The 56,948-nt window shown below is 64.6% G+C and carries 49 protein-coding genes, 2 tRNA genes and 1 pseudogene (1 of these 52 running past the window's edge); 15 read left to right on the top strand and 37 right to left on the bottom strand.

The features are described 5' to 3' along the window. Positions 1-990 carry the 3' portion of an aldehyde dehydrogenase gene (locus H1B27_RS12415; RefSeq protein WP_197966248.1) on the top strand. Its footprint begins 462 nt before the window's first position, so 990 of the gene's 1,452 nt are visible here — the last part of the coding sequence; its start codon lies beyond the left edge, outside the window; its stop codon occupies positions 988-990. A gap of 8 nt (positions 991-998) precedes the next feature. Here the strand turns inward: H1B27_RS12415 and H1B27_RS12410 are convergent, their stop codons facing one another. Continuing rightward, positions 999-2,990: a primary-amine oxidase gene (locus H1B27_RS12410; RefSeq protein ID WP_197966247.1), complete on the bottom strand. Its 1,992-nt coding sequence runs from the start codon at positions 2,988-2,990 to the stop codon at positions 999-1,001. Between the two features lie 15 nt (positions 2,991-3,005). Then, entirely contained in the window at positions 3,006-4,202 is a 1,197-nt protein-coding gene (locus H1B27_RS12405) for a serine hydrolase domain-containing protein (RefSeq protein WP_197966246.1), read from the bottom strand. A 131-nt stretch (positions 4,203-4,333) separates the two neighbouring features. Here H1B27_RS12405 and H1B27_RS12400 point away from each other — a divergent pair, with 131 nt between their 5' ends. Then, the gene (locus H1B27_RS12400; RefSeq protein ID WP_376708982.1) at positions 4,334-5,047 is read left to right on the top strand and encodes a helix-turn-helix domain-containing protein; all 714 of its coding nucleotides are present in this window, start codon (positions 4,334-4,336) and stop codon (positions 5,045-5,047) included. A gap of 6 nt (positions 5,048-5,053) precedes the next feature. Here H1B27_RS12400 and H1B27_RS12395 read toward each other — a convergent pair whose 3' ends face one another. The 3 genes from H1B27_RS12395 to H1B27_RS12385 all read right to left on the bottom strand — a co-directional run bounded on the left by H1B27_RS12395 (position 5,054) and on the right by H1B27_RS12385 (position 7,900). Further along, a complete protein-coding gene (locus H1B27_RS12395) occupies positions 5,054-5,719 on the bottom strand; it encodes a methionine ABC transporter permease (RefSeq protein ID WP_061881587.1) in 666 nt (221 codons plus the stop codon). Then, positions 5,709-6,851, bottom strand: coding sequence for a methionine ABC transporter ATP-binding protein (locus H1B27_RS12390; protein WP_197966245.1), 1,143 nt, complete (start codon positions 6,849-6,851; stop codon positions 5,709-5,711). The genes H1B27_RS12395 and H1B27_RS12390 overlap by 11 nt, the downstream gene beginning before the upstream one ends. 242 nt (positions 6,852-7,093) lie before the next feature. Then, positions 7,094-7,900, bottom strand: a complete 807-nt coding sequence (locus tag H1B27_RS12385; protein ID WP_061881841.1) for an enoyl-CoA hydratase/isomerase family protein — start codon at positions 7,898-7,900, stop codon at positions 7,094-7,096. 119 nt (positions 7,901-8,019) lie between these two features. Here H1B27_RS12385 and nthA point away from each other — a divergent pair, with 119 nt between their 5' ends. Genes nthA through H1B27_RS12370 form a run of 3 tightly spaced genes read left to right on the top strand, consistent with a single transcriptional unit; the run spans position 8,020 to position 9,676 of the window. Continuing rightward, a complete protein-coding gene (nthA, locus tag H1B27_RS12380; RefSeq protein ID WP_197966244.1) occupies positions 8,020-8,643 on the top strand; it encodes a nitrile hydratase subunit alpha in 624 nt (207 codons plus the stop codon). Next, a complete protein-coding gene (gene nthB, locus H1B27_RS12375; protein WP_197966243.1) occupies positions 8,640-9,299 on the top strand; it encodes a nitrile hydratase subunit beta in 660 nt (219 codons plus the stop codon). The genes nthA and nthB overlap by 4 nt, the downstream gene beginning before the upstream one ends. Then, complete coding sequence (locus H1B27_RS12370; protein ID WP_061881585.1) at positions 9,299-9,676, top strand: nitrile hydratase accessory protein; 378 nt, start codon at positions 9,299-9,301, stop codon at positions 9,674-9,676. Before nthB ends, H1B27_RS12370 begins: the two co-directional genes overlap by 1 nt. 208 nt (positions 9,677-9,884) lie before the next feature. On the opposite strand, the gene queC is transcribed toward H1B27_RS12370, so the two are convergent. Further along, entirely contained in the window at positions 9,885-10,598 is a 714-nt protein-coding gene (gene queC / locus H1B27_RS12365) for a 7-cyano-7-deazaguanine synthase QueC (protein ID WP_061881584.1), read from the bottom strand. Positions 10,599-10,723: 125 nt separating this feature from the next. Here queC and mazG point away from each other — a divergent pair, with 125 nt between their 5' ends. Next, complete coding sequence (gene mazG, locus H1B27_RS12360; protein ID WP_197966242.1) at positions 10,724-11,575, top strand: nucleoside triphosphate pyrophosphohydrolase; 852 nt, start codon at positions 10,724-10,726, stop codon at positions 11,573-11,575. A 210-nt stretch (positions 11,576-11,785) separates the two neighbouring features. Here the strand turns inward: mazG and hflX are convergent, their stop codons facing one another. From hflX to H1B27_RS12340, 4 genes are all read right to left on the bottom strand, one after another. Further along, positions 11,786-13,165: a GTPase HflX gene (hflX, locus tag H1B27_RS12355; RefSeq protein WP_197966241.1), complete on the bottom strand. Its 1,380-nt coding sequence runs from the start codon at positions 13,163-13,165 to the stop codon at positions 11,786-11,788. Positions 13,166-13,176: 11 nt separating this feature from the next. Continuing rightward, a complete protein-coding gene (hfq, locus tag H1B27_RS12350; protein ID WP_028179548.1) occupies positions 13,177-13,425 on the bottom strand; it encodes an RNA chaperone Hfq in 249 nt (82 codons plus the stop codon). 310 nt (positions 13,426-13,735) lie between these two features. Then, positions 13,736-15,106: a nitrogen assimilation response regulator NtrX gene (gene ntrX / locus H1B27_RS12345; protein WP_131868639.1), complete on the bottom strand. Its 1,371-nt coding sequence runs from the start codon at positions 15,104-15,106 to the stop codon at positions 13,736-13,738. 17 nt (positions 15,107-15,123) lie between these two features. Next, positions 15,124-17,526, bottom strand: a complete 2,403-nt coding sequence (locus H1B27_RS12340) for a sensor histidine kinase NtrY-like (protein ID WP_197966240.1) — start codon at positions 17,524-17,526, stop codon at positions 15,124-15,126. Between the two features lie 176 nt (positions 17,527-17,702). Between H1B27_RS12340 and H1B27_RS12335 the strand changes: the two genes are divergently transcribed. Continuing rightward, positions 17,703-17,849: a hypothetical protein gene (locus tag H1B27_RS12335; RefSeq protein ID WP_197488759.1), complete on the top strand. Its 147-nt coding sequence runs from the start codon at positions 17,703-17,705 to the stop codon at positions 17,847-17,849. Positions 17,850-18,012: 163 nt separating this feature from the next. Here H1B27_RS12335 and ntrC read toward each other — a convergent pair whose 3' ends face one another. From ntrC to dusB, 3 genes are read right to left on the bottom strand one after another with little or no spacing between them, the layout of a single operon-like run. After that, positions 18,013-19,455, bottom strand: a complete 1,443-nt coding sequence (gene ntrC, locus H1B27_RS12330; RefSeq protein WP_025036261.1) for a nitrogen regulation protein NR(I) — start codon at positions 19,453-19,455, stop codon at positions 18,013-18,015. A gap of 9 nt (positions 19,456-19,464) precedes the next feature. Then, positions 19,465-20,640, bottom strand: a complete 1,176-nt coding sequence (locus H1B27_RS12325; protein WP_028179545.1) for a two-component system sensor histidine kinase NtrB — start codon at positions 20,638-20,640, stop codon at positions 19,465-19,467. After that, the gene (gene dusB / locus H1B27_RS12320) at positions 20,637-21,638 is read right to left on the bottom strand and encodes a tRNA dihydrouridine synthase DusB (protein WP_197966445.1); all 1,002 of its coding nucleotides are present in this window, start codon (positions 21,636-21,638) and stop codon (positions 20,637-20,639) included. Before dusB ends, H1B27_RS12325 begins: the two co-directional genes overlap by 4 nt. Positions 21,639-21,916: 278 nt before the next feature. Between dusB and H1B27_RS12315 the strand changes: the two genes are divergently transcribed. Together H1B27_RS12315 and H1B27_RS12310 are read left to right on the top strand one after the other, a co-directional pair. Beyond that, entirely contained in the window at positions 21,917-23,113 is a 1,197-nt protein-coding gene (locus H1B27_RS12315) for a bifunctional 2-C-methyl-D-erythritol 4-phosphate cytidylyltransferase/2-C-methyl-D-erythritol 2,4-cyclodiphosphate synthase (RefSeq protein ID WP_197966239.1), read from the top strand. 3 nt (positions 23,114-23,116) lie between these two features. Next, entirely contained in the window at positions 23,117-23,725 is a 609-nt protein-coding gene (locus H1B27_RS12310; protein ID WP_061881577.1) for a CinA family protein, read from the top strand. 22 nt (positions 23,726-23,747) lie between these two features. Here the strand turns inward: H1B27_RS12310 and H1B27_RS12305 are convergent, their stop codons facing one another. The 3 genes from H1B27_RS12305 to lipA form a co-directional block, all read right to left on the bottom strand. Beyond that, the gene (locus tag H1B27_RS12305; protein ID WP_061881576.1) at positions 23,748-24,524 is read right to left on the bottom strand and encodes a mechanosensitive ion channel family protein; all 777 of its coding nucleotides are present in this window, start codon (positions 24,522-24,524) and stop codon (positions 23,748-23,750) included. A 900-nt stretch (positions 24,525-25,424) separates the two neighbouring features. After that, on the bottom strand, positions 25,425-25,907 hold the full coding sequence (locus tag H1B27_RS12300) for a type II toxin-antitoxin system RatA family toxin (protein ID WP_197966238.1): 483 nt from the start codon (positions 25,905-25,907) through the stop codon (positions 25,425-25,427). 6 nt (positions 25,908-25,913) lie between these two features. Continuing rightward, positions 25,914-26,870 carry a lipoyl synthase gene (gene lipA / locus H1B27_RS12295; protein ID WP_197966237.1) on the bottom strand — a complete coding sequence of 319 codons (957 nt, stop codon included), beginning with the start codon at positions 26,868-26,870 and terminating at the stop codon, positions 25,914-25,916. Between the two features lie 130 nt (positions 26,871-27,000). Between lipA and H1B27_RS12290 the strand changes: the two genes are divergently transcribed. Continuing rightward, entirely contained in the window at positions 27,001-27,603 is a 603-nt protein-coding gene (locus H1B27_RS12290; protein WP_197966236.1) for a DNA-3-methyladenine glycosylase, read from the top strand. Between the two features lie 111 nt (positions 27,604-27,714). Here H1B27_RS12290 and H1B27_RS12285 read toward each other — a convergent pair whose 3' ends face one another. The 5 genes from H1B27_RS12285 to H1B27_RS12265 all read right to left on the bottom strand — a co-directional run bounded on the left by H1B27_RS12285 (position 27,715) and on the right by H1B27_RS12265 (position 34,456). After that, positions 27,715-30,591 (bottom strand): valine--tRNA ligase, encoded by a 2,877-nt coding sequence (locus H1B27_RS12285; RefSeq protein WP_061881572.1) that lies wholly within the window; start codon positions 30,589-30,591, stop codon positions 27,715-27,717. Between the two features lie 126 nt (positions 30,592-30,717). After that, positions 30,718-31,491 carry a PopZ family protein gene (locus H1B27_RS12280; protein ID WP_197966235.1) on the bottom strand — a complete coding sequence of 258 codons (774 nt, stop codon included), beginning with the start codon at positions 31,489-31,491 and terminating at the stop codon, positions 30,718-30,720. A 394-nt stretch (positions 31,492-31,885) separates the two neighbouring features. Beyond that, complete coding sequence (locus H1B27_RS12275; protein ID WP_197966234.1) at positions 31,886-33,271, bottom strand: TolC family outer membrane protein; 1,386 nt, start codon at positions 33,269-33,271, stop codon at positions 31,886-31,888. Between the two features lie 203 nt (positions 33,272-33,474). Continuing rightward, positions 33,475-34,137, bottom strand: coding sequence for a protein-L-isoaspartate O-methyltransferase family protein (locus tag H1B27_RS12270; protein WP_061881559.1), 663 nt, complete (start codon positions 34,135-34,137; stop codon positions 33,475-33,477). 139 nt (positions 34,138-34,276) lie between these two features. Continuing rightward, positions 34,277-34,456 (bottom strand): hypothetical protein, encoded by a 180-nt coding sequence (locus tag H1B27_RS12265; RefSeq protein WP_061881570.1) that lies wholly within the window; start codon positions 34,454-34,456, stop codon positions 34,277-34,279. A 386-nt stretch (positions 34,457-34,842) separates the two neighbouring features. Between H1B27_RS12265 and H1B27_RS41190 the strand changes: the two are divergent. After that, positions 34,843-35,379 (top strand): annotated as a pseudogene (locus H1B27_RS41190) (integrase arm-type DNA-binding domain-containing protein); the annotation flags it as partial. Positions 35,380-35,607: 228 nt separating this feature from the next. Here H1B27_RS41190 and H1B27_RS12255 read toward each other — a convergent pair. The 5 genes from H1B27_RS12255 to H1B27_RS12235 all read right to left on the bottom strand — a co-directional run bounded on the left by H1B27_RS12255 (position 35,608) and on the right by H1B27_RS12235 (position 38,523). Beyond that, the gene (locus H1B27_RS12255) at positions 35,608-37,254 is read right to left on the bottom strand and encodes a hypothetical protein (protein ID WP_197966456.1); all 1,647 of its coding nucleotides are present in this window, start codon (positions 37,252-37,254) and stop codon (positions 35,608-35,610) included. Then, on the bottom strand, positions 37,254-37,502 hold the full coding sequence (locus H1B27_RS40055; protein WP_246515378.1) for a gene transfer agent family protein: 249 nt from the start codon (positions 37,500-37,502) through the stop codon (positions 37,254-37,256). Before H1B27_RS40055 ends, H1B27_RS12255 begins: the two co-directional genes overlap by 1 nt. Before the next feature lie 15 nt (positions 37,503-37,517). After that, positions 37,518-37,736, bottom strand: coding sequence for a hypothetical protein (locus tag H1B27_RS12245; protein WP_197966233.1), 219 nt, complete (start codon positions 37,734-37,736; stop codon positions 37,518-37,520). Between the two features lie 2 nt (positions 37,737-37,738). Further along, positions 37,739-37,978 (bottom strand): helix-turn-helix transcriptional regulator, encoded by a 240-nt coding sequence (locus tag H1B27_RS12240; RefSeq protein WP_197966232.1) that lies wholly within the window; start codon positions 37,976-37,978, stop codon positions 37,739-37,741. A 221-nt stretch (positions 37,979-38,199) separates the two neighbouring features. Beyond that, the gene (locus H1B27_RS12235; RefSeq protein WP_197966231.1) at positions 38,200-38,523 is read right to left on the bottom strand and encodes a tyrosine-type recombinase/integrase; all 324 of its coding nucleotides are present in this window, start codon (positions 38,521-38,523) and stop codon (positions 38,200-38,202) included. Here H1B27_RS12235 and H1B27_RS12230 point away from each other — a divergent pair. From H1B27_RS12230 to H1B27_RS12220, 3 genes are all read left to right on the top strand, one after another. Further along, a complete protein-coding gene (locus H1B27_RS12230) occupies positions 38,500-39,144 on the top strand; it encodes a hypothetical protein (protein WP_197966230.1) in 645 nt (214 codons plus the stop codon). The two genes, H1B27_RS12235 and H1B27_RS12230, sit on opposite strands and share 24 nt — an antisense overlap. Positions 39,145-39,148: 4 nt before the next feature. Further along, positions 39,149-40,777 (top strand): terminase large subunit, encoded by a 1,629-nt coding sequence (locus tag H1B27_RS12225; protein WP_197966229.1) that lies wholly within the window; start codon positions 39,149-39,151, stop codon positions 40,775-40,777. 493 nt (positions 40,778-41,270) lie between these two features. After that, the gene (locus H1B27_RS12220; RefSeq protein WP_197966228.1) at positions 41,271-41,612 is read left to right on the top strand and encodes a hypothetical protein; all 342 of its coding nucleotides are present in this window, start codon (positions 41,271-41,273) and stop codon (positions 41,610-41,612) included. 144 nt (positions 41,613-41,756) lie between these two features. Here the strand turns inward: H1B27_RS12220 and H1B27_RS12215 are convergent. From H1B27_RS12215 to H1B27_RS12190, 6 genes are all read right to left on the bottom strand, one after another. Beyond that, positions 41,757-41,831: transfer RNA gene (locus tag H1B27_RS12215), tRNA-Asn, on the bottom strand. A 193-nt stretch (positions 41,832-42,024) separates the two neighbouring features. Further along, on the bottom strand, positions 42,025-42,408 hold the full coding sequence (locus H1B27_RS12210) for a RidA family protein (protein WP_061881558.1): 384 nt from the start codon (positions 42,406-42,408) through the stop codon (positions 42,025-42,027). Positions 42,409-42,421: 13 nt separating this feature from the next. Further along, on the bottom strand, positions 42,422-44,752 hold the full coding sequence (locus H1B27_RS12205) for an acetamidase/formamidase family protein (protein ID WP_197966444.1): 2,331 nt from the start codon (positions 44,750-44,752) through the stop codon (positions 42,422-42,424). A 274-nt stretch (positions 44,753-45,026) separates the two neighbouring features. Continuing rightward, positions 45,027-46,268 carry an acetamidase/formamidase family protein gene (locus tag H1B27_RS12200; RefSeq protein WP_061881556.1) on the bottom strand — a complete coding sequence of 414 codons (1,242 nt, stop codon included), beginning with the start codon at positions 46,266-46,268 and terminating at the stop codon, positions 45,027-45,029. A 43-nt stretch (positions 46,269-46,311) separates the two neighbouring features. Further along, positions 46,312-47,934 (bottom strand): amino acid ABC transporter permease/ATP-binding protein, encoded by a 1,623-nt coding sequence (locus tag H1B27_RS12195; RefSeq protein ID WP_197966227.1) that lies wholly within the window; start codon positions 47,932-47,934, stop codon positions 46,312-46,314. Next, entirely contained in the window at positions 47,934-48,854 is a 921-nt protein-coding gene (locus H1B27_RS12190) for an ABC transporter substrate-binding protein (protein ID WP_197966226.1), read from the bottom strand. Before H1B27_RS12190 ends, H1B27_RS12195 begins: the two co-directional genes overlap by 1 nt. A gap of 834 nt (positions 48,855-49,688) precedes the next feature. On the opposite strand from H1B27_RS12190, the gene H1B27_RS12185 reads away from it, so the two are divergent. Beyond that, on the top strand, positions 49,689-49,895 hold the full coding sequence (locus H1B27_RS12185; protein ID WP_028176405.1) for a hypothetical protein: 207 nt from the start codon (positions 49,689-49,691) through the stop codon (positions 49,893-49,895). Positions 49,896-49,975: 80 nt separating this feature from the next. Here the strand turns inward: H1B27_RS12185 and H1B27_RS12180 are convergent, their stop codons facing one another. The 5 genes from H1B27_RS12180 to H1B27_RS12160 all read right to left on the bottom strand — a co-directional run. Next, entirely contained in the window at positions 49,976-50,122 is a 147-nt protein-coding gene (locus tag H1B27_RS12180) for a hypothetical protein (protein WP_165935822.1), read from the bottom strand. A 176-nt stretch (positions 50,123-50,298) separates the two neighbouring features. Further along, positions 50,299-50,372: transfer RNA gene (locus H1B27_RS12175), tRNA-Cys, on the bottom strand. Positions 50,373-50,466: 94 nt separating this feature from the next. Beyond that, positions 50,467-51,201 (bottom strand): tRNA-uridine aminocarboxypropyltransferase, encoded by a 735-nt coding sequence (locus H1B27_RS12170; protein WP_197966225.1) that lies wholly within the window; start codon positions 51,199-51,201, stop codon positions 50,467-50,469. Between the two features lie 36 nt (positions 51,202-51,237). Beyond that, positions 51,238-54,342 (bottom strand): efflux RND transporter permease subunit, encoded by a 3,105-nt coding sequence (locus tag H1B27_RS12165; protein ID WP_197966224.1) that lies wholly within the window; start codon positions 54,340-54,342, stop codon positions 51,238-51,240. After that, on the bottom strand, positions 54,342-56,948 hold a 2,607-nt coding region (locus H1B27_RS12160; protein WP_197966223.1), incomplete at its 5' end, for an efflux RND transporter permease subunit. The genes H1B27_RS12165 and H1B27_RS12160, both read right to left, overlap by 1 nt.

Genomic DNA, 56,948 nt, shown 5'->3' with positions numbered 1-56,948 from the left:
CTCGGCGTACGCTCAGTCGCCATGCCGCTCGCCTGCGGGAACACCGTGGTGCTGAAGGCCTCCGAGATGAGCCCCGGCGTGCACCGCCTGATCGGAAGCTGCCTCTCCGAGGCTGGTCTCGGTGACGGCGTCGTCAATGTCGTGACCAACGCGCCCGAGGACGCGCAGGCCGTCGTCGAGGCACTGATCGCTCACCCTGCCATCCGCCGCGTCAACTTCACCGGCTCGACCCGGGTCGGCCGCCTCATTGCGCTGGCTTGCGCCAGACATCTGAAGCGCGCGCTGCTGGAGCTCGGCGGCAAGGCCCCGCTCGTCATCCTCGACGACGCCGATTTGGATGCAGCCGTGAACGCGGCTGCCTTCGGCGCCTTCATGAACCAGGGTCAGATCTGCATGTCCACGGAGCGGATCGTCGTCGACGACAAGGTCGCCGACGCCTTCATCGCCAAATTCGCCGCCAAGGCAAAGGGGCTTCCTTTCGGCGATCCAAGCAAGGCAAATGTCGTGCTCGGCTCGCTCGTCAGTGCTGCTGCTTGCGATCGCGTCAGGGGCCTGATCGACGATGCCGTCTCCAAGGGAGCGGTGCTCGCGGCGGGCGGACACGGGAGCGGCACCATCATGCCGGCCACCATCGTCGATCACGTCACGCCGGCGATGCGCATCTACGGCGAGGAGAGCTTTGGTCCGGTCGTGACCGTCGTCCGCGTCAGCGGGATCGACGAGGCCGTGCGGGTCGCCAACGACACGGAATATGGCCTCTCGTCCGCGGTGTTCGGTCGCGACATTGCGCGCGCCCTCGCTGTTGCCAAGCGGATCGAGGCCGGCATCTGCCACGTCAATGCTCCGACCGTGCACGACGAACCGCAGATGCCGTTCGGCGGCACCAAGGCATCGGGCTACGGGCGCTTTGGTGGCAAGGCGGCGATCGACGAATTCACCGAGCTGCGCTGGATCACCGTGCAGACCGGGCCACGGCATTATCCGTTCTGACCGGACGACTATTTCTCTTGGCAGCACGAGCTGCCGGCATCCTTCCCGGTGCCGGACAGTACGCTGCGGCTGTTGCGGTCGGGCGGAATGTCTCCGGCGGCATTGGCGGCGAAGAAGCCAACCGGCTTCAGCAGGAAGCCGGCATATTCGACCGGCATGATCGGAAAGTCCTCGGGTTTGCAGACATGGGTGTGGCCGAAGGAGTGCCAGACCACGATGTCGCTATTCTCGATGTTGCGGTTCTGCGCGATATAGCGCGGCAGGCCGTCGCCGCCGGCGTGGACATTGGGATAGTCGCCGCTGGCATATTTTTCGCTCGCGTCGAATGCCGTCACCCAGACATGCTTTGTCGCGAAGCCCCCGCGGCTGCGCACATAGCTGCCCTCTTGCGCCAGCATCAGCGGGCTCGGATTGACCACGAGCTTGTAGGCGGGAGCATTGCCGACCGAGTTGGTCTCGTTCGGATTGCTGATCTTCCAGAAGCGGCCGGTCTCGCCGTTGGCGATCGCCGCTGCGTCACGCTCACGCGACAGGACGCGCGTGGTGGTGTCGAACACGTTGCCGTGCGGATTGTCATGGCCCCAGGGCCGCGGCACGAAGTCGTGCTCTGTGACGGTATTGCCGCCGCCGTCGAGATCCATATGCAGGCGCACATTGAAGAAGTGCTGATGCGTCGGTCCACCCAGCTGGTCATCGACCATGCCGCCCCATTTGTAAGTCTCGCCAGGCGGCACCGCCGCGGTCTGGATGATGCCGGTGAGCTTGGTCTCCAACTGGATCGTGCCGTCCTGGTAGAGGTACCAGTAGAAGCCGTAGTCGTAGTTGCCGACGGTCGCGAAGAACGAGATCACGAGCCGCCGGGACCGGCGGACCTCGAACAGACCGTTGCGAAATTCGTAGTGTTTCCAGGCGATTCCATAATCTTCTTCATGCATGCAGATGGCGTTCTGCATGACGAAGGGCTCGCCCTTGTTGTCGGCCGCCGGCACGTCGAAATAGTGGATGTTGCCGAGGCAGTCGCAACCAAGTTCGAGTGCGTTCGCGAGCATGCCGAGGCCATATTCGCCGGCATCGAACGCCGACTTCCAGAAATGGTTCGCGGTCGGGTCGGCATAAGGCACTACCATCTCAGTGACGCTGGCGCGGTGGATCAGCGACCGTTTTCGCGCGCCGTCCTGGTAGGCGAGCTGATGCAGCACGAGGCCCTCGCGTGGCGTGAAGCCGACGCGAAAGCTCCATTTTTGCCAATCAACCTTCCAGCCGTCGACGCGAAAGCTCGGGCCCTGGGGCTGCTCGATGTGCAGGGGCTTGATGTCCGTGCGCGGTTCTGCGACCTCGTGCGCGCCGTAGTTCCGCTTCTTGCGCGGTATCGGCACGATCGGATCTTCATCCGTGAGGTCGATGACCTTGCCGCCGATGAGGTCAACGACAGCGACCACGCCCTCGATCGGATGGGCATAGCCGTTGTCCTGGAGATGCTCGCGGAAATAGCTGACGGCGCGTACGATGCGTGCACCGCGCTCGAACTCCTTGTCGAAGAAGCCCGAAGAGAACGGGTCGACCTGAACGAGCTCGATGTCCTTATCGCTGAGCCCGCGCCGCTGCATCGCCGCACGCCAGCCGGGGTCGGCCTTCACCACGGCCTCGCATTTGAAGAACTCTTCCAGCATCACCGGTGGCTGCCCATAGGGCATGTCGCGGTTGGGGAGGAGCTTCCGATCGACGATCTCGCCGCGGCCAAGATCGACGATATGCTCGATGGCTTCGCCGGTGGCGATGTCAAGTGTCAGCACGAAGGCGCGGCGCCCTGCTCCGCCCGCGGCCAGCTCCTGCTTGGTCGGCTCTTCCAGCCGTACCGTCGGGAAGCGGCAGTGCTCCGGCGAGCTTGCGGCCGCACGCACCAGCGTGCAGGCCGCCGTGATCTCCTCGGTCGTCAGAGGATCGAGTGGATGCGCCGTGGCGGCATGGGCGGGCGATCGTGCCTGGGCGGGATCGAGCATGATGATGTCCGGAAGTCAGTGCGGGGCGAGATGTGCGGTGATGGCGCGGAAGGCGGCGAGCCAGCGATGGTCAAGCGGAACGTCCATCGCCTTCGGCTGCGTCGCGAGCTTGACGATGACGGTGTCGGAAGCCGCGTCGATGTAGAGCCACTGGCCGTGGATGCCGATCGCGGCGAGATCGTACCGCGAAGGATCGATCGTGTACCATTTGCTGCGGTAGCGCGCGCCCGGGAAGATATCGGCGAGGTCGCCGTCGGCCCAGGCCTTGGGATCGCCGTTCTCGTGGATGTCGTCGATCCACCAGCCCGGCACCACCTGCCGTCCCTCGACCACGCCGCGGCAGCGGATCATCTCGCCGAAGCGGATGAGATCGCGGGCAGTGACGGACAGGCCGCCGGCGATGCGGCCCATGCCGTGGCTGTCGAGCGTCAGGGAGCCGTCCTCCTCCGCGCCCATCGGCTGCCAGAGATATTCGGAGAGGATGCGAGGGTAAGGCATGCCACAGGCGCGCTCATACACCCAGCCGAGAACCTCGGTGTTGGTTGAGACATAGTGGAACACCTTGCCGTGCGGCTTGCCGGTGCCGCGCAGCGTGGCGAGATAGGCGCGCTGATGACTCGGCTCGACACCTGGGGGTGGGACATCCCAGCCCGAGGAGAAGCGGTAGCGCGCGACGTCGCCGGCAGGGTCCTCGTAATCTTCATCGAACTTGATGGCGACGGCCATGTCGAGCACGTTGCGGACCGTGCAGCTGCCGTAGACGGAATTCTCCAACTCCGGCACGTAACGCACCACCCTCGCCTCCGGATCGAGCAGCCCGCGCGCGACCAGCACGCCGCCGAGCATGCCGGCAATCGACTTGCTGATCGAGCAGATCAGATGCGGCGTTGTCGCGCTCATGCCGTCGCCATACCATTCATGGATCAGCGTGCCCCGATGCATGACCAGCAGTGCATCGCCAAATGTCTCACGCAGTGTGGCCTCGATCGTCGTCGGCTGGCCGTCCGGCGCTTTGAAGCCGAGCTTTGACAATTCGCGCGGTGCCGTTTGCATCCGCGTCGGATGCGTCGAGCGGCGGACTTCTGCGGTCGGCAGCACTTCCCGGGTGTGGGTAAAGCCCCAGCGTATTGCGGGATAGCTGCGCCAATTGGCACGCGTCACCTGGGCCTCGGGCGCGGGTGGGCTGCCGCGCATGACGTCGGTCGGTCGCATCTCGATCCTCCGCAAGGCCATCCCGACTGCGATGTCGGAACGGCTGGAAGGAAAATCTGCACTGCGGCGCTGTCGAGCGTTATCGATATCCGGCAATATTTTGCTGGACGCGGCCGTCCGGTGTGTCAGTCTTGGCACGTTTATTGCTGATTTTGGCTTGCAAATTTCGACGCATTATCATGGCCTTGAGCGTAATTCCTCCGATTCAGGACTCGGCTGCCGGCCTGCTTGAGGCGAGCAGTACGGATGTTGACGAGCACTGCGCCGCGCTCGGCCGCTGGCGGCTGCGTTACGACCAGATCAGCGCCGGCGTGATCGAGGTGGCGCGGGCGCCGGTCGCACGATTGCGAGCCCATCTTGAGGCCATTCACGAGGCCATCGCGACCGCGCCCGAACGGTTTGAAGATCCGGCCGTCCGGCAGGCGCTCGAAGACGCCCTCCTCGTCGAGATCATGGACATGCTACCGACCGCACGCCCCACCGATCCCGGCCGCAGCGCAAACGCACGCAAGCGTACTGTCGATCGCGCGCGTGAGCTGATGCACGGCAACGGCAACCATTCGCTGTCGCTGCTGGAGGTCTGCAAGGCGGTCGGCGCCAGTCCGCGCAAGCTCGGCTATTGCTTCCAGGCGGTTTTGGGCACGAGCCCGATGCACTATTGGCGCGCGATGCGGCTGAACCGCGTACGGCGCGATCTGAAACGCGCCGGCGGCGCTGGGACATCCATCTACGACGTCGCCGTGCAGCACGGCTTCTGGCACTTCAGCCAGTTCTCGCTCGACTACAAGCGCCACTTCGCCGAGCTGCCCTCGGAGACGCTGCGGCGCGCGAGGCGTGCCGCGTGATCCGGTTCAGCGATGCCGCAGCCGGCGATTGACCCGGCGCGCCAGATAGTCGCCGGCGCTCTGGACGAGCTGGACCAGTGCGATCAGCACGACGACGACGGCCAGCATCATCTCCGGCATGAAGCGCTGGTAGCCGTAGCGGATGCCGAGATCGCCAAGCCCTCCGCCGCCGACCGCGCCCACCATCGCGGAATAGCCGAGCAGGCTGACCACGGCGAGCGTCAGCGCCAGCAACAGGCCGGGCAGCGCCTCGGGGATCAGCACCTTGAACACGATCTGGAGCGGCGAGGCTCCGAACGAGGACGCAGTCTCGATCAGGCCGCCGTCGACCTCGCGGATCGCGGCTTCGACCAGGCGCGCGATGAACGGCGTTGATGCAATCGTCAGCGGCACGATCGCGGCGCTCGATCCGATCGAGGTGCCGGCAATGAGGCGTGTGAACGGGATGATGGCGACGACGAGAATGATGAACGGCGTGGAACGCGTCGCGTTGACGACGATGCCGAGCACGCGATTGACGATGGGTGCCGCGAACAACTCGCCTTTGCGGCTGGTCGCGAGGAAGACGCCGAGCGGCAGACCGAAGGCGGTGCCGAGCATCGCGGCGATGCCGACCATGTACAGGCTCTCGAAGGTCGCCTGGATGATCAGGTTGATGAGTTCAGGCGACATAGCCGAGATGCTCCGCCGGGAATTGATGTCGAGACAGAAAGGCCAGCGTCCGCGTCACCGCGTCCGCGCCACCGGAAACACCGAGAGGAATGCCGAGAACGAGCGAGCCGACATGCTGGCCGCCGATCTCGTCGATGCGCGCCGACAGCAGCGACACGTCGCGGCCGAGTTCGCGCGCGAGCCGCGCCACCAGCGTGTCGCCGGCCCCTGCCCCACGCACCTCGATGCGGATCACGGCGTGGCCGCCGGCCGATGGCCCCGGCACGATCCGGCTCGCCAGCGACACTGGCAGGCTGTCGCCGATCACCTCGGCCAGGAAGGACTGTGTGATGGGATGCTTGGGATGGGTGAAGATGTCGGCGACATGGCCGCTCTCGACGACGTGTCCGGCGTCGAGCACGACGACCTCCTTGGCGAGTTGGCGCACCACGGACATTTCGTGGGTGATCAGCACGATGGTCACGCCAAGCTCGCGGTTGATGTTCGCGAGCAGATCGAGGATCGCGCGCGTGGTCTGGGGATCGAGCGCCGAGGTCGCCTCGTCCGACAAAAGCACGCTCGGCCGCGTCGCCAGCGCGCGGGCAATGCCGACCCGCTGCTTCTGTCCGCCGGAGAGTTCCGACGGATAGCGGTCGTGCTTGTCGGCGATGCCGACGAGCGCGAGCAGCTCCGTCACGCGGGCCTTGATGTCGGCCTTGGCCCAGCCGGCGATCTCGAGCGGCAGCGCGATGTTGTCGGCCGCGGTGCGCGACGACAGCAGGTTGAAGTGCTGGAAGATCATGCCGATCGACCGCTGGGCCAACCGCAGCGCGCGGCCGGTCAGCGCCGAGATGTCACTGCCGTCGACGATCACGCGGCCCGTGGACGGCTTCTCCAGGCCGTTGATCAGCCGAACCAGGCTGGACTTGCCCGCGCCGGAGCGGCCGATCACGCCGGTAATGGAACCGCGCGGAATCGCAAAGTCGATATTCTGCAGCGCGTTGACACCGGGCTTGCCGCGATAGGCCGGATAGGTTTTTGAGATGCCCTCGAAACGGACCATCGCGTCCACGGCAGGAGGAATCGCTTCAAGCCTTTCGATCGGCTGTCCGATTGCGAGCGATTGGTAGGCGTTCATGGAGACGGCCTTCATGCACAATAGTTCGCTTGCCCGCGCCGCTCATGGACGTACGGGAATCAGGTCGCAGGGAGCGACGGGGATGGAATTGCGATGCCGGCCGGCTGAAGCGCGCTGCACCGCAGCACGCACCATCGCCGTTTCCAGTCTTCGTTGCAATGTCAGATATTTGCGAGGAGTTGGACGAAGTTTTCCCAATCCGTCACGTGCGAAGAAAATTCATCTTCGGACGGGATCATCGGCCCGTCGCGCCCGATCTACAGGCCCCTGAAGCGTGGCTTTCGGCGGGCCAGGAATGCTTCGACGCCCTCCTTGTGATCCTCGCTCAGGCTGGCGAGCGCGAACTGATCGACATCCATGTGGCTGGCGAGATCGTCAAGCGCGTGCGCGAGCCGGTTGACGGTCAGCTTGGTCATAGCGACCGAGAGCGGCGGCTGCGCGGCGACCTTGCGGGCAAGCTCCATGGCCGCATCGAAGGCATGGCCGGGGTCGGTCACCTGTTCCACCAGGCCCCATTCATAGGCCTCGTCCGCGCTGATGCGCTGGTCGGCCAATATGACCGCCTGCTTGGTGCGGGCCGGCCCGATCAGATGCAGCATGCGCGGGATGCTCTGCCAGCTCATGTTCATGCCGAGCCCGATCTCGGGCACGCGCAAATGCGCGTTGCGGCCCATGATGCGAAAGTCGAGCGCGACGGCGAGGGCCACCCCGCCGCCGACGCAAAAGCCCTCGATCGCCCCGATCGTGATTTGCTCCATCTCCTGCCAGGCGTGCGTCAGGCGCGGCCCGAGCTTGAGATGCCGCCGCAGCGTGCCGAGATCCATCTCCTTGCGCGAACGTCCCTCCGCATCCTTGAGGTCGAAGCCGGCGCTGAACGCGCCCGAGCTGCCGGTCAACACGACGACCGACGTCGCGGCGTCATCCTCGAAACTGCGCGCCGCCGCAGTCAGCTGCCGCAATGCCTCCGGCGAGAGTGCGTTGATGCCGTCGCTGCGGTCGAAACGGACCACCGCAATCCGGCCCTCGGGCCCAAGGCCCTTCTCGATCTTCACGTAGTCCGTCACCATCATCTCCACGCTGCTTTCAACGATGTTAGCGCACAATTGTCGTCACGAATATGGGACCCGATCACGATGCAAGGAACACTCGACAGGCCTGGGCCATTGCGCATATCTTTGCCGCCATGAGCCACGATCACGACCATCACCACGATCATTCCGAGCTGTCGGAGACCGAGCTGCGCGTGCGCGCGCTCGAGACGATCCTGACCGAAAAAGGCTATGTCGAGCCGGCCGCGCTCGATGCCATCATCCAGGCCTATGAGACCAGGATCGGCCCTCATAATGGCGCGCGCGTCGTCGCCAAGGCCTGGACCGATCCGGCGTTCAAGACGGCGCTGCTTGAGGACGGCAGCAAGGCGATCGGCACGCTCGGCTATGTGAGCCGCGTCGGCGACCATCTCGTCGTGGTCGAGAATACGCCTGAGCGGCACAACATGGTCGTGTGCACGCTGTGCTCCTGCTACCCCTGGGAAATGCTGGGACTGCCGCCGGTCTGGTACAAGGCCGCGCCCTACCGCTCCCGCGCCGTGAAGGATCCGCGCGGCGTGCTCGCCGATTTCGATGTCACCCTGCCCAAGGACATGGAGATCCGGGTGTGGGATTCGACCGCCGAGACGCGCTTCCTCGTGCTGCCGATGCGCCCTGCAGGCACGGAGGGCTGGAGCGAGGAGCAGCTCGCCGAACTCGTCACCCGCGACTCCATGATCGGCACCGGCTTTCCGCGGAAGCCTGGAGCCCCGTCATGAACGGCGTGCACGACATGGGCGGCATGGACGGGTTCGGCAAGGTCGAGCCCGAGCCCAACGAGCCGATGTTTCACGCGGATTGGGAAGCGCGTGTGCTTGCCATGGTGCGCGCGATGGGCGCTGCCGGCGCCTTCAACATCGACACCTCGCGCTTCTACCGCGAGACGCTGCCGCCGGACGTCTATCTCGCGAGCTCCTACTACAAGAAATGGTTCCTCGGTCTCGAGGAGATGCTGATCGAGAAGGGCTACCTCACCAGGGAGGAAGTCGCCGCCGGCCATGCGATGCAGCCCGCAAGGGCACTCAAGCACGGCAAGTTCGATCTCGCGAACGTCGAACGCATCATGGTGCGCGGCAAGTTCGACCGCCCTGCCCCGGCGCCGGCGAAATTCAACATCGGCGACCGCGTGAGGGCGAAGAATATTCATCCGGCGACGCACACGCGGCTGCCGCGCTACGTGCGCGGCCATGTCGGCGTGGTCGAGCTGAACCATGGCTGTCACGTGTTTCCGGACACGGCGGCGATGGAGCGCGGCGAGAATCCGCAATGGCTCTACACCGTGGTCTTCGAGGGCCGCGAACTCTGGGGCCCTGACGCTGACCCGACCACAAAGGTTTCGATCGACGCATTCGAGCCCTATCTGGACCCGGCGTGATGAGCACGACGCTTGCTGCGGCCGCGACGGCGGCCATACCGAGCATTCCCCGCGATGACGACGGCCCTGTCTTCCGCGCCCCTTGGGAGGCGCATGCCTTTGCCATGGCGCTGACCTTGCACGAGCGCGGCGTGTTCACCTGGCCCGAATGGGCCGCCGCACTCGCCGACGAGATCAAGCGCGCGCAAGCGGCGGGCGATCCTGATACGGGCGAGACTTACTATCTGCACTGGCTGGCGACGCTGGAAGGCCTCGTCGCGCGCAAGGGCGTCGTCTCCGCGGAAACGCTGCACCGCTACCGCGACGCCTGGGACCACGCCGCCGATCGCACACCGCACGGCAAGCCAATCGAGCTCAGGCCGGAGGATTTTGGCTAGCTCGGCCACACCCGTCATTGCCAAGAAGCAAGGTGAGGCCTCGCAGCTCACTCTCGTGTCCCGGACAAGGTGCAACATGCAAACGTTGCAGCGCCGAGCCGGGATCCAGATCGACACGAGGCGGTGCGGAAACATGGGCCTCGGCTCTGCAGCGCACCGCTGAAGAAGCGCTGCGCTGCGTCCGGGGCACGAGAGCCGTGCGGCGGAGCTACTTCCCCGCCACGAACTGCCGCCACCCCTTCGCGCGCAAACTGCAGGCGGGGCACTCGCCGCAGCCGTAGCCCCAATCGTGCTGCGCGCCGCGTTCGCCGAGATAGCACGTGTGCGACTGCTCGCGGATGAGGTCGACCAGCCCCTCGCCGCCGAGATCGTGCGCGAGCTTCCAGGTCGCGGCCTTGTCGATCCACATCAAGGGCGTATGCAGCTCGAACTTCCTGGCCATGCCGAGTGAGAGCGCGGCCTGCATGGCGCGGATGGTCTCGTCGCGGCAATCGGGATAGCCGGAATAGTCGGTCTCGCACATGCCCCCGACGATGTGGCTGATCCCGCGTCGATAGGCCAGCGCCGCGGCGAAGGTCAGGAAGACGAGGTTACGGCCGGGCACGAACGTATTGGGCAGGCCGTCGGCCCCCATCGCGATCGCGACGTCGCGTGTCAGCGCGGTCTCGGACACGGCCGCCAGCGTCGGGATCGACAGCGTATGGCTCTCGCCGAGCTTTGCGGCCCATTCCGCCCGCAGCGCCTTAATACCCTCGAACAGGCGGTCGCGGCAGGCGAGCTCGATGGCATGGCGCTGGCCGTAATCGAACCCCAGTGTCTCCACGCGCGCAAAGCGGCTGAGCGCCCAGGCCAGGCAGGTGGTGGAATCCTGGCCGCCGGAGAACAGCACCAGTGCGGTCTCGGATGAAAATGCGTCACTCATGCCCGCGCTTTAGCATTGCGTGAGGTGCCCGCCAATCGGTGGAAATCGGCCTGTTCCGCCTGCTTGCACTGGGATCGGCGGCCCGCCTTTGGCATAAGGCTCTGGACCCAGGAGACTGCCCCGCAATGACCCCTTCCCGCGACATTTCCCGTCTGATCGAGATCATGGCGGCGCTGCGCACGCCGGTCACCGGCTGCCCCTGGGACCTCGAGCAGGATTTTGTGACGATCGCGCCCTACACGATCGAGGAAGCCTATGAGGTGGTCGACGCCATCGCCCGCGGCGATCTCGACGATCTCAGAGAGGAGCTCGGCGACCTCCTGCTCCAGGTCGTGTACCACGCCCAGATGGCTTCCGAGCAGAACGCGTTCGATTTTGGTGACGTCGTCGAAGCCATCACCCGCAAGATGATCCGCCGCCATCCCCATGTCTTCGCCGACAAGGACGGCAATCTCGCCTCCTCCCATGTCAAGGAGGTCTGGGATCGCATCAAGGCCGAGGAGAAGGCCGAGCGCGCCGCGCGCCGGCCGCCGCAGGACGCGCCGGCACATAAATCGCTGCTGTCAGGCGTCAAGGCCGGCCAACCCGCGCTCACCCGGGCCATGGAGCTGCAGCGCAAGGCCTCCACCGTCGGCTTCGACTGGAACGACCCGCGCGCGGTCTTGCAAAAGATCCGCGAGGAAGCCGACGAGATCGAGGCCGCGCTCGACCGCAACGACAAGCAGGAGCTGGCGGAGGAAACCGGCGACCTGATGTTCGCCCTCGTCAATCTCGCCCGCCATGTCGATGCCGATCCCGAGGCCGCGCTCCGCGTGACCAATGCGAAATTCGAGCGGCGCTTCGCCTATATCGAGCGGACGCTGGAGGCGCAGGGTCGGACCCTTGAGCAGGCGTTTCTGGCGGAGATGGACGCGCTGTGGAATGCGGCGAAGGGTGAGGAGACAGCACCAGAGAAGCGGAATCAAGCTCGCGGCTAACTAACTTCACTGTCGTCCCGGACAAGCGCGCCTCAAGCGCGCGCAGATCCGGGACCCATAACCCCAGGGAGCGGTTGTAGCGGCAATCTGATAACCACGAGCCTTCCGCCAAACGGCGTCCTGTGGCTATGGGTCCCGGATCTGCGCTTACGCTTGTCCGGGACGACATCGCTGTTGAGGACGCAATTGGTGCAACTCACGAGGCGGGACCTACGTCGCGTGATGCGGCACGGCGTCGAACCTGTTCACCACGATATCCCGCTTGGTCTCGTCCACCCGCACGGTCATGTCGAAGCGGCCGTCGTGCAGCTCCTTCGACAGGACCTCGGCGTTACGATGCAGCCAGCTGATGCCGGCACCGTCCGAGGCGTCGACGGAGAGATCGAGCGTGGTGCGTTTGGCGGCGAGGCGTTCCTCGATCGCGGCGAGCAGTGCATCGATGCCCTCGCCTGACACAGCGGAGACCAGCATCGCCGGATGATCGTCCGGCCTGCGCGCGGCGATGTTGAGCAGCTCTTCGCGTTGCTCGGCATCGTACCGATCGATCTTGTTCCAGACTTCGATAATGCGGCCGGAATCATCGGGGTTGATGCCGAGCTGACGCAGAACGGCATCGACGTCGCTCTGCTGCGCCTCGGCGTCTTCATGCGAGATGTCGCGGACATGCAGGATGACGTCGGCCTCCAGCACCTCCTCCAGCGTGGCACGGAAGGCGGCGACGAGCTGGGTCGGCAGATTTGAGATGAAGCCGACGGTGTCCGACAGCATCGCCTTGCCGCCATGCGGCAAAGTGAGTGCGCGCAAGGTGGGGTCGAGCGTCGCAAACAGCATGTCGGCCGCCTGCACGTCGGCGCGGGTCAGGCGGTTGAACAGCGTCGATTTGCCGGCATTGGTGTAGCCAACCAGCGCGACGACGCGATACGGTACGCGCTGGCGGCCGGCGCGATGCAAGCGCCGCGTCGCCTGTACCTTTTTCAGCTCGCTCTCGAGCTTGGAGATGCGCTCCTGAATCAGGCGGCGATCCGCCTCGATCTGCGTCTCGCCAGGACCGCCCATGAAGCCGAAACCGCCGCGCTGGCGTTCGAGATGGGTCCATGAGCGCACCAGGCGCGAGCGCTGGTAGTTGAGATGCGCAAGCTCGACCTGGAGCGAGCCCTCCCTGGTCTTGGCGCGGCGGCCGAAGATCTCCAGAATGAGTCCGGTGCGGTCGAGCACCTTGGCCTGCCATTCCTTCTCGAGATTGCGCTGCTGGATCGGCGCCAGCGCGCAATCCATCACCACGAGCTCGACCTCCAGACTCTTGATCAGCCCTGCGATCTCTTCGACCTTGCCCTTGCCGATATAGGTCGCGGGCCGAATCTGGCTGACCGGAGCGATGATGGCATCGGCAATGACGAGATCGATCGCGCGCGCGAGGCCCGCGGCCTCGTCGAGCCGGGCCTCGGTGTTGCGCAGGACATGGCCTTCCGATTGCGCGTCAGCATTCCCTGCACGCACCCGCAAATAGGGGCCGATGACCAGCACCCGCCCCGTATTGGCCCCTGCCGACCGCGGACGGTCGGCATCCCCGTCGAAATTCCGGGGTTCCAATCAGATCACTCTCAAGTCGGCTGATCCTCGCCGCCTTCGAACAACTGGATGGGTGCGCCCGGCATGATGGTCGAGATCGCATGCTTGTAGACCAGCTGCGAGTGACCGTCGCGCCGCAGCAGCAAACAGAAATTGTCGAACCAGGTCACGATGCCCTGGAGCTTCACTCCGTTGACCAGAAAGATCGTCAGTGGCGTCTTGGTTTTGCGAACGTGATTAAGGAATGTGTCCTGTAGGTTTTGTGCGCGGTCTGCCGCCATTGTTTTTTTCTCGCTTTGAGTTTCTTTTTATTGCGCCGGTTGCGGCCCTCTTGTGACGTTCGGGGCCTCTCCCGGTTGCTGTCCCTCATGAGATCCCCCTCGGAAGGAACAGCGGTTCGATTAGAGGACAGGTCGGGATATTAGGCAAGCCGCTTCACGCGGCAGGCCACGCCCTATTGTCCCGGAAAACTACGGAAATCGATGATCTTCCTCGCTTATTCCTGACGCCTGGCCGCAAGGTCGCGCGCTGGCCTATTGTTTTGACGCGTCTTCTTGACGCGAACCGGTCTCCACCCCGCTCGAAAACGCATTAGCCGACGCCGAGCGCTTTCAATTTGCGGTGCAACGCCGAACGTTCCATGCCAACGAACTCGGCCGTACGAGAAATATTTCCTGAAAAACGGCTTATCTGCGCAATTAAATAGTCGCGCTCGAACACTTCGCGCGCCTCACGCAGCGGCAAGCCCATGATGTGCTCGCCATTGTTGCTGGTCGGCATCGCCGGCACCATCGAGCCGACGTCCTGCGGCAACATGTCGGCCGTGATGATGACCTCCGGCCCGCCTGCCGCGAGAATCATCACCCTCTCGACGTTGTTGCGGAGCTGACGCACATTGCCGGGCCAAACATGGGATTGCAGCACCGCCATCGCGTCCTGCCCGATCTGGCGCTTGGGAAGGCCGCTGCCGGCGGAAATCTGCTCCATGAAATAGTCGATCAATTCCGGAATGTCCTCGCGCCGCTCCGACAGCGCGGGCACGCGGATCGGCACCACCGAGAGCCGGTGATAGAGGTCCTCGCGGAAACGGCCGGCCGCGATCTCCTCCTCCAGGTTGCGCGCGGTCGAGGAGATGATGCGCACGTCGACCTGCACCCTGGCGGTACCGCCGACGCGCTGGAACGACTGCTCCACCAGCACGCGCAGGATCTTGTTCTGGGTCTCGCGCGGCATGTCGGCGATTTCGTCGATGAACAGCGTGCCGCCATGGGCTTCCTCGAGCGCACCAGGCTTGCGCGGCTGCTCGCCATTGGACTGCTCGATGCCGAACAGCTCGTGCTCCATGCGCTCGGGCGTGATCGCCGCCGCGTTGATCACCACGAAGGGGCCGTCGGCACGGCCCGAGGCCGTATGCAGCGTGCGAGCGGTCAATTCCTTACCGGCGCCGGCTGGGCCGACGATCAGGATGCGGCTGTTGGCCTTCGCCGCGCGCTCGATGGTCTGGCGCAGCTGGTTCATGCTGGGCGAGCGGCCGACGAGCTGGCTCGCGCTCGGCGCGAGCTGCTTCAGCTCCTTGACCTCGCGCTTGAGTCGCGAGTTCTCCAGCGCTCGGGTCGCGACCAGGATCAGCCGGTCAGCCTTGAACGGCTTCTCGATGAAATCGTAGGCGCCGCGCTTGATCGCGGCGACCGCGGTCTCGATGTTGCCGTGGCCGGAGATCATCACGACCGGCAGATCGGCATTATCCTTCTTGACCTGCTCCAGCAGCTGCAAGCCGTCGAGCTTGGAGCCTTGCAGCCAGATGTCGAGAAACACCAGATGCGGCCGCCGATTGGCAATCTCGGCGAGCGCCGTATCGCTGTCGCGTGCGGTCCGGGTCACGAACCCCTCGTCTTCGAGAATGCCCGCAACGAGATCCCGAATATCGGCCTCATCATCGACAATCAGAATTTCACTTGCCATGGATCGCGCCTGTGTTGTCAGCTGCCCGTTGAGGCTTCGATTTTCGTTGATTCATTGGTCTTTTCAGCCGGCTCTTTGGTTCCGGCAGGCGGCTCTTTTGTTTCCAGCTCGCTGCTGGATTTGTTCACGGATTCCGTGACCGCTGCCTTGTTTTCCGGCTTGGTTGCTTCGCTGGGCGCTGGCTCGACGCCCCCGGATTTCGCGGGTTGCCCCGAGATCGCAAAGCGCATCCGCATCCAGGCGCCGCGCTGGCCTTCGCGGAAGTCGGAGGCGTCCTTCAGCTCGATCCGCCCGCCATGGTCTTCCAGCACGCGGCCGACGATGGCCAGCCCCAGGCCCGTGCCCTTGGCACGCGTGGTGACGTACGGCTCGAGCAAGCGCGAGCGCGCGACCTTGGGCAGGCCGATACCGTTGTCGATGACGTCGATCAGCACGTCGTCGCCCTCGCGCGACACCACGACGTCGATTCGGCCTTTGCCGAGCTCCTCGGGGGGGACCTGCTCGATTGCCTCGGTGGCGTTCTTGACGATGTTGGTCACCGCCTGGGAGATCAGCCGCCGGTCGAACTGGGCGCGGAGCGGATCGTCCTTGAACTCGGCCTCGATATCGATTTCGGGATGGGCGACCTTCATCAGGAACACCGCCTGACGCACGGTGTCGGCGACGTCCTCGCCTTCCATCACTGGTTTGGGCATCCGCGCAAAACGCGAGAACTCGTCGACCATGCGCCTGATGTCGTCGACCTGGCGCACGATGGTGTCGGTGCACTGGTCGAAGATCTGCTTGTCCTTGACCTCGGTGATGGACTTGCCGAACTTGCGGCGGATGCGCTCGGCGGAGAGCTGGATCGGCGTCAGCGGGTTCTTGATCTCGTGAGCGATGCGGCGCGCCACGTCGCCCCAGGCCGAGGTGCGCTGGGCCGAGACCAGCTCGGTGATGTCGTCGAGCGTGATGATGTAGCTGTCGTGCGGCTGGTTCTTCTCGGCGCTGACGCGGACCGACAGATTGCGCTCGGCACCGTCGCGGGTGATGGTGATCTGCCCCTGCACCAGGCGCTGGGTCCCTTCCCGCGCCGTCTTCATCATCTCGTCGAGCTCGGGCAGCACGTCCGAGAGCGGATGGCCCAGCGTCTCCGCTTCGGAGTGCCCGATCAGCTTCTCGGCCGAACGGTTGAGGATGCCGACGCTGCCGGAAGTATCGACGCCGATGATGCCGGCGCTCGCCGAGGACAGCACGGCCTCGATGAAACGGCGGCGGCTGTCGATGAGGTCGCTGGCATTGACCAGTTCGTCGCGCTGGCTGCGCAATTCCTGCGTCATCTTGTTGAAAGTCTCGCCCAGCTGGGCGAGATCGCCTTCCGACTGATGCACCGGCACCTTCACATGGAGGTCGCCGGTCGAAACCGTATGGGCCGCGTTCATCAGCCGCCGGATCGGCGAGACCAGCGAGTTGGCGAAGTTGAGGCCGATCAGCACCGAGGCCATCAGGATGGTGAGCGCGATCACCGCGAACATCAGCGCGAAGGCGACCTGGATGCCGAGGCGGCGTGACTCGATCTGGGCGTATTCGGCGACGCTGACTTCGGTCTGCTTGAGCTGATTGACGACGTTCGGATCGAGCGGACGGGCGACATAGAGGAAGGTGTCGTTGAAGGCGCGCAGGCGGATCACCGCGGCGACAAAGCTCGCGTCCGGCAGGACCGCGATCTCGGGTTCGTTCTCGTTGACATTGCTGAGGAAGTCCGGCGCGGGCGGCGAATAAGCCAGCCGCATGCCGGTGTCGGCGGATTCCAGGATATTGGTGTTCTTGTCGATGATCATCGCGCCCGGCAAATTGCGCGAGGCGGCGCTCGCCGTCAGCATCTCCCGGAACGAGCGGCGATCCTGGTCGTAGAGCGGCCTTGCGTGCGCGATATCGTTGGCCATGCCGAGAATGTCGCCGCGGATCAGCTGCGCGTGGTCCTGCATATAGGCCCGCGCGATCGTCAGTGAGTTCTGGATCACCTCCTTGGTCGGGCCGGAGAACAACCGGTCGAGGCCGCGCTCGATGGTGACGTTGGCAACGACGGAGACCAGCACCGCCGGCAGCACCGCCACGATCGAGAACAGGCTGACGATCTGGACGTGAAGACGCGCCGCCGCCCTGCCCCGCCGCCGCGCCAGGATCAGCTGCCAGAGTTCCCGGATGATGATCCCGACCAGCAGCAGGATCGTGGCGGCATTGATCAGATAGAATGTGCGGACCACCCCGGGCGTCGGCTCGATCGTGCTCAGACCCGTCAGGACCAGGAAGGTCAGGAGGGCCGACAGCAGCGCCAGCGCCACGGCAAAGGGTGCCAGCCAGCGTCGCACCGACCAACGCCGGGGCTCTTCCGCTGGGGCCGTGTCAAAGTGTGCGGCCGAGGTATCTGCGCTGGTCATTCCGGCAATGGCGGTGCTGAAAACGGGTCCGCGGACGCGCGGATACTGATGTATTCGTACCACATTGTTGCCGAATTGCGACAATTCCGCGGCGCGTCCGCCATGGCGGACCCGCGCAATCCACAGGCACATGCCGTTTGGGCGGAACGGATTCCCACCATCCCGGCTTGATCCGCATGGATAGGATCTTTCTCGCGACGATGGTTTCGGCCGTTCTGCTGCTGATCGTGGCCGCCGACCTCTTGGTCAACGGCCTCGGTCTTCAGCAGCCGCTCCTGAATCTCGCGAGCGTGGTGCCAGCACCCGGCGGACTGGTCAGATAGATGGCCGCGTTGCGGCTGGAATGATCAATTTGAATGTGCGGGCGGAACATTACAGTCCCGTCGGGACTTCTGCTCACCGCGTCAGCCACCACGGCCAGCGCGATTCGGACAGGCTCAGCTCCACCATGGTAGGGGGAGCTGAGCTACCGTCCGCTTCGAGGGACTAGCCCCCGCTCCGATAGACCTGGATGTCGAGATCCCGGATTTTCTTCCGCAGCGTGTTGCGGTTGAGGCCGAGCAGGTCGGCGGCACGGATCTGGTTGCCGCGGGTGGCGGCCAGCGCGGCCGTGAGCAGCGGCACCTCGATCTCCTTGAGGATGCGGTGATAGAGGCCGGGCGGCGGCACGCCGTTCGGGAAGCCCTGGAAGTGCGAGGACAGATACGCCTCAACCGCGCCGCCGAGATTGTCGACACCCTGCTGGACCGCGGCGCCCGGACTGACCGAGGGCGGCGCAAGCTCGCCGTCGATGACGGAGGCCGTGATCACGTCCTGCGGATAGAGCGCGGCAAGGCGCCGGGCGAGATTTTCCAGCTCGCGCACGTTGCCGGGCCAGCGGTGCTGCTTCAGCCGCTCCAGCGCCAGCGTGTCGAGCTTCTTCGGCGGCAGGCCATCCTTCTCGGCCAGCGTGAAGAAGTGCCGCACGAGATCCGGCAGATCCTCGATGCGCTCGCGCAAGGGCGGCAGCCGCAACGGTACGACGTTGAGGCGGAAGAACAGGTCTTCGCGAAACAGGCCCTGCTGGATCAGGACACGCAGATCCTTGTTGGAGGCCGCGACGATGCGCACGTCCGTCTTGATGGGCGTGCGGCCGCCGACCGTCGTGTATTCGCCCTGCTGCAACACGCGCAGCAGGCGGGTCTGCGCCTCCATCGGCATGTCGCCGATCTCATCCAGGAACAGCGTGCCGCCCTCGGCCTGCTCGAACCGGCCGGAGGCGCGGGTGTTCGCGCCGGTGAAGGCCCCGCGCTCGTGCCCGAACAATTCGGACTCGATGAGATCGCGCGGAATCGCCGCCATATTGACCGCGACGAACGGGCCGTTGCGGCGCTTGCCGTAATCGTGCAGCGCCCGCGCCACCAGTTCCTTGCCGGTGCCGGACTCGCCCGTGATCATCACGGTGAGGTCGGTCTGCATCAGGCGCGCCAGCACGCGGTAGATTTCCTGCATCGCCGGCGAGCGGCCGACCAGCGGGATCGCCTCCATCTCGGCATCTTCGTCCGGCGTCGACGTCCGCTCCTTCGGCTCGGCGAGCGCGCGACCGACGATGGCGATCAGCTCCTTGAGGTCGAAGGGCTTGGGCAGATATTCGTAGGCCCCGCGCTCGGAAGCGCGGATCGCCGTCATGAACGTGTTCTGCGCGCTCATGACGATGACGGGCAGATTCGGCCGCATCTTCTTGATCCGCGGCAACAGGTCGAAGGCGTTTTCGTCCGGCATCACCACGTCGGTGATGACGAGGTCGCCCTCGCCCTGGCTGACCCAGCGCCACAGCGTTGCGGCATTGCCGGTCAGCCGCACCTCGTAACCGGCGCGGGACAGAGCCTGATTGAGTACGGTGCGGATGGCGGTATCGTCATCGGCTACGAGAATGCTACCTGCGGGCATCGTTGATCCTCATTTTGCCCCCTGTGACGCAGGCGACGACTTACCGGCAGAGTCGGCGCGACTGCTTTGATCGGCATGTTTCACCGATGTGGAATACATCGGCATCAGCACGCGGAAGGTGGTCTTGCGCGGCTGAGATTCGCATTCGATGATGCCCCCGTGATCGCCGACGATCTTGGCGACCAGCGCCAGGCCGAGACCCGAGCCGGTCTGCTTGGTGGTCACGAAGGGATCGAACAGATTGGGCAGAAGATCGTCCGGCACGCCTGGTCCGTTGTCCTTCACGCAGAATTCCAGCGGCAGGGATACCCTGGATTTTTGACCGGGAACTGACAGGCGCACGCCGGGGCGGAACGCGGTGGTGAGCTGGATCTCGGCGTCCGGCACGTCGATCAGGGCTTCGGCGGCGTTCTTCACGAGGTTGAGGAACACCTGAATCAGCTGATCCTGGTTCGCCAGCACCGGCGGCAGCGAGGGATCGTAGTCCTCGACGAAGCGGATGTTGCGGGCAAAGCCCGACTGCGCCAGCCGCTTCACATGGTCGAGCACCGAATGGATGTTGACGGGGCCGCGCACCACGGGGCGCTCGTCGCCGAACACCTCCATGCGGTCGACCAGCGTCACGATGCGGTCGGCCTCGTCGCAGATCAGCCGCGTCAGCATGCGGTCCTCGGACGAGGCCTGCTGCTCCAGAAGCTGCGCCGCGCCGCGGATGCCGGACAGCGGATTCTTGATCTCGTGCGCCAGCATCGCGGCGAGCGCGATCACCGAACGCGCGGCGCTGCGATGGGTGAGCTGGCGGTCCATCTTGTCGGCAATGCTGCGCTCCTGGAGCATCACCACGATGTGGCCGGGCCGCTCCGTGAGAGGAGCCACGTGCAGATCGACCTGGCGGTCGCCGCCCATGCGCGGCGTGCCGAGATCGACCTTGTATTCGTTGACCGGCGAATTCGACGAGCGCACCTGGTCGATCAGCGCCAGCAACGGGCTGCCGAACGGCACCAGCTCCTTCAGCGACTGCCGCTTCAGGAACTGCGTCGAGATCTCGAAGAAGGCTTCGGTCGCGATATTGGCGGCGACGATCTTGCCGTCCGGCCCGATCATGAGCACGGGATTGGGCAAGGCGTCCAGGATCGCGTCGCTGTCGGACTGAAGGGGCCGACGATGTTCAGCGGCTGAGCTCATGCAGCAGCGCTCCATGCGAAGTCGTCGAAGGCATCTTGCAGTGACTTGTGAACGAGACGCGGATCCTCAGAGACCAGGATCTTCTGGCGCCAGGATTTCAGCTTCTCCGCCGGCGCACGGCTCACCTGCGCCGCGACGTCGAGTGCCCAGCTCAGATGCTTGCGGGCATGCCTCAGTCCGATGCGCAGGCCATAGAGCGCGCAGACGCCATCATAGAGCGTGCGGACATAATGCAGCTGCGTTTCGAGCGAAGGCGTCGCCTCCTCGGCCCCGCCCTGCAGGCGGCGGCCGATCTGACCGGGCAGCCAGGGCTGGCCCTGAGCACCACGGCCGATCATCACGGCGTCGGCGCCTGAGGCCTCCAATGCTGCGAGCGCCTTCTCGTAAGACGTAATGTCGCCATTGACGACGAGCGGGATCGAGATGGCCTCGCGTACGGCGCGGATCGCATCCCAGTCGGCATCGCCCTTGTAGAACTGGCAGCGGGTGCGGCCATGGACGGTGACGAGCTCGACGCCTGCTGCTTCCGCGCGCCGCGCCAGCTCCGGCGCGTTGCGCGTCTGGTCGTCCCAGCCGAGCCGCATCTTCAGCGTCACCGGCACCTTCACCGCAGCGATCGTCGCATCGATCAGGCTGACGGCATGGTCAAGGTCGCGCATCAAGGCTGAACCGGACTGGCCGCCGGTGACGTGGCGGGCCGGACAGCCCATGTTGATGTCGATGATATCGGCGCCTTCGGCTTCGGCGATCCGGGCGCCTTCGGCCATCCAGTGCGTCTCGCAGCCGGCGAGCTGGACTACATGCGGGCCGATGCCGGTGGCTTCGCAGCGCAACCGGGACATCCGGTGGCCATTGGCGAGCTCATCGCTCGCGGTCATTTCGGACACCACGAGACCCGCCCCAAGCTCGGCGGCCAGCCGGCGGACGGGCGAGTCAGTCACACCCGACATCGGTGCCAGGAAGACCGGGGTGGCGATATCAATATCGCCTATTTTCAACGGCTTAGAGCCGGATACTGCCGAGCCGGTCACAGGGGTCTCGTTGACTGTGCAGGGCTTCATCGCGCCTGCCATGATCTATCTTGCGCACAATTCTTGTGCAGTCAAGCGTCATGCCTACAGTTTAGACAGTTCTGCAGATCTTTCAAGTGCAGTGCAGCAAAATGCTGTTTCCCACAATCCGGGGAAACCCCCTTTTTTTGCGGGCCTGCCGTGCTAGAGGCATGCCGGCAATCCCCTCCCCGACTCCTTGATGAGCAACTGAGTAATTGAGTCCTATGGCGAAATCACAGCGCACCGCAGTCGTTCTCGTCGCAGCCGGGCGTGGACTGCGTGCGGGCGCCGGCGGGCCTAAGCAATATCGCGAGATTGGCGGTGTGCCGGTGATCTACCGCGCCATGGAGGCGTTCAGCCGCCACCCGGAGGTATCTGCGGTGCAGCCGGTGGTGAACCCCGACGACAGCGCTATGTTCACCGCAGCGGTCACAGGGCTGAGGCACGAGCCGCCGACCAATGGCGGCGCCACCCGTCAGGCCTCAGTGCTCGCCGGCCTCGAAGCGCTGGCGAAGCACAAGCCGGACATCGTGCTGATCCACGATGCCGCCCGCCCCTTCGTCTCGGCAGGCGTGATCTCGCGCGCGATCGAAGCGGCGGGCCGCGCCGGCGCTGCGATCCCGGTCGTGCCCGTCACCGATACCATCAAGCTCACCGGCGAGGGCGGCAATGTCGAGGACACGCCGGACCGGGCGCGCCTCAGAATCGCGCAGACGCCGCAATCCTTTCGTTTCGACGTCATCCTCGAGGCGCATCGTCGCGCGGCGAAGGACGGGCGCTCTGATTTCACCGACGATGCCGCGATTGCCGAATGGGCGGGATTGACGGTCGCAACCTTTGAGGGCGATGTTGCCAATATGAAGCTCACCACTCCCGAGGATTTCGTGCGCGAGGAAGCGCGCCTAGCTGCCCTGCTCGGCGACATCAGGACCGGCACCGGCTACGACGTGCACGCTTTCGGTGAAGGCGACCATGTCATGATCTGCGGCGTGCGCGTGCCGCACACCAAGGGGTTCCTGGCCCATTCCGACGGCGATGTCGGCCTGCATGCCCTAGTGGATGCCATCCTCGGGGCATTGGCCGACGGCGACATCGGCTCGCACTTCCCGCCGAGCGATGCGAAATGGAAGGGCGCCTCCTCCGACCAGTTCCTGAAATACGCCATCGAGCGCGTCGCCCAGCGCGGCGGCCGCGTCGCCAATCTCGAGGTGACGCTGATCTGCGAGCGGCCGAAGATCGGTCCCTTGCGCGACACCATGCGCGCGCGCATCGCCGAGATCTCCGGCGTCGATATCTCCCGCGTCGCGGTGAAGGCAACGACCAGCGAACGCCTTGGCTTCACCGGCCGTGAGGAGGGCATCGCGGCCACCGCGAGCGCCACCATCCGCCTGCCGTTCAACGAAAAGACATGGAGCGCGTAAGCCATGGGCGGCAGCGACGCACGCGCCCTCTCCCGCTCGCTGCTCGATCTGTGCCGGATGCGCAAGCTGACGATCGCGACTGCGGAATCCTGCACCGGCGGCCTCGTCGCCGGCGCGCTGACTGACATCCCCGGTTCCTCCGACGTGATCGACCGCGGCTTCGTCACCTATTCCAATGACGCCAAGCGCGCGATGTTGGGGGTCGAAGCGAGCACGCTGACGAATTTCGGCGCCGTCAGCAAGGAGACCGCGACTGCGATGGCAATCGGCGCGCTGGAGCGTGCCGATGTCGATCTCGCCGTCGCCATCACCGGCATCGCCGGCCCTGGCGGCGCCACGCCCGGCAAGCCGGTCGGTCTCGTGCACTTCGCGGCCGCCGCGCGCGACGGCCGCATCATCCATCGCGAGCACCGTTTTGGCGCGATCGGCCGCAGCGCCGTGCGCGCCCGCTCGGTGGTCGAGGCGCTGCGGATGCTGATGGAGCTCGCCCGCGGCCCGCAAGTCGCGGCCAAGCCGCAGCGCACCGCCGCCAGCCGCCTGCGCCCGCGCGTGACCCGCTCGCCGCGCCGGCATGCGGTGAAGCGCAGGCCGCCGCGTTCGCCGCGAGGCTGAAAGATCTGCGCCGCCGAAACGCCTATGCCGCGAGCAGCGCGCTGGCGTGATCCAGCACGCACTGCCTGACCGCGTCCACCTGTGATGGCTTCGCCTTCGCGCTGACCGTCAACTCCACGATCGGCGACGCCGGATTGGCGACATCGACCACTCTGGAGATGTTGACGGCAGGTGCAGCCTGATCGTCCATGCGGGAGTCATTGCGCAACTCCGTCAGGATCCGATCGGCCAGCGCCGAAGCGGCGCCGGCCGGAACCGGAAACGCCACCTTGACCTCGCCGGTGCCGGGATAGGCGCTGTGGTTGACGATCGCTGCACCCCACACCTGTCCGTTCGGCAGCAGGATCTGCGTGTTGTCGGCCGCGACGAGTTCGGTCATGAACAGAGACAGCGACCTCACCTTCCCCGCCTTGCCGGCGACCTCGACGTCGTCGCCGATGCGAAAGGGCCGGAACAACAGCAGCATCACGCCGGCAGCGAGATTGGAGAGCGTACCCTGCAACGCCAGACCAATGGCGAGAGATGTGGCGCCCAGCACGGCGACGAGGCTCGCGGTCTGGATGCCGAAGAGCTGCAGCACGGCGATGCCGACCACCGCGAGCACGCCATAGCGCGCGAGGCTGCCCACGAACAACGTCACCAGCGGATCGACGCGATGCGTGACGCTCAGGACGCGCGTGACGAAACGCTGCATCGCGCTGGACAGGTACCAGCCGATGGCGAGCAGCAGGATCGCGTAGATCGCGTTCAGCCCATAGAGAACGAGCGAGGCTTTCACCGTGTCGAAATTGACGGTCATGGCGGCTCCAACCAAGGCAATCGGTTAAAACTCGCTGTCGTGGAAAATGATCCCCTTCGGGGCTAGCCAATCGTCAAGCGCCCGACGCGGCATCTCATGGGTGGGAGCGACGTGAAACCCGGGTACTGACCGGCCGGAATTCCAGGTTCATCGCGAATCCCGTTATTGCGCCGCTCGCTCGACACGACACATGACGGGGAGCTTTTGCTCGATCGCCTTCGCAAGCACCGTCCCCGTGGTCCGTCCGAGCTCCCTCGCGATGGTCGTAATTGGCTTGGTGCCTGCAAGCTCCCTGAGTCGGTTGAGGTCTTCCTCGCTCCACGATTGCTTCCAGCGCGCCATCTGTCCCGTCCAGCTCCGCAAGCCCCGCGCCCGACTCATATTCTAGTTGAATTCCTTAGTAAATACACCCCTTACAGGTGTACCGCCTCGCGGGCAAAAGGGTGGGCCGCCGCTGCTCTACGTTTTGGCCCGGACCGCACGGCCCGCACGAAGTCTGACTGCTCGATCGTGCGCCACAGGCTTGCGCGTGACAGCCCATCCCTACCAACCCTTGTGCTGCCTGTCGGGCAAGACACCCAGCCGGCAGGTCAATCCGCGCCGGCGAAAATATTCCGCTTTACCGAAGTTCGGATTTGGCGTACCCGTCCGTCACCTCATCCCGGTCAGAGGGGCGTATCGCGATTGTCACGACACGCGGGTGGACGCAGGCAGCAATGCCGCCTGACGTCGTGAAGGCGGTGGATTGAGGGGGACGCCCGTGCCCCCGGACGCGGCGCAGTGCTCTTTTAGCGGTGCGCTGCGGAAGCCGGAACCCATGCTTTGCTTGCAAGACCTGCGTCCCCGCACTGCGCAGCAATGCTCGGCATTGCAGCGCGTCGGGACACGAGCGCTACCAACCTACGTCGACGCCAGCTTCGGCCGGCCGTAGATCGCGTCCGCACGCTTTTCAAACGCGGTCGAGAAGCGCGCGAAGGCGGCGTCGAACATCGAGCCCATCAGCATCGCCAGCATGCGGCTCCTGAACTCGTAGGCGAGAAAGAATCCGACGTCGCAGACGCCCTCACCCCCCTCTTGGCCCTTGGGCTCGAACGTCCAGCGGTTTTCGAGGTTGCTGAAAGGACCCTGCAGATACTCGACCAGGATCTTCAGATTGGCGCGGTCGAGCGTCACCCGGCTAGTGAAGGATTCCTTGACCAGCTTGAACGATACCGTCATGTCGGCAACCAGCACCTCGGTGCCGTCGGGCTTTGCCATGCGCTGACGAACCTTCAGGGCGCTGCACAGCGGCACGAATTCCGGATAACGCTCGACGTCGGCGACCAGATCGAACATCTCGGATGCGCTGTGATTGACACGGCGCTTGCTGGAAAAACGGGGCATATCGGTTCAGTGGGCGTTAGCTGCCCGCGCGGCCTTCAGTCTCGCAAAGTCCTCGCCGGCATGATGCGACGAGCGGGTCAGCGGGCTCGCCGACACCATCAGGAAGCCCTTGGTGTAGGCGATCTTCTCGTAAGACGAAAACTCGTCCGGCGGCACGTACCGCATCACGGCATGGTGCTTGCGGGTCGGCTGGAGGTACTGGCCGATGGTCAGGAAGTCGACCTCGGCCGAACGCAGATCGTCCATCACCTGCTGCACCTCGTGGCGCTCCTCGCCGAGACCGACCATGATCCCGGACTTGGTGAAGATGGTGGGATCGAGTTCCTTGACCCGCTGCAACAGCCGGATCGAGTGGAAGTAGCGCGCGCCGGGCCGTACTGTGAGATAGCGCGACGGCACGGTCTCGAGATTGTGGTTGAACACGTCGGGCTTCGCGGCAACGACGATTTCGAGTGCCCCCTCCTTGCGCAGGAAGTCCGGCGTAAGGATCTCGATCGTGGTCGAGGGGCACGCGGCCCGGATCGCGCGGATGGTCTGAGCGAAGTGCTCGGCGCCGCCGTCGGCGAGGTCGTCGCGGTCGACGGAGGTGATGACGACATGAGCGAGGCCGAGCTTGGCGACCGCCTCGGCGACGTTCTGCGGCTCGGCCGCATCCAGCGCATTGGGCAGGCCGGTCTTGACGTTGCAGAAGGCACAGGCGCGGGTGCAGGTGTCACCCATGATCATGAAGGTCGCGTGCTTCTTGTCCCAGCACTCGCCGATGTTCGGGCAGCCCGCCTCCTCGCATACCGTGTGCAGGCCGTTCGCCCGCACGATGTTGCGGGTGTCTGCATAGCCGCGGGTATTCGGCGCGCGCACGCGGATCCAGTCCGGCTTGGGCGGCGAAGCGGAATCAGGCCGGTTCACCTTTTCGGGGTGGCGCGGGCGCAGCGGGTTCGAGATGGTATCGACAATAACGACCATGGGGTGTCCGGTCTGTTCAGGTCCTACCTAATCGGTCTGGCTGCCTGCCGCAACCCGGCTCGCGCCGCTTCAGGGAACATGGCAGATATGGGCAATATCCTGCTCTGTTCTCGGGCGATTCTCACCTCGAATGGCTCCAATCTCGAAGGCATCCACACCGCGGCTCGGCAAGCAGCTGAAGCGGACCTTTTTCGGCCGCAGCGTGCATGAGGTCGCACCCGACCTGATCGGCGCGACCATGCTGGTCAACGGTGTCGGCGGGATCATCGTCGAAGTCGAGGCCTATCATCATACCGACCCAGCCGCACACTCCTATCGCGGACCGACGCCGCGGAACAAGGTCATGTTTGGCCCGCCCGGCTTTGCCTATGTCTATCGCTCCTACGGCATCCACTGGTGCGTGAACTTCGTCTGCGAGGAGGAAGGCTCGGCCAGCGCCGTGCTGATCCGCGCGCTGGAGCCGACGCACGGCCTGGCTGCGATGCGCCGGCGCCGGCATCTCCAGGATGCGCATGCGCTGTGCTCGGGCCCGGGCAAGCTGACCGAGGCGCTCGGCATCACCATCGCGCACAACGCCCTGCCGCTGGACCGTCCGCCAATCGCGCTGCATGCGCGAACCGAGGAGGTCGAGGTCGCAACCGGCATCCGCATCGGCATCACCAAGGCGGTCGAGCTGCCATGGCGCTATGGCCTCAAAGGCTCGAAGTTCTTGAGCAAGCCGTTTCCGAAGTAGTCGTCATTCCGGGGCGCGTCGAAGACGCGAACCCGGAACCTCGAGATTTCTCAGGTGCGCAATTGCGCACCAGAGTTCGATGCTACGCATCGCCCCGGAATGACAGCGAGATCAAGACGCCTGCTTCAGCCGCTCCAGCGCCTCGAGCAGCTTGGCCTTGCGCGCCAGCGCGGCCTCGCGCTTTTCGCGCTCCTCCTCGACGACCTCCTCCGCCGCGTTGGCGACGAACTTCTCGTTCGCCAGCTTGGATTCGGCGCGCTTGATGTCGGCGTCGGCCTTGCCGATCTCCTTGTCGAGCCGCGTACGCTCGGCAGCAACGTCGATCACGCCCTTCAGCGGCAGCGCAGCCACCTCACCGCGCACCAGGAGCTGAACCGCGCCGTCAGGCGCACGTTCTGCAAAGGAAATGTCCGACAGCCGGGCCATGCGCTTGATGACGTCGGTCCAGCGCGGCGCGCGCTCCCTGGTCTTGGCCGAGGCGCCGGCGAGCACCAACGCCGTCAGCGTCGCCGGCGGGATGTTCATCTCGGCGCGCACCGAGCGGATCTGCGTCACGAGGTCGATCACCCAACCAATCTCGGCCTCGGCCGCGGGATCGGTGAAGTCGGCATGATCGAAGATCGGCAGCACCCAGGCCGGCGAAACGAGTGCATCGGTCGGACCCGTCGTCGCCGCGAGCATCGCGAGTTGCTCCGGCGTCGGTTCGACCTGCTTCAGCGGCCACGGCGCCAATGCCAGCAGGCCCTCGCGATTGGCCGTCACCTCCCACAGCTCCTCGGTGATGAAGGGCATGAAGGGGTGCAGCAGCTTCAGGATCTCATCGCGCGCCCAGGCGACCATGGCGCGGGTCTCGTCCTTGGCGGGACTGTCCGGACCGAGCAGCACGGGCTTTGCAAGCTCGACATACCAGTCGCAATAGACGTTCCAGACGAAGCGATAGATGCTGCCCGCGGCATCGTTGAAGCGATAGGCTTCGATCGCCTCGGTCACCTCGCGCGTGGTGTGCGCGGTCTCATGCGCGATCCAGCGGTTCAGCGTCTCCTTCGCGTTCGCCGGCTCGAAGCCTTCGGGAACAGCGCAGTGGTTCATCTCGGCGAAGCGACAGGCGTTCCAGAGCTTCGTCGCGAAATTGCGATAGCCCTCGACGCGGCTGGTGGCGAGCTTGATGTCGCGCCCCTGCGCCGCCATCGCCGCCAGCGTGAAACGCAGCGCGTCGGCGCCGTATTCGTCGATCAGGTTCAGGGGATCGATGACGTTGCCCTTCGACTTCGACATCTTGGCGCCCTTCTCGTCTCGGACGAGGGCGTGGATGTAGATGGTCGAGAACGGCACTTCCTTCATGAAGTGCAGGCCCATCATCATCATGCGGGCGACCCAGAAGAAGATGATGTCGAAGCCCGTCACAAGCGCGTTGGTCGGGTAATAGCGCTGCACCTCGGGCGTATCGTCCGGCCAGCCGAGCGTCGAGAACGGCCACAGCGCCGACGAGAACCAGGTGTCGAGCACATCCTCGTCGCGGGTGATGAAGCCTTCGCGCTTGTTGCGGTCGAGCGCCATCTCGCGCCCCTGCTCGACCGTGATGACTTCCTGCTCGACGTAATAGCCGAGCGCGTGACTGACAGCCTCCTCCTCGGTCTCGGCCACGAACACCTTGCCGTCAGGTCCGTACCAGGCCGGAATCTGGTGGCCCCACCAGAGCTGGCGCGAGATGCACCAGGGCTGGATGTTCTCCATCCAGTCGAAATAGGTCTTTTCCCAGTTCTTCGGCACGAACGTCGTTTCGCCCGAACGAACCGCGGCGATCGCAGGTCTCGCCAGCGTCTTGGCGTCGACATACCATTGGTCGGTCAGATACGGCTCGATCACGCTGTTCGAGCGGTCACCATGCGGCACCATGTGAGTGTGCGGCTCGATCCGCTCGACGAAGCCGAACGATTCCAGCCGCTCGACGATGCGCTTGCGCGCAGCGAAGCGGTCGACCTTGTGGAACTCCTCGGCGAACTGCGCGGCGCCTTCAGGCAGGTCGCGCAGATAATCCTCGTTGTCGAGGAGATCGAGGCAACCTTCCCTGTCGAGCACGCTGATCCGGCGCAAGCCGTGGCGATTGCCGACTTCGAAATCGTTGAAGTCGTGCGCCGGCGTCACCTTCACCGCGCCCGAGCCCTTGTCCGGATCGGAGTACTCGTCGGCAACGATCGCAATCTTGCGGCCGACCAGCGGCAGGATGACGTTTTTGCCGATCAGCTTCTGATAGCGCTCATCCTCGGGATGCACGGCAACGCCGGTATCGCCGAGCATGGTCTCGGGACGCGTGGTCGCGACGACGATGAAGCTCGAGGGATCTTCGGGGTTGAAATTCTTGCCCTCGATCGGATAGCGCAGGTACCAGAGGTGGCCCTTGACTTCGACCTGCTGCACCTCGAGATCGGAGATCGCGGTCAAGAGCTTGGTGTCCCAGTTCACTAGCCGCTTGTCCTTGTAGATCAGCCCCTCGCGGTGCAGCTCGACGAACACCTTGACGACGGCTTTCGACAGGCCCTCGTCCATGGTGAAGCGCTCGCGCGACCAGTCGCAGGACGCGCCGAGCCGCTTGAGCTGGTTGATGATGGTGTCGCCGCTCTCGGCCTTCCATTGCCAGACCCGCTCGAGGAACTTCGCGCGGCCCATCTCGCGGCGGCCGGGCTGCTGACGCTCCATCAGCTGCCGCTCGACCACCATCTGGGTGGCGATACCGGCATGGTCGGTACCGGGCTGCCACAGCACGTCGCGGCCGCGCATGCGCTCGAACCGGCACAGGATGTCCTGCAGCGTATTGTTGAGGGCGTGGCCCATGTGCAGCGAACCCGTCACGTTCGGCGGCGGGATCACGATGGTGAAGGGCACGGCATCACGCCGGTCGGGGCGACCGGCCTTGAAGGCAAGGCCATCTTCCCACACGACGGACATGCGGGCTTCGATATCGGCGGGCTGGTAATTTTTCTCGATCATGGGGCAGCTAGAAAGCCGCGCGAGTGGGCCAAGTCAACGAAAACGTCAGCGCACGGGTTTTCCGGCCCGGTCGACGAGCCCAATATGGCGTACGAGCGGGGCTATATCGGGGCCGTATGGCCCTTCTCAGCGGCCGCCGCGCGAGACCCGCTCGATTTCGGCCTTCACGATGCGTTCAACGAGGCCCGGCAGGTTGTCGTCGAGCCAGGACTTCAGCATCGGCCGCAGCATCTCCTTAACCAGGTCCTCCAGCGTCCGTGCATTGCTGCTGAGCACCGTGTGGGCCAGGGAGTTGAAGGCGGATTCGACCGCGGAGACCGTCGATTGCGCGAGGATCGGCTGCTGCGGCGGCAGCGGCGGGGCGTCAAAGTCCACCGGCGCGTAGGACGGCGGCGGTGTAGGCCGTGGCGGGGGCGATTCGGCGAATTCGAGATCGTCGCGCGGCTCGACCTTGCGGAAGCTGGGCGGCGGCGGAGGCGGTGTCGGATCCACCGCCATCTCGTCCGTCAATTCGAGCACGTCGGGTTCTGGTTCTGGTTCTGGCTCCGGCTCGGGAGCGCGGACCTCGGGCGCAGGTGTGGCCGCGTCGAGCCCTGCCAGCAGCGCGTCGATATCGTCCTGGTTGTTGGTGGCGTCCGCCACTGGCGCGGGTGACGGCGGCGGAGCCGGCTTCGCAACTGGCGGCGCCGGCTTCTCGGCCGCAGGTTTTGCGGGCGCGACCTTGGATGGCGGAATATCGTTCATTGCCTGCGGCTTCGGCGGCGTCGCGGGCGCTGCGGCCTTCTCGGGCTTGGCGGCCTCAGCCGGCGGGGGCTTTGCCTCATCGTCGGCAATGATGCGCCGGATCGAGGCCAGAATCTCCTCCATCGAGGGTTCTGTGACCTTTGCAGGCTGCGTCATCTCCGACTCCACATCATCAACGCCCTCGCATGCGTCGTTTTACCACCAAGCACGACAGGATTGGCCGGTTCCGGACGGGAGGCCCCTCATTTTCGTCGCGGCAGCCCGACTTGTCCCCAGATCACGGCTCAACGTGCAGCGGTGCGCCCCCGCGCCGGCACTCAAGCATTACGCACACGACATCAACGCGGGGCCGAATCGACCCGCATCATTCTGGCAAGGCTATGTCAGGGATTTTGACGATTGCAAGCAAAGCACCGGTCGACCTCGGCTGTCGGCGAGGTCGCCCGAATCACCAAGGCATGATCCGGAGAGATATTCCGAAAAGATCGTGCTTGAACAAAACCTAAAGCGCGATGGCGATTCATCCTGATCGCATCGCGCCTTAGGAGGATCAGCGCCCGTCGGGCGTACGCACGCCGGCCCAGCTGTCGCGTACCTGATGATAGTGAACGCTGGGGTCGTAGGTTGTGGTCCGCAGACCAAGCACCTGCGGCGACAGGCGGCCAATGGTACTGAGGACCCTGTAGGAATTCACAACGCGATCATGCTGCGCGTTCACGAGATTGATGCGGGCGTTGACCAGCGCCTGCTGCGCATTGAGAACGTCGAGCGTGGTGCGCTGCCCGGCCTTTGCCTCCTCGCGCACACCGTTCAGCGCGATCTCGGATGCCGTCACCTGGGCTTGTGCGGACGTCACCTGCGCTTTGGATGCCTGGAGCAGGCCCCAGGCAGATGCGGTGTCAGCGCGAGCCTGGTCACGAGTCTGATCAAGCGTAAGACGCTGCTGGGCCAGCGTCTCCTTGGACTGCCGGATCAGGGAATATTCGGAGCCGCCCGCATAGAGCTGCCACGAAGCTTGCGCGACAGCAGAGGCGCTGAACGCCCTGTTTTGAATCAAAGTCTGTTCGTTTGCCTGCTGGGCGGTCGCTTGCAATGTGACCGTCGGCAGCAGCGCGCCTTCATTGATCTTCACGCTCATATAAGCGACATCGATGCCGAACATCGCTGCTGTGACTGTCGGGTTCTCAATAAGCGCAAGCTCGACCGCTTTTGCCAGCGACGGCGGCAGCAAACGATCCACCGGCGAGCCGGGCGCAAGGTTGACAGGGTCGTTGCCGATCACACGGCGATAGGTCGCGCGCGTCGCCGTCAGCGTGGCCTCGGACTGCTGCTCCAACGTTCGTCCTGCAGCCAACTGCGCTTCCGATTGCGCCACGTCGGTGCGAGTGACTTCGCCGACGTTGAAGCGGTCGCGGGTCTGCTTCAACGTCTGCTCGAGGACCCGGACGTTGCTCTTGTTGACCTCGACCGTCGCCGAATCGCGCAGATAGTCCATGTACGTCTGCGCCGCCAAGAACAGAACACTTTGCTCGAGATTGCGCAGCCCCTCGCGCGCGCCGGAGACCTGATGCTCTGCGCCCCGAACCCGGTTGGCGGTTTGGTTGCCGTTGTACAGAGACTGCTGAATGGTAACGGCGGCGCTGCGGGGGACGGTCGTCCCGTTGATCGGTCCAGTGCCCGGCGCGCTCAATATGTCCTGATATTGATAGCCGGCGCTCGCAGTCAGCGAAACTCTCGGGCGATACCCGGACAGTGCCTGAGGCACGTTTTCGTCGGTCACACGCACCTGGGCGCGCTGCGCGTTGAGCTGCGGATTGTCCTGATAGGCACGCACGAGCGCGCCTTCCATCGTCTCCGCCAAGGCAGGCGTCGGCCCGGCAAGCGCCAGCAGCAGGACCGAAACCGCAGCTCCGGTGAAGAGCTTCACCCCATGCATCCCTTAAATTCCGTTCATCTAACGCCCACCCCGTGCCCACGAGCTGGGTTTACCGTCTACGAGGAGTCATCGCCCCGCTGCAACATAGGACGGGGGCAAGCGCGACGGAACTACCCGAGGGTGGTTCTCAGCGGAAACTCTTCACGTGCAGCATCCCTGCCACACTTCTGATTCGGAACGGGATTTTGGCGGGCTTTGGCCCCTCAGAACACGAAGGCGGCGGCCCGTTCCAGCCCGGGAAGGACCGGGGCTGCAGCATCGAACAGGGCCCGATGGCCGAATTCACCGTGGGTACGGGTCACGATCATGGCCCGCGGCGGCCTGGATTCGGCCGACACCCCCACCAGACGCCCCCCCTCCTTCAGCTGCCCGAGCAGGGCTTCCGGCATCACCTCGGCCGCTCCGTTGAGGACGATGACGTCATAGGGAGCGGCAGAGGGTTCCCCTTCGGGGCACGCCGCCGCCCGGCAGGTGGCATTGGCAAGCCCCAGGGCGGTGAAGGCATCCTTGGCTTTCGCGGCCAAGGCCGAATCGCACTCGGTCGCGGCGACCTGCCGCGCAAGCTTGGCGGTCAGCGCCGCGAGGTAGCCCGTGGCGCAGCCGACGACCAGCACGCTGTCGCCCTCGCCGATTTCGGCGGCCTGAAGCAGCTTGCCGGTGAGCGCCGGCTTGATCAGGAACCGCTTGGCGCCGCCTTCGCTCACGTCGAGGTCGAGATCGAGATAGGCCAGCGCCTGCCGGGCGGCAGGCACGAAGGCCTCGCGCGGAACCGTGAGCATGGCATCGAGAACACGACGATCGGTGACGTCACTGGTGCGCACCTGGCCATCGACCATTTTCTGGCGCGCGGTCGAGAAACCGGACATTTGCGGACCCTGCAATGCGGACGATGCCGCGGAAGAAATTCGCGGCATCTTTGGAGCATGCTCGGTCAAAACGCAACATGGCCGTTGGCCCCGGGAGACCAAGGCTTCCGCAACTGCCCAATCGGAGGATCGACCAGTCCTACTCGATCGCCACCGCGAGGCGGCCGATCAGAGCGGCGACCTCGTCCAGCCGTGCCGAATCCGGCGTCTCGACCGCGCGCGCCAGACGGGCGATGCATTCGTCGTCGCTGAGTTCGGGAACGTCGGCCGGCAGAATCGAGGGGGCCATGAGAGAACGGTCGGCCTGAATGTCTGACATGGAATAAGCTCCGTAAATGTCCGGCGGGTCAATGCTCGATTTGAATTGAGTCGATTTGGCGCCGTCCGCATGGCGCCACCGCGCCCGCGCACACATCTGTTCAAGCGTGATTCCACGCTGGATTACGGAGGCCGTACTCCAAAATCAGGCTAAGAAGATCGCCCGCATTAGGATGCGGGTGTAAATCACTGAATTGTCGGCAAAATTTGGCTCCCCGGGCTGGATATTCGTTCAAGTCCATGGTGGCAATGTGTGCAGCATGGACAAGCGGAAAAGCCGTTATTTCGCAGACATATACTAAGCGCCTTGCCCATGTCGCCCATAGCGGTTACTGCTAGCGCACACCCCAATAGCGGGGAAAAAGCGGGGAAGCCAGCGGGGTCGAAATGGGGAGCCACACTTTAAATGCGCTCACGGTGAAGGCTATCGCTGCCAACAAGGCCGCGAAACTGCGCGATGGCGGTGGCCTATGGCTGGTCACCAATGGCAACGGCCGATACTGGATCTTAGACTACCGCTTCGGCGGCAAGCGCCGGGAAATGGGTATCGGGCCGTTGCACACTGTGGGGCTCGGAGAGGCGCGCCAGAGGGCCGAAGCAGCCCGCGCCCTGCTCCGGCGCGGCATTGATCCAATCGCCCACCGGGCCGTTGAGGCGATCGAGGCGGCCAAAGTGGCGGCCGGTGTGATGACGTTCGGCCAGTATGCCGACGCCTACATAGACGCCGCCGTGCAGGCCGGGCGGTGGCGGGGCGCCAAGACCGAGGCCGGCTGGCGGAACACGCTGACCAACCACGTCAAGGCGATGCGCGACAAGGCGCTTGCGGACATCGACATCCATGACGTGCTGGCGGCTGTGCGCCCGCTCTGGGGCACGAAACAGGAGACGGCGGAAAAACTCCGGTGGCGCATTGAGCGCGTCTTGGACGCAGCCAAGGTAGAGGGGTTGCGCAGCGGCGAGAATCCGGCCGCGTGGAAGGGCAATCTGGAGCACGTCCTTCACAAGCCGGACGAGTCGACGCGCGGCCACCATGAGGCCCTCCCCTACAAGGATGCGCCGGCCTTCATGAAGCGACTCCGCAGCACCGACACGATAACGGCGCGAGCGCTGGAGTTCCTTGTCCTGACCACCACGCGAAGCGCTGAGACCCGCCTAGCCGTGTGGGCTGAGTTTGACCTGGATGCCGCAACATGGACTATCCCCGAGGCGCGTACCAAGGAGCGCAGAGAGCTTCGTGTCCCGCTCTGCGAGCGCGCGGTTGCTGCCGAGAGCCGCCGTTACGTCGTTGCCGTATATGCCAGCAAGCTGGCGGGCGATGCTGAGATCGTCCGCGGTGAGGAAGGCGGTCTTAGCGCCAAACTCAATCGAAGCCGCGACCTTGGCCTTCTCCAGCGCTGCAGCCGCCTCGCCCGTGCGCTTGGCGAAGTCGGAGATTTCGGCAGCTACCTGTGGCGTGACCTTGCCGTAAGCCTGCATCGCCGCGGTCGTCAGTTGTGCCTCAGCGCGCATCTGAGCTTGGGCGGCAGCACCGAGCCCCTGTGCGTTCGCATCTGCGCCCAGGCGAGCGATGTGCTTCTCGATTGCTTCGCTGGCCCGATCATACGCGTCGGCCTGCTCTTCAGTTTTCTTGGCGGTATCCTTGGACGTATCCCCGCGAACTGCGGTCGCAACATCCTGTGCTTGTCGCATTGCTGCGGTTACGGCGGCGTAGTTTTTGAGGGCCGCGCCGAGCTTGTCAGTAGCGGGGGCCATCTGAACATCGCGAGGGTCTTTTGTGATGCCGTAGTAATCCTCAGACGCCTTGCGGCTCTCAGGAGTCGTCGTCGCCTCGGTGATAGACTTCCAGACAGATGCGCCACCGATCCGGTTTGCAAACCAATCTGGCACCTTTCCGAGGGCGCTGTATAGCTGCGTCGCGTATCCGACCGCCGATGCCAAATCCTCGGTGATGGCCACCCAGGACTCATGATAATTCATTCCCAGCTTGGCAATGTCGTCCTGAACGGGCTTCCATTTATCGGCGAGGATCTTCTGGGCGGCGTCCATGCGGCGTTGCAGATCCTGGGCGCGGCCCAGGTCTTCGTCGGAAATCAGCTGCGTCTTGTTGACCGCGTCGGCGCGCTGGAGCATGTCTGCCAGGTAGCCGCTATTGGCACGCAGGGCCGCCGCAACCTTCGGGCCGAAAGCCGTTTCAGCCAGGTCGAGAGCGGCGAGGCGTTGTCCTTTTTGCAGAGCATCGTCTATCAAAGCCACCACGCTTCGGAGCTTGCCCTCAGCATCATTGCCGCCGATAGCCGTGCCTGGGAAGTTGCCTACCTTCTGCAGTTCGTCGAGCCGCTTTTGCAAAGCGCTGCCGCCAAGCTTGTCCGTCGACTGGTCGTTAAATCGCTTCAGGGCCTCGGTCAGGTCGTTGACCCTGTCCCGCGCCTCACCGCCCGACTTCGTGATGCGCTGGAAGAACTCAGTGCTGAAGCCGGTCGCGGTCGCGTCGGCCGTTACCTGGTTGAACTCCGCAATTTTTTCCTTCGCAAGCTCGGTGGCGTAGCCCATCAATTTGAAGGCATCACGGACAGCCGTGATCGCCAGCAACACAGGGGCCGCCGCGCCCAGCAGCCGACCGAAGGCCAGCGCCGCCGCTCCTGCTGCGCCCTGCGATGCCAGGAAGCCGGCGGACATTTGAATCGTTTGCTTTGTGATCGCCAGTGTCGCCTTGGTAGCGAGGCTGGTAGTCTCATTCATCGACTTTTGAAATTGACGAATATCCGCGCCGACCGGAATGATTAGCGAGGGGCCCGCCATCAGGCAGCCTCCGCCACGCCGACGAAGAGCGCGGAGATCACTTCACTGGCAATGAGGGCGTTGGCCGCAAGAGGTTTGCCCGTGACATGCTCCTTCACGAGTGCGAAGGCTTCGTCCACGTCCATGCCACCGCCGATGGCATCCGAGGAAGACGATGTTGCGGTCATCGAGAACCATGTATCCATCGCCCTTTCTCTTGAGCCGGAGGCCAGCCGATTTGAGCCGGCGGCGAATGCGAGAATCGCCATATATCAGGCCATCCATCACGCGGCCTCCCCACCATTCGACAGCATCTCGAACCGCCTCTCGGCGATTGCGATCGAAGGTGCGAAGCCGCCGTCCGGATACCACTCGGCGAGAATCTCCTTCATGTTCGCGATGTTGCTCTCGGGCGGGTGCTTCATCTGCGAGAGAGTAACTATGGCGGTAGCGAGGGCTTCCGTGAGGATGTAGTGGTCACGTCCAGTTATATCGCCGGTCATGGTTATGCGGCCTCCACTTTGACATTGTCGTTCACGCCGCGCGCAGCAATGCGCTCAGCTATCCATTCCGAAACTTCCGATTTAACGAAAGCGATTCTTTTATCCCCGAGCGGAACGGCAGCAGGGAAGCGGCCTTCCGCTCGGTAGCGGTTGATCATCGTACGCGACAGCGAAGTGAGTTCGCAGGCGTGTTTGATACTGACTAGCGATGGCTCGCCAGCAAGCGGATTCGTGTTGTGCATTTTGATTGAGGTCTGGTCGGATGGGCAGCCTGGGGGAGGTGATCCCCGTCAGGGCCATCGAGAGAACCGATAGCGCTCGGCAGAAGGGCCAATCACGCTTGCGGCTGAAGCCGCGTAGGCGTCACCAATATGTACGACACTGTTGCAAACTGCAACGCGAACACCGCACCTTTATTTTTTTCTATCGTGCGGGTTTTGTGTTGCAGTAGTCATCGACACGATTAAGCGGCAGCTTTTGCGGGTGAATCGCCGGCCAGATATCGCGCCCAGTCATCCATCAGCGCCCGGCGCTTCTTCAGGGCGTCGCCTCGGCGATAGGCCCGCTCAACGGCATCACCGGCAGCATGACCCAGTGCGGCCTCGGAGACGTAGTTCTCGTGCTCGGTCTCCTCAGTGGCCCAGTCCTTAAATGTGCTGCGGAAACCGTGCGTGGTCGCGTCGCCACCGCCGTGGGCGGTTATGACCTTGCCGAACGTCATATCGGAGATGGGCCGGTTGGCGCGCACGCCTGGGAATACGAAGTGATTGAGCGACTGCGCCTTCATCTTTCTTACGATCTCAGCGAAGCCGCCGCGCTGCGCATGGTTCAATCCATGCAGCAGATCGGACAGATTGGCCAGGACATCACGCGTGGGGTCTTCAGCGACTTTACCCAGGAGATCCGGAACGGGGCATCGGCGATGGATGCACTGCAGTCCGCCGGGCTGAACGCACTAAGCAAGATCTCCGACAAACTCGCCTCGATGGCGGCAGACCAATTGTGGGCGTCGGCGTTTGGAGGCTCGGGTGGTGGGGGGTTTAGTCTTGGCAGCTTGTTCGGGGGTGGCGGTGGGGGTGCCGTCGACACCATCCAGGTCGGCTCGCAGCTTTTCCCGAAGTTCGCAAAGGGCACAGACTTCGCGCCAGGCGGGCTGTCCATCGTAGGCGAACGTGGCCCAGAGCTGTTGAACATCCCGCGCGGCTCGCAGGTCATCCCGAATGACATTCTCAGGAATGGTGGTGGTGGCGGCGGTGTCACAGTTCACAGCGGCTCGGTCGTTATTCAGGGCGACGCTAGCGAGAAGACGGTGGCGCTCATCAAGGCGGCTATGGCTCAGCAGAACGCGGAACTACCCGGCAGGGTGGTTGATGCTGTCAGGCGGGCGAGGTCCGGTCGGAGTTTGTGAGCTGATGCATATTTCGGCGAGCACATTTCCGGCGTGGATCTATGACGGCAGCGAGATTCCTGACCCGTTCGGCTATGGCGAGCGCGCCGTAACGTTCCTGCGCCTTCTGAAGCATCCCAAGAGCACGTTGCCGGGTAAGGCGTTCCAGTTGGATGCCTGGCAAGAGCGGGTTGTCCGGCGCGTCTATGGTCCTCGCCATGAGGACGGCCGACGCATCGTCAACACCGTGGTAATGCTCCTGCCTAGAGGCAATCGAAAGACCAGCCTCGGTGCCGCGCTCGCGTTGCTGCACACCATTGGCCCTGAGCGAATGCCCGGCAGCGAGACCATCTTCTCGGCCAGCGACAGAAAACAAGCCGGCATCGCCTTCAAAGAGGCGCGTGGCATCGTCCAGGCCGACAAGCGGCTGGTGAAGGCCACGAAGGTTTACGACGCCTTCAACAGCGCGAAGAAAATCTCCTATCCGAAGGACAGTGTCGAGCTTGAGATCATTTCGGCCGACGCGCCCTCCTCCGAGGGTCGCACGCCCGCCTTCGTGCTCGCAGACGAGACCCATATTTGGCGCGGCAAAGATCTCTGGACGGTTTTGACCAACGGTCTCGATAAGATCGATAACAGCTTGCTCGTCGTAACGACCACAGCGGGGCGCGGCACGGACAATATCGGCCATGAGATCATAGACCGAGCACGCAAGATTGCTCGCGGCGAGATCGTCGACCCCACTACCCTCCCCGTCTTGTTCGAGGCCGAACCGGATTGCGACTACACCTCCGAGCAAGTCTGGCGCCGCGTCAATCCAGGCAGCGCGCACGGCTATCCGTCCCTGCAGGGCTTCAGGCGCCACGTAACGCGCGCCAAGGACAATCCGACCGAGCGCAGCAGCCTGAAGCGATACAAGCTCAACATCTGGGAGGACAGCAGCACGTCGCCCTTCGTCGATATGCTGACCTATGACGAAGGTGCAGGCGCGATCGATCTTGCTGCGTTGGCCGGCGAGCCTTGCTGGCTTGGCGTCGACCTTAGTTCGTCCATCGACCTCAGCGTCGTGGTCGCATGCTTCCGTGATGGCGATGACTATACCGTCGTGCCTTTCTTCTTCTGCCCGGCCGACAACTTGCGCCAGCGGCAAGAGGCTACAGGGGCGCCGTACCTCGATTGGGCCAAGCGCGGACTGATCGAAGCGACGTCAGGTAACGTGATTGATTTCCGGCGCGTTGAGGAACGCATCCGCGAGCTTTGCCAGACCTATTCAGTGCAGGAGATCGCCTGCGACCCCGCAATGGCGCGCAACCTGCTCAACAATCTCCTAGAGGATGGCTTGCCGGCGATTGAGCACCGTCAGGGCTCGTTGAGCATGATGCCAGCGATTGCCGAATTGCAGCGCGCCATCATCGGCCGAAAGTTCAAGCACGGCGGCCACCCGGTACTGCGATTCTGCTTTGCCAACGTTGAAGCCGAGACGAACGCGGCCGGGCACATTGTGCGGTTCAGCAAGCAGAAGAAATGGCTGAGCATAGACGGCGCCGTCGCTGCGGCCATGGCGACGAACAGAGCGAGCGCTGGTGGCAGTGCTGCGGTGACGTCGCTGTATGATGATCCAGAGTGGGAAAAGGCGCTGGCGGGGTTTAATTAGCGCGCACGCTAGGCGAAATAGAATTCGGGGCTGGATGAGCCGCCGTATCGATAAAGGTGCCCATTCGAGATAAAGAATGTAGGCGAGCCGTTCATTGAGTAAACCGTTTCGCCATCCACGTAGAAGCTGGGCGTTCCGCCGACTCCCATCGGGTAGACGTAGTTGTCTTGAAGAAAATAGGTGGGAGAGCCACCGTTGGGCCAGGGGTAGAGATATCGAAGCTGCATTCACAAGCCTTTGATTTTAGCTTTCAACCCCAGCTCCACCAGCCTGCGAATCGATTCAGAGCGGGACAATTCATTCTTGAGCGCCCACGCCTCGATCGCGTCTATCAGGCCCTGCGGCAGCCTCGCTGTAACATGTGGATCGCGCCCTGTTGCGGGGCGCCCTCGCTTCTTTTTCGGTGTTACCGTTATTGACTTCGCCATGAATTTCGGTGTAACACAAATTCGGGGCCGGTCAAATGCACCGGACGAGGCAGGAAAGAATATAAATGTCTGATCTAAATTTTAACGCCAGCGCGGGTATCGACATCTCCACACCCTTCTGCCCGCGCACGTATTTCCACGGGCTGCGGGAGGCCGGGGTGAGACCTTCAGCGCGTTCCTTCAACGGGAAGAGATTTTTTGGCCAATCGTGCGACGACCCAGCCGCCAACAGGAACGCCAGCCCGTGGTATGCTTGGGCCTGCCGACAAGACCACGATCAGAAGCAGGTCAGCGCCTACGTTTCGGCCATCTTGGACAAGCATCACTGTCCAAAGGATCACCTGCTAGTGCTCGATCTCGGCATCAACGATGATGAGATGGAACCGGAGATCGTCGCCAAGGCCTGATTCTCCGGAGGGCGGCCCGAGCCCGCGTCTTAACCGGCGCGGGTTTTGGTTTTTAGGCTCGCCAAAAGCGGGGAGAGAAAGCGGGGAAGCGATTTTTTCGGTTTCTGAAACCGCAGCAAAATCAATTGCTTAGTGCGGATTTGTTGGCTCCCCGGGCTGGATTCGAACCAGCGACCATCCGATTAACAGTCGGATGCTCTACCGCTGAGCTACCGAGGAAAAGGCGAACCGTTCGTTCGCGCGCGGCTGCGTATAACAAAGCCGCTTGCGCTTGCAAAGGACGAATTCGTCATCATCCGCAACGCGCCTTGAGGAAGGTCTGGAACGGCCTCCCTTCGGGGACTTTCGAGGATGGGTTCTGGATGCTTGCGCTACGCTCGCAACGTCTCGCCCGAGCTCTGCTGCATCTTGATCACGGCCGCCGGCATACCAGATCGATTTCGATCAGCGCATCGTAGGCAAGCCCGGTGACGCCGACACAGGTGCGGGCCGGCAGGCGATCCGGTGCGAAGAACGTGCGGTAGGTCTCGTTCATTGCGGCATAGTCCTCCTTGAAGCGGGTCAGATACACGCGCGTCATCACGACGTGCTCGAGGCCGAGATCGAGGCCGGCGAGCACCACTTTCAGGTTCTCCATCACGGCGCGGGTCTGCGCGACGATGCCCTCGGGCAGCACGCCCGGCGCCTGCGGCGTGTCCGGCATCTGGCCCGTGACGAAGACGAAGCCATCGGTCTCGACCGCATGGCTGAAAGGCGCGACCGGCTTCGGTCCGCCGCTGATCATGTGGAATTTCACTTGGGTGTCCTTGTTAAGATGCGTCCTGAAACAGGCGCTTGCTGAGGATGGCGTGCACGCCCCAATTGCCGTCGACCACCTGCGTCACGCCGAAATCGACGGCGGCCGACATCAGCGCGATCGCCTCGTCCTCGCTGAGGCCTTTGACGTTCATCAGGAAGCGCCGCATCTTGCGGAACGCGTCCTTCATGGCGAGGTCGAGCGAGGACTTGGCGTAGACTTCGCTCTGCCCTTGGGCGCCGAACTCCGCGAGATAGTTCGGGTGGCTGAAGCCTGTCAGCACCCAATCGGTCTCGGTCTCGATCAGGGGGTAAGAGAGATCGGCGAAGGGCTGGCCGGCGAGATCGGCCTTCTTGTGCAGGATCACCTCGAAGGTACCGGTCATCGAGCACTCGATTGCGGTGCCGCTGAGCTCGCCGTCGCCCTGCGCGGCATGGGGATCGCCGACCGACAGCAGCGCACCGGGAACGGAGACCGGAAGATACACGGCTGCTCCCTTCCCCAGCCGCCAATTGTCGAGATTGCCGCCGAAATAGGATGGCGGCACGGAATCGACGAAATCGACCTCGCGCGGCGCCACAGCGATCACGCCGAAATGCGGACGCAGGGGGATCTTGATGCCGTCGAGTACGCCATGGCGGCGCTTGTTCGTGGCGGGTGCGACGGGAACGCCGGGGTAATCGTAGGTGGTGTGCACGACACCAAACGGATCGGTCTGCGGCTCCCAGCGGTAGGAATAGAGCGCACGGGCGTGCGGCACCTCGGCGTCGTCGAAGATCTCGTAGATGGTAACCGCTTCGCGCGGCTTCGGACCGCCGAGAAACTCGTTGTAGTGATAGCCCCACCACGCCGCGACCGAGGAGCCGAACACGCGGCCCGCATGGTTCGGATTGCGGCTCGTCCGTGGCACGATGTCGAGGATGCGCACCTCCAGCACGTCACCTGGCTGGGCGTCCTTCACAGCGACGGGTCCGGTGCAGATGTGCACGCCAAAGCCCTCGCCGGCACCGCGGCCGAACACGCTGGCATCCATGGGCCCTGCGCCGCGGCGGTCGACGTTCTTCCTGTCCCGCGTCCAGCCGAACACGCTTTCGGCGGCGGCATCGCCTGATATCATCAACTCGGGATCGTCGGAGGCGTGCTGCGTCAGCGTCTCGATGGTGATGGTGTCGCCCGAGGCGATCTCGATCTGCGGCGGCAGCGAGCGGCTGAAATAACCCCAATGGACGCGGCTGGCCTCGACCGGCAGATGGTGATGACGGCGTTCGGCAGTCGTGCGCGCCTCGGCGCCCGCGCAGGCGACGCTGCTGCGCGTCTCCACGCTTTGATGGACGCGAAGCTGCGCCAGTGCCTCCTGCGGCCAGCCGCGCTGGCCGGCGACGCCGTGCTGTGCCGTCGCGCGCTCCGCCTCCTGCTGGCGAAACTCGCGCGGCGGCAGGCCGAAGCGATGCCGGAAGGCGCGGCTGAAATGCGCGGAGTCGCCAAAACCGTAGGCGTAGGCGATCTCCGAGATCGAGCGATGCGCCTCGGCTGGGTTGGATAGGTCGGCCCAGGCGCGCTGGAGGCGGCGCTCGCGAACGTAGTGGGTGAAATTGTCGCCGACTGTCTCGAACAGCTTTTGCAGGTAGCGTTCGGAAATTCCCTCGGCCTGCGCGACGCGCGCCGGCACCAGATCGGGATCGTCGAGGCGACGCTCGATGGTCTGGCAGATCCGGTGCAGCAGCGCGGCCTGCGTCGCGCTCGATCCAGCATCGGAGGCCGAGGACGCCAGCTGATGCACCAGCGTCAGCAGCAGATCGACGAAGGATTGCGCGACCGAATTCCATTCCGGATCGCTCAGGGTGTCGAGCGTCCGTGCAGTGGCATCGAGCAGACGGGAGAAGACGTCGGCAAAGCCGCTGGGCGGAACGACGCGCGGCCCGCCGAGCCGCGGCTTGCCCGAAAGGCGGCCATGCAGCGCCTCCGACGTCACCGACAGCACGATGGCGCGCATGTCGCGCTGGAACACGATGCTCCAATCGCCGCTGCGCGGCAGCAGCACGAGATGACCGACCGGAACGATACGATGACTGCCGGCGCTCTTCAGCACCATGCCGTCCTCGACCGGCATCAGCGCGATGGGAAGGTCGTCGCTTGCTCGTGAGAGCGGAACGACGCTCTGCGCACCCGCAGCCATGCGCGTCAGCGCGACACCGGCGGCGTGCCGGTGCGATGCGGTCGCGTGTCCGTCCAATACGCTATGGCCACCCGCCGGCTGCAGGCCGACCGCAGCCAGCACGTCCCGCCAGGCTTCCGGGCGGTCGTCTTGCGCGTAGGACTCGCTCGTGAACGGGCGGAAGCTCATCGGATCGACCCAGATTGCAGTCGATCGAAGCAACCTCCGTGCCAGACGCACGCGATCGTCCGTCGCCGCAATGGGCCGAAGACGAGGTTCGTTGGTCAAGTGTTCATCCGGGAATTGGACCGTTCTTCAAGGTGTTGGAGTATGGCGATCCCCCTTCGTCATTCCGGGGCGCGCGCAAGCGCGAACCCGGAATCCATTGCGCGCAGAAGACGGTGGTACGATGGATTCCGGGTTCGACGCGTTGCGTCGCCCCGGAATGACGAAGGGGAGAAATTCAGTCGCACCGGAAGATGTTCTTGCGGATCGTGCCGTGGACCCCCCAATTGGCGTCGACGACCTGGGTGACGCCGAAATCGGCCCCGACCGACATCAGCGAGATCGCCTCGTCCTCGCTGAGGCGATGCACGGTCATCAGGAAGCGGCGGAGCTTTCTGAACGCATCGCGCATCGCACGGTCGAGACTGGAGTGATTGGCAATCTCGGTTTGTGCATCGGCGCCGAGCGTGGCGAGGTAGTTCGGATAGGTGAAACCGTAGAACGACCAGGCGTGGTCGGTCTCCAGCATCGGGTGGTCGAGGCCTTCGAGGCTGGTGCCGGCAAGGTCGGCCTTCTTGTGCAGGATGAACTCGAAGTCGCCGGTCAGCGAGGTCTCGATCGCGGTGCCGCCGAGCTCGCTATCGCCCTGCGCGGCGTGGGGATCGCCGACCGAGAAATAGGCGCCGGGGACGGCAACCGGATAGAACATCCGCGCGCCTTTTCCGATGCGCCAGTCGTCGATGTTACCGCCGGTGTAGCTCGGCGGGATCGAGCTGACGAAATCGGCCTCCGACGGCGCGAGGCCCATCGTGCCGAAATGCAGTCGCGCCGGCACCTTCACGCTGGAGAGGATGTTCTCGCGCTTCCTGATGGTGGCGTGATCGACGCGCACGCCGGGATAGTCGATGGTCGGATGCACGATGCCGTCAGGGTCGGTCTGTGGCGTCCAGACATAGTTGTAGACCGCCTTCGCGTAGGGCTCACCGGAGGTGTCCAGCTCGAAGATGGTGACGACCTCGCGCGGCTTCGGCTCCTCGATCAGGTCGTGATAGTGAAAGCCCCAATTGGCTGCTACGTTGGAGCCGAAGCAGCGGCCGGCATGGCAGGCGCTGCAGCTCGGCCGTGGTCGGACGTCGAGGATGCGCACTTCCAGAATGTCGCCGGGCTCGGCGCCTTCGATTGCGACCGGTCCGGTGAGCAAATGCACGCCGATCCCCTCGCCCGCGCCGCGAATGAACGGGCCCTCCGTCGGGCCGGAGCCGCGGCGCGCGACAGCCTTGTGCTCGCGCGTCCACTGGAACACGCTCTCGGCGCCGGGATCGCCCTGGATCATGCGCTCGTAATCGTCATTGGCATGATGGGTCAGTGTCTCGATGGTGGCGCGATCACCTGAGCGCAGCGTCAGGGCCGGCGCGACTGTCTTGGAGAAATAGCCCCAGTGGACGGTTTTCGGCGAAACCGGCAGCGTGACATGCTTCATGAGGTGGCCTCTTCGGGAGTCTTGAACCTTGCGGATGCGCCGCTCATCGCACCGCCTCCGGAGTCTTGTCGGCTTCCATGACGCTGAGGAATCGCGCCGTCAGCGGATTGCGGGGATTGGAGAGCACCTCGTGCGCCGGCCCCTCCTCGATGATCGCGCCGCCGCTCAGGAAGGCGACACGGTCGGCGACCTCGTCGGCGAAACGGATCTGGTGCGTCGAGATGATCATGGTGAGGCCGTCGTCGATGGCGAGGCGGCGGATCACCTCCAGCACCTCGTTGACCAGCTCCGGATCGAGCGCCGAGGTCGGCTCGTCCAGCAGCAGCACGCTCGGGTTCGGCGCCAGCGCGCGGGCGATGGCGACGCGCTGCTGCTGGCCGCCGGACAGATGCCGCGGCAGCGCGTGGGCGCGATGCGAGAGCCCGACGCGGTCGAGCAGCTCGGCCGCGCGGCGGTCGGCGTCGATGCGCGTCATGCCGTGAACCCAGCGCAGGGGACCGGCGATGTTCTCCTTCGCCGACAGATGCGCGAACAGATTGAACTGCTGGAACACCATGCCGACGCCGACGCTGGCGCGCTCATTGGCGATCGACCGCGGCGACAGCGGCTTGCCATTCTCGCTGAAGCCGAGGCGCCGGCCGCCGACGCGCACGGTGCCGGCGTCCCAGTTCTCGAGGTGGTTGATGCAGCGAAGCAGTGTGCTCTTGCCGGAGCCGCTGGGGCCGAGCAGCGCGACCACTTCGCCGACGCGCACCGTGAGGTCGAGACCGCCGAGCACCTTCTGCGGGCCGTAGCTCTTGGTGAGGTCCTTCACTTCGACCGCGATATTGTTGCGCGCGATCGTCGCGGCGCGGCGGGCGCGCTCCTCGCGCGTCAGGGCCAGCGGCGGGGTGGCCGCGAGCTCTGCTGTCGCGGGCTCCGGATCGGCGACGGTCGCATCGGCGAGTTCGACCTTGGAGACCAGATCGACGCGGCGCCAGGGCAGATAATCGGCGAGCTTGCGCTCGCGGCGCGTGGTGCGGTCGAGATCGAGCCACCATTCGACGAAGAGCTGGATGACGCTGATGGCCGTGGTCAGAACGAGATAGAGCAGACCCGAGGCAAAAAAGATCGAGAAGAAGTCGAAGGTCGAGGACGCCAGCTGCGTCGAGCGCAACGTCAGCTCCTGCACCGCGACGACGGAGGCGAGCGAGGAATTCTTCAGCGCACTCACCGCCTCGTTGCCGAAGGCCGGGATCATGGTGCGGATGGCCTGCGGCGCGATGATCCTGCGCATCAGCACTGACGGCGTCATGCCGAGGGCCTGCCCCGCCGTCAGCTGCCCGCGGTCGACACCGAGCACGCCGGCGCGCAGCATCTCCGCGATGAACGGCGCCTCGTTGCAGGCGAGCGCGAGGCCGGCGGCCAGCACCGCCGGCAGCTTGATGCCGATATGCGGCAGCGCGTCGTAGGCGAACACCATCTGAAGGATCAGCGGCGTGCCGCGGAAGATCACGGTATAGGCCCTGGCGATCGCCGCCAGGGGCCAGAAGCGGGAGAGCTGCATGCCGGCGAGGATCAATCCCAGGATCAATCCGCCGCCGAGCCCGAGGGCAGTCACCTCGAGGGTGAGCTCGATGCCCGCGAGCAGATACGGCATGCTCAGGTAGTGGAGGAACAGCGACATCAGTCGGCCGTGAGAATTTCCGGCTCCATGAAGTTGTTCACATCGAGCCCATGCTTCTTCAGAAGCTCCATGTGCGTGCCGGCCTTCTGCACCTCGATCAGCGCGGCGAGCACGGCGTCGCGGAATTTCGGCTTGTTCTTGGGCACGGCGATGCCGACGGAATACGGGATCGTCACCGCGATCGCCTTCTCCAGCTTGTCCGGATAGGCTTTTACGGCGCTGTCGACGGTGTTGACGTCGTTGATGTAGGTGTCGGCGCGGCCGGCAAGGATCGCCTGAATGCAGTTGGCGTTGTTGTCATAGAGCTGGATGGTCGGTTCGGGCTTGCCGGCTTTCTTGCACTCCGGGATCAACGCCTGGATCAGGGGCACCTCGACATAGCCGGTGTTTTCGGCAGCAGCGGCGCCGCACAGCGACATGTTGATGCCGTTGATGCCTTTCGGATTGCCTTTGGCGACCAGCACGCCGTCGAACACCTTCGAGTAGGTGATGAAGTCGGCGGCCTTGGCGCGCTCCTTGGTGGCGTAGATGTCGGAGATCACGATGTCGGCCTGTCCCGCGGCGAGCGTGGTCAGGAGCGCCGCGAACGTCACCGCCTTGTAGGTCAGCTTGAAGCCGAGACATTCGCCGATGGCTTCGCCGAGATCGATGTCGAAGCCGATATACTTGCTGGGATCCTTGGGATCGATCGTCTCATAGCCCGGCGTGTGCGGGTTGATGGCGTTGACGAGCGTCTTGCCCTTCCAGTCCGGATACTTTTCCTGAAGCGCGGCGCAGGCGGCGGGCGCTGCGGCCTGCGCGCTCAGCGGCGCGGCGACGACGAGGCCGAAAGCAATGGCGGCGCCGAGCATGAGCTTGCGCCGTGGCAATGATGCGCGCGCCAATCCCCGCCGCGCCTGGGGCCCAACCGATTTCTCCATCTCGCCAATTCCTCCGAAATGTCATGGCGCCTGCCATGGTCCAGTGATCGGGGCGGAAGGGTGCGGGAGTGCGCCGCGAAAAGCTTGTCCGCGGACGTACAAAAAATTGGATCGAGTGCGCCCGGCGTTTGGGCAAACGGCTGCACAAAAACTGTTCGCAGGCCGCGAAACGGTGCGGGGGCGGGATTTTCGAATTCGGGAGAACCAAATGATCCCGGCTGACGCAGCGAACTGTCCGGTCAGAGAATCATTTGGTGAGGTAATTTGACAGAGATGTGACATTTGCCGATGAAGATGCGGCCCCGGACAGAGGCATCTACGGTCGGCATCCGCAGCAAATCCACCGGCCCTCCACAGCCTGTCCGCAGCATATCCACAGGCTCACTATGCCGGATTCGTGAGCCCGTGCGAGGTACTTGCTGCGCACAAGCCCACAGGCCGCACAACTCAGCCGCCAGTCTGGTCGAACACCGCGCGACAGGCCTCGCTGGGGCTGGACCGGTTGCGCTGCAAGCAGGCCGTGATGGCGGGACGTTGGGGATCTCGCCGGCGCAGAGGCGGTAAACGTCAGGGGTGCAGGCCCGTCGCTGCTCTGTCCTGCCCTGCCCGCCCGGCCGACTTTGGTGCGAAGAGCCAGGAGAAATAAGCCAGTGGGAATGTGATCTCTTTCACACCAACGATGCCGTGGCGGCACGTAGGAATCGCGCGGGACTTTTTCAGGAACCGCTAACCAATCGGGTCCCGATCGCCGGATCGTTAAAATGCGAGCGATCGGGTCAATCCGAAGACAAGCCGGCTTTGCGACATTGCCTCATCCGCGTTCCGGAGGGTGTGATGAGCGAAGCCGAATTCAACTTGCTGCTGGATGCCGTCCGGGACGTCATGGTCCTTGAAGATCTGGCTCCCGCGCCGGAGGAGGAATTCGTGCCCCGCTCGTGGAGTTTCGACGCGACGTCCAGGACGACTCCCAAGGCCGCCAATGACAACGAGGGCGCTTGGCCCCTCCTGCCCTTTCCCGACGGCTGGTATGCGGCCTGCTGAGGGCGCTTTTGCCTGACCGGATGCGGCCCCCTCGCGGGCGCTTTGGCATTATCGAGCTCTCGGGCCGGGCGCGACCACGATCAACTCTTGACGCGTTCCTCGCCATCCTGCGGCGCCCGGTCGGGTGCAGCCGGCGGAAAGATGCTGTCATAGATCGCGCGCGCCTCGGCAATGAGGCGGGCCCGCTCCAGCTCGGATTTTGGAACAAAACGGACGATTTCGCCCACGTGCTCTCGAGCTCCAGGGTTTTGGATGCGTCTCTTCGCAGATGCGAAGTCTATGCCACAGGGCCTGAATCGCAGCCCCGGGCAAACCCGGTGGCCAAGGCGCGGCAAGCCTCATCCGCGCGTTTGGCGGAACTCGCGGTGATGACAGTTTGCGTTGGGAAATCAGAAGGTTGCGATGGAGGCCACGACCAGAATTGAACTGGTGTACACGGTTTTGCAGACCGTTGCGTAACCACTCCGCCACGTGGCCCCGTAAGGGCGGACCAATATAGGGGATGAAGCATTTAGGCAACCGCCTTCGTCCGACTGTGGGAACGACGGCGCTCTCCCGATGTGGATCGAAGTCAGGCGCGTTTGCGACGCCGGAAGTCGCGCCGGTGGCCCTTCGGGGCAGGTTTGGGCGCCAATTCCGGCATCTCCGCCTGCACCTCGCGGTATCGGGTCAACAACCGCTCAAAACTCGCATGCAGCGTGTCGGCGATGTCAGGGCGCCGCTCGAGCCCGGCGAGGATCGTCGCCGCGGCCTCGATGGTCGAGAGCCCGTCGCTGCGCGGCTCGCGACGCAGACGTCCGTAACGCGAGGGGTGCGCCGGATTGAGGATCACGCGCTGGCACTTGAGCATCCACGGATTGCGCCACCATAGCGCCTTGGCTTGGCTCCAGGTGCCGTCGAGCAGCACCACGCCTTCGAGCTTGCCGAGGATCGCGCGCTGGTTCTCCGCGACCTCGCCCTTGCGGTTGAGCGCGACAATCTCACCTTCGGCCTCGAGATCGGCCGCGCGCGCCGAGCCGAGGTAGAGCACGGCCCAGTGCGAGGCATTCTCGACCGGCCGTCCAAGCGCCTTGGACAGGCTCGGCCAGGACAGGCCGACCCGCACCGTGGCATCGGCGAAATGCTTCGCCAGCAACCGCGCGGTGCCGAGCGCCCTGTCCTGCTCCTGCGGATGCTGGAGGATCAGGAGCGACAGCCGGTTTTCGATCGGCGTGACGCTGTCGCAGATGCACAGCGGCATCGGCTTCTGGCAGTGCGGGCATTCGGGAATGGGATCGGCAACGGCCGTATCTGCTGGGTTCGACATGGGCGCGCTATACGCTTCGCGCGGCGCTTCAACAACCTATTCCGCCGGTACAGCCAGCGGACGCGGCTCGGAACGGCGCCGCAGGCGGTCGATCAGAAGATAGATCACGGGCGTGGTGTAGAGCGTCAGGATCTGCGAGACGAACAGGCCGCCGATGATGGTGATGCCGAGCGGGCGGCGCAGCTCCGTGCCGGGACCGGTCGCCACTACGAGCGGAATGCCGGCGAACAGCGCCGCCATGGTCGTCATCAGGATCGGACGGAAGCGCGCCTGGCAGGCCTCGAAGATCGCTTCTGCCGAGGACAGGCCGCGCCGGCGTTCGGCGTCGAGCGCGAAGTCGACCATCATGATGCCGTTCTTCTTGACGATGCCGATGAGCAGGATGATGCCGACGAAGGCGATCACCGTCAGCGGCGTGTTGGTGATCTGCAGGGCGAGCAGTGCGCCGAGCCCGGCCGAGGGCAGTGTCGAGATGATCGTGAGCGGATGGGCAAGGCTCTCGTAGAGCACCCCCAGCACGATATACATCGCGACCAGCGCGCCGAGGATCAGGAGCGGCTGACGGCCGCTGGTCCTGGCGAAGTCTCCGGCATTGCCGTCGAAGCTGCCGCGAATGCCCTCTGGCATGTGCAATTCCTCGACCGCGCGCTGGATGTTCTGCGTCGCGGTCTGCAGCGGCACGTCCGGCAGCAGGTTGAACGATACCGTGGTCGAAGGGAACGACTGCGAGTGATAGACCGCCAGCGCGGCGAGCCCGCGCGTCGCATGCACCACGGCCGAGAGCGGCACCTGGGCGTCGCCCGAGCCGGCGACATAGATGCGGTCGAGGTTGGAGGGATCGACCTGGAATTTCGGGTCGATCTCCAGCACGATCATGTACTGGTTGCGCTGGGTATAGATGATCGAGATCTGCCGTTGCGCGAACGCATTGTTGAGCGCGTTGTCGATGTCCTGAACCCTGACGCCGAGCGCCGAGGCTTTCTGGCGGTCGATGGAAAGCGTGAGCTGAAGCCCGCCGGGGTCGCGATCGCTGGAGATGTCGGTGATGCCCTCCACGCTCTCCATGCGCTTGGCCACGATCGGCGCCCATTTCTGCAGCAGGCCGAGATCGGTGCTGGTCAGCGTGTACTGGTAATCGGAATCGCTCTGTCGCCCGCCGGCACGGACGTCCTGGGCGGCGAACATGAAAAGCCGGATGCCGGGCACGGGGTATAACGCGCGCCTGAGGCGGTCGATCACGACCTGCGTCGAGACGTGGTCGCGCTCCTCAGGCGGCTTCAGGCTGATGTACATGATGCCGCGGTTCGAGGTCGCTCCCCCCGGTCCGCCTCCGGCGCCGACGGACGAGCCGATGCCGGCTACGGCCGGATCCTGCATCACGATGTCGGCCAGCCGCTGCTGCAGGCCGAGCATCGACTGGAACGAGATGTCGGCCGAGGCGCGCGTCGCGCCAATGATGAAACCGGAATCGTCCGTCGGGAAGTAACCCTTGGGGACCTTGATGTAGAGTGTCACCGTGAGCGCGATGGTGGCGAAGAACACCAGCAGCGTCAGCAGCGGAAATTCCAGCACGGTGCGCAAGGTGCGGGCGTAGAAGGCGACGAGGCGCGACAGCGAGCCTTCGACGACGCGGTCGAACAGGGTCGCGGTGCCGGACGTGGTCTGCCGGATGTAATGGGCGCAGATCATCGGCGTGACCGTGAGCGACACCAGCGTCGAGACCAGGATGGCGAAGGTCAGCGTCAGCGAGAACTCGCGCAACAGCCGGCCGACGATGCCGTCCATGAAGATCAGCGGCGTGAATGCCGCGATCAGCGACAGGCTGATCGAGACCACCGTGAAGCCGATCTGCTTCGCGCCCTCCTGCGCCGCCCGGAACGGCCGCATGCCATGCTCGAGGTTGCGGTACATGTTCTCGATCATGACGATGGCGTCGTCGACCACGAAGCCGACGGAAATCGCCAGCGCCATCAGCGACAGATTGTCGATCGAGAAGCCCGCGACCCACATGCCGGCGCAGGTGCCGGCCAGCGCCAGCGGCACCGAGATGCCGGCCGCGATCGTCGGGGTCAGCCGTCGCAGGAACACGAACACCACGGCCATCACCAGGAACGCGGTCGCCAGCAGGGTCCACTGCATGTCCAGCACGCTGGCGCGGATCGTGCCGGTGCGGTCGACCAAAGTGGAGACCTCGACGCCGGCCGGTATCCACTGCTTCAGCGCCGGGATCAGCGCCTTCACCCTGTCGACGGTGTCGATGACGTTGGCATCGCCCTGCTTGGTGATCTGGATCAGCACCGCCGGCTGCTTGTTGAACCAGGCGATCGAGCGGGCGTTGCGGACGGAATCCTCGATGTCGGCGACGTCCGAGAGCCGCACGAAATTGCCGTTCGAGCTCTTGATGATGATGTCGCGGAACTCTTTCGCGGTGCGCATCTGCCGATTGAGCGCCAGCGTCTCGCTCTGACGCTCGCCTTCGAAAATGCCGACCGGTCCAAGCGGGTTGGCGTTGATGATCGCGGTCCGGACGTCGTCGGTGGCGATACCGGCGTTCGACAGCGCCACGGGGTTGAGCTGCACCCGCACGGCCGGCTGGTCGGCACCGGACACGGTGACGTCACCGACGCCCGGCACCTGCGAGATGCGCTGCGCCAGCACGGTGTCGGCGACGTCGTAGATCGCGCTTGCCGACAGCGTCTTCGAGGTCAGCGCCAGCACGAAAACCGGCGCGCCGGCCGTGTTCGCCTTGCGGAAGCGCGGCAGCGTCGGCAGGTCGCTCGGCAGGTCGACCATCGCGGCATTGATCGCCGCCTGCACGTCGCGTGCGGCCTTGTCGATGTTGCGGCCGATGTCGAACTGGAGCTGGATGCTGGTCGTGCCGAGGGTCGAAGTCGAGGTGATCTGGTTGATACCGGCGATCTCGCCCAGCCGCCGCTCCAGTGGCGATGCCACCGTGGCCGCCATCACGGACGGATCGGCGCCGGGCCGGCTGGCCGAGACGAAAATGGCAGGAAAATCGACGTTCGGGACCGAGGCGACGGGCAGGAAATGGTAGGCGACGACACCCAGCAGGAACAACCCGATCGACAGCAGCGTGGTCGCGACCGGCCGGCGGATGAAGGGCTCCGAGATCGACGCCATCACTGCATCCCCTCGGTCGCGCCGGCGACCGGCGGTCCGCCGGATTCGGCGGGCGGCAGCGCCTGCTCGAGGCGGCGGTTGATGCGGTCGAGCGCGAGATAGATCACGGGGGTGGTGTAGAGCGTCAGGAGCTGGCTCAGCAGCAGGCCGCCGATGATGGAGACGCCGAGCGGGAAGCGCAGCTCGGCGCCGGTGCCGCTCTCGATCGCGAGCGGCAGCGCGCCGAACAGCGCCGCCAGCGTCGTCATCATGATGGGACGAAAGCGCAAGAGACACGCCTGCACGATCGCCTCGTTCGGCGACATGCCCTGCCGGCGCTCGGCCTCCAGCGCGAAGTCGATCATCATGATCGCGTTCTTCTTGACGATGCCCATCAGGAGGATGATGCCGATCAGGCCGATCACCGAGAGATCCTGACCGCACAGCATCAGCGCCAGGATCGCACCGACGCCGGCCGAGGGCAGCGTCGAGAGGATCGTGATCGGATGGATGTAGCTCTCATAGAGCACGCCCAGCACGATGTAGATGGTGATCACGGCAGCAAGCAGCAGCCAGGGCTGTCCGGCGAGCGCCTTGGCGAATTCGGCGGCATCGCCGGCATAGACGCCGACGATGCTGTTGGGCATGCCGATACGGGTCTCGATCGTCTTCACCGCCTCGACGGCATCGCCGAGCGCCGCGCCCGGCGCGAGGTTGAAGCTGAGCGACACGGACGGGAACTGCGCCTGGTGCGAGATCGCGAGCGGCGCCGTTGTCCGCTTCAGCGTCGCCACGGCCGACAGCGGCACCTGCGCGTTGGGCGCGCCGACGGTGGTGCTGGCGGCGCCGGGCAGATAGAGCTTTGACAGGATCGAGGGATCACGCTGGTACATCGGCAGCGCCTCCAGCACCACGCGGTACTGGTTGGCCTGCCCGTAAATGGTCGAGATCTGTCGCTGGGCGAAGGCGTCGTTGAGCGTGTCGGTGATGGCCTGAAGGCTGACGCCGAGCTGGCCGGCCCGCGTGCGATCGACATCGAGCTGGGCCCGCAGGCCGCCTTCCTGCGCCTCGGAGGAGACGTCCCGGAACAACGGATCGCGCCGCATCTCCGCAACCAGCTTGCGCGCCCATTCCGAGACCAGCGTCGCATCGGTGCCGGTCAGTGTGTACTGGTATTGCGAGCGGCTCGACTGGGTCGAGATCTGCACGTCCTGCACCGGCTGGAAATAGATGGTCATGCCGGGGATGCCTGATACCCGCTCCTTCAGCCGGGCCACGACGCCCGTGATGTCGTCACGCCGCTCGCCGCGCGGCTTCAGGCTCATGACGAGCCGGCCGACATTGGTGGTCGGGTTGACCGAGCCCGCGCCGATCACCGAGACCACGCCGACCACGTCGGGGTCGGCCCTGATGGCGTCGGCCGCCTCGGCCTGCCGTCTCTTCATCTCCGCAAACGACACGTCGGGCCCGGCCTCCGTCACCGCCGTGATCGAGGCGGTGTCCTGCAGCGGGAGGAACCCCTTGGGCGCGACGACATAGAGCACGAGGGTCGCAATCAGCGTGGCGAAGGTTACGACCAGCGTGGCCCGCTGGCGTTCCAGGACCCACAAAAGCGATCTGTGATAGCCATCGACCGTGCGATCGATGAAGCGGCTGATCGCGGCCAAGCCTGGCACCGCCAGCTCCTCATGGGCGTGCTTGAGCAGGCGCGAGCACATCATCGGCGTCAGCGTCAGCGAGACCACAGCCGACGTCACGACCGCGATCGTCAAGGTCAGCGCGAATTCCCGGAACATGCGCCCGACGAGACCCGACATGAACAGCAGCGGAATGAAGACCGCGATCAGCGACACCGTCAGCGAGATCACGGTGAAGCCGATCTCGCTGGCGCCCTTCAGCGAAGCCTCCATTGCGCTGTCACCGTTCTCCATGTGGCGGACGATGTTCTCGATCATGACGATGGCGTCGTCGACGACGAAGCCGGTGCCGATCGTGAGCGCCATCAGCGAGAGATTGTCGAGGCTGAAGCCGGCAAAATACATGATGCCGAAGCTCGTGATCAGCGACAGCGGCAGCGCGACGCCGGCAATCAGCGTGGCGCGCAGCGAGCGCAGGAACAGCAACACCACCAGCGTCACCAGCACGACGGCAAGGATCAACGTAAACTGCACGTCGCGCACCGAGGCGCGGATGGTGACGGTGCGGTCGGAGACGATGGTGAGGTTGACGCCGGCCGGGATCGCGCGCTGCACTTTCGGGATTTCCGCGCGGATCTGGCTGACGACGTCGATGACGTTGGCGCCGGGCTGGCGCTGGATGTCGATGATGACGGCCGGCGTGCCCTGGTACCAGCCGCCGGTGCGGTCGTTCTCGAGGCCGTCGACGATCTGGGCGACGTCGCCGATGGTGACGGGCGAGCCGTTGCGATAGGCGATGATGACCGGCCTGTAGGCGTCGGCGGCGGCGATCTGGTCGTTGGCTGCGATGATGTAGGATTGCTGCGCGCCGTCGAGCGAGCCTTTCGGCCCCGAGACATTGGCATTGGCGATCGCAGTACGCAGATCTTCCATGGCGATGCCGTAGGCCGCAAGACGCGCGAGATCGGCCTGGATGCGCACGGCTGGCTT

The organism is Bradyrhizobium diversitatis (genome assembly GCF_016031635.1).
In the GTDB taxonomy this organism is placed as follows: Bacteria; Pseudomonadota; Alphaproteobacteria; order Rhizobiales; family Xanthobacteraceae; genus Bradyrhizobium; species Bradyrhizobium diversitatis.
The sequence above is the reverse complement of the archived record's forward strand: the minus strand, read 5'-3'. Positions and strand labels throughout refer to the sequence as shown.

Excerpts from the sequence above, each read along its gene's own strand:
- H1B27_RS12410 (WP_197966247.1), bottom strand. The coding sequence starts at position 2,990 with ATGCTCGATCCCGCCCAGGCACGATCGCCCGCCCATGCCGCCACGGCG.
- H1B27_RS12405 (WP_197966246.1), bottom strand. The coding sequence starts at position 4,202 with ATGCGACCGACCGACGTCATGCGCGGCAGCCCACCCGCGCCCGAGGCC.
- H1B27_RS12395 (WP_061881587.1), bottom strand. The coding sequence starts at position 5,719 with ATGTCGCCTGAACTCATCAACCTGATCATCCAGGCGACCTTCGAGAGC.
- H1B27_RS12390 (WP_197966245.1), bottom strand. The coding sequence starts at position 6,851 with ATGAAGGCCGTCTCCATGAACGCCTACCAATCGCTCGCAATCGGACAG.
- nthA (WP_197966244.1), top strand. The coding sequence starts at position 8,020 with ATGAGCCACGATCACGACCATCACCACGATCATTCCGAGCTGTCGGAG.
- nthB (WP_197966243.1), top strand. The coding sequence starts at position 8,640 with ATGAACGGCGTGCACGACATGGGCGGCATGGACGGGTTCGGCAAGGTC.
- H1B27_RS12370 (WP_061881585.1), top strand. The coding sequence starts at position 9,299 with ATGAGCACGACGCTTGCTGCGGCCGCGACGGCGGCCATACCGAGCATT.
- queC (WP_061881584.1), bottom strand. The coding sequence starts at position 10,598 with ATGAGTGACGCATTTTCATCCGAGACCGCACTGGTGCTGTTCTCCGGC.
- mazG (WP_197966242.1), top strand. The coding sequence starts at position 10,724 with ATGACCCCTTCCCGCGACATTTCCCGTCTGATCGAGATCATGGCGGCG.
- hfq (WP_028179548.1), bottom strand. The coding sequence starts at position 13,425 with ATGGCGGCAGACCGCGCACAAAACCTACAGGACACATTCCTTAATCAC.
- ntrX (WP_131868639.1), bottom strand. The coding sequence starts at position 15,106 with ATGGCAAGTGAAATTCTGATTGTCGATGATGAGGCCGATATTCGGGAT.
- H1B27_RS12340 (WP_197966240.1), bottom strand. The coding sequence starts at position 17,526 with ATGACCAGCGCAGATACCTCGGCCGCACACTTTGACACGGCCCCAGCG.
- H1B27_RS12335 (WP_197488759.1), top strand. The coding sequence starts at position 17,703 with ATGGATAGGATCTTTCTCGCGACGATGGTTTCGGCCGTTCTGCTGCTG.
- ntrC (WP_025036261.1), bottom strand. The coding sequence starts at position 19,455 with ATGCCCGCAGGTAGCATTCTCGTAGCCGATGACGATACCGCCATCCGC.
- H1B27_RS12325 (WP_028179545.1), bottom strand. The coding sequence starts at position 20,640 with ATGAGCTCAGCCGCTGAACATCGTCGGCCCCTTCAGTCCGACAGCGAC.
- H1B27_RS12315 (WP_197966239.1), top strand. The coding sequence starts at position 21,917 with ATGGCGAAATCACAGCGCACCGCAGTCGTTCTCGTCGCAGCCGGGCGT.
- H1B27_RS12310 (WP_061881577.1), top strand. The coding sequence starts at position 23,117 with ATGGGCGGCAGCGACGCACGCGCCCTCTCCCGCTCGCTGCTCGATCTG.
- H1B27_RS12305 (WP_061881576.1), bottom strand. The coding sequence starts at position 24,524 with ATGACCGTCAATTTCGACACGGTGAAAGCCTCGCTCGTTCTCTATGGG.
- H1B27_RS12300 (WP_197966238.1), bottom strand. The coding sequence starts at position 25,907 with ATGCCCCGTTTTTCCAGCAAGCGCCGTGTCAATCACAGCGCATCCGAG.
- lipA (WP_197966237.1), bottom strand. The coding sequence starts at position 26,870 with ATGGTCGTTATTGTCGATACCATCTCGAACCCGCTGCGCCCGCGCCAC.
- H1B27_RS12290 (WP_197966236.1), top strand. The coding sequence starts at position 27,001 with ATGGCTCCAATCTCGAAGGCATCCACACCGCGGCTCGGCAAGCAGCTG.
- H1B27_RS12285 (WP_061881572.1), bottom strand. The coding sequence starts at position 30,591 with ATGATCGAGAAAAATTACCAGCCCGCCGATATCGAAGCCCGCATGTCC.
- H1B27_RS12280 (WP_197966235.1), bottom strand. The coding sequence starts at position 31,491 with ATGACGCAGCCTGCAAAGGTCACAGAACCCTCGATGGAGGAGATTCTG.
- H1B27_RS12275 (WP_197966234.1), bottom strand. The coding sequence starts at position 33,271 with ATGCATGGGGTGAAGCTCTTCACCGGAGCTGCGGTTTCGGTCCTGCTG.
- H1B27_RS12270 (WP_061881559.1), bottom strand. The coding sequence starts at position 34,137 with ATGTCCGGTTTCTCGACCGCGCGCCAGAAAATGGTCGATGGCCAGGTG.
- H1B27_RS12265 (WP_061881570.1), bottom strand. The coding sequence starts at position 34,456 with ATGTCAGACATTCAGGCCGACCGTTCTCTCATGGCCCCCTCGATTCTG.
- H1B27_RS12255 (WP_197966456.1), bottom strand. The coding sequence starts at position 37,254 with ATGGCGGGCCCCTCGCTAATCATTCCGGTCGGCGCGGATATTCGTCAA.
- H1B27_RS40055 (WP_246515378.1), bottom strand. The coding sequence starts at position 37,502 with ATGGCGATTCTCGCATTCGCCGCCGGCTCAAATCGGCTGGCCTCCGGC.
- H1B27_RS12245 (WP_197966233.1), bottom strand. The coding sequence starts at position 37,736 with ATGACCGGCGATATAACTGGACGTGACCACTACATCCTCACGGAAGCC.
- H1B27_RS12240 (WP_197966232.1), bottom strand. The coding sequence starts at position 37,978 with ATGCACAACACGAATCCGCTTGCTGGCGAGCCATCGCTAGTCAGTATC.
- H1B27_RS12235 (WP_197966231.1), bottom strand. The coding sequence starts at position 38,523 with ATGAAGGCGCAGTCGCTCAATCACTTCGTATTCCCAGGCGTGCGCGCC.
- H1B27_RS12225 (WP_197966229.1), top strand. The coding sequence starts at position 39,149 with ATGCATATTTCGGCGAGCACATTTCCGGCGTGGATCTATGACGGCAGC.
- H1B27_RS12220 (WP_197966228.1), top strand. The coding sequence starts at position 41,271 with ATGTCTGATCTAAATTTTAACGCCAGCGCGGGTATCGACATCTCCACA.
- H1B27_RS12205 (WP_197966444.1), bottom strand. The coding sequence starts at position 44,752 with ATGAGCTTCCGCCCGTTCACGAGCGAGTCCTACGCGCAAGACGACCGC.
- H1B27_RS12200 (WP_061881556.1), bottom strand. The coding sequence starts at position 46,268 with ATGAAGCATGTCACGCTGCCGGTTTCGCCGAAAACCGTCCACTGGGGC.
- H1B27_RS12195 (WP_197966227.1), bottom strand. The coding sequence starts at position 47,934 with ATGTCGCTGTTCCTCCACTACCTGAGCATGCCGTATCTGCTCGCGGGC.
- H1B27_RS12190 (WP_197966226.1), bottom strand. The coding sequence starts at position 48,854 with ATGGAGAAATCGGTTGGGCCCCAGGCGCGGCGGGGATTGGCGCGCGCA.
- H1B27_RS12185 (WP_028176405.1), top strand. The coding sequence starts at position 49,689 with ATGAGCGAAGCCGAATTCAACTTGCTGCTGGATGCCGTCCGGGACGTC.
- H1B27_RS12170 (WP_197966225.1), bottom strand. The coding sequence starts at position 51,201 with ATGTCGAACCCAGCAGATACGGCCGTTGCCGATCCCATTCCCGAATGC.
- H1B27_RS12165 (WP_197966224.1), bottom strand. The coding sequence starts at position 54,342 with ATGGCGTCGATCTCGGAGCCCTTCATCCGCCGGCCGGTCGCGACCACG.